Origin of the sequence: Aphanothece hegewaldii CCALA 016 (genome assembly GCF_003007785.1) — a bacterium.
GTDB lineage: Bacteria > Cyanobacteriota > Cyanobacteriia > Cyanobacteriales > Microcystaceae > Chroococcus > Chroococcus hegewaldii.
The window spans coordinates 1-57,671 of record NZ_PXOH01000004.1 but is presented as its reverse complement, the minus strand read 5'-3'; the positions used below and the strand labels follow the sequence as shown (position 1 = coordinate 57,671).

Annotated in this window: 55 protein-coding genes and 1 pseudogene (1 of these 56 running past the window's edge); 33 read left to right on the top strand and 23 right to left on the bottom strand. The window is 37.4% G+C overall.

Going from position 1 to position 57,671, the window contains the following annotated elements; all coding sequences use genetic code 11:
* Together C7H19_RS04905 and C7H19_RS04900 are read left to right on the top strand one after the other, a co-directional pair.
* Positions 1 to 77: the 3' portion of a potassium channel family protein gene (locus C7H19_RS04905; RefSeq protein ID WP_106455777.1), read on the top strand. The gene continues 598 nt to the left of window position 1, outside the view; only the last 77 of its 675 coding nucleotides appear in the window; its start codon lies beyond the left edge, outside the window; it ends in the stop codon at positions 75 to 77.
* Positions 78 to 187: 110 nt separating this feature from the next.
* Positions 188 to 487, top strand: coding sequence for a hypothetical protein (locus C7H19_RS04900; RefSeq protein WP_106455776.1), 300 nt, complete (start codon positions 188 to 190; stop codon positions 485 to 487).
* Between the two features lie 58 nt (positions 488 to 545).
* On the opposite strand, the gene pgeF is transcribed toward C7H19_RS04900, so the two are convergent.
* Complete coding sequence (pgeF, locus tag C7H19_RS04895) at positions 546 to 1,361, bottom strand: peptidoglycan editing factor PgeF (RefSeq protein ID WP_106455775.1); 816 nt, start codon at positions 1,359 to 1,361, stop codon at positions 546 to 548.
* A 54-nt stretch (positions 1,362 to 1,415) separates the two neighbouring features.
* Between pgeF and C7H19_RS04890 the strand changes: the two genes are divergently transcribed.
* The 5 genes from C7H19_RS04890 (at position 1,416) to C7H19_RS04870 (ending at position 6,761) form a co-directional block, all read left to right on the top strand.
* On the top strand, positions 1,416 to 2,174 hold the full coding sequence (locus C7H19_RS04890) for a biotin--[acetyl-CoA-carboxylase] ligase (RefSeq protein WP_106455774.1): 759 nt from the start codon (positions 1,416 to 1,418) through the stop codon (positions 2,172 to 2,174).
* A 72-nt stretch (positions 2,175 to 2,246) separates the two neighbouring features.
* On the top strand, positions 2,247 to 3,548 hold the full coding sequence (locus tag C7H19_RS04885) for a peptidoglycan DD-metalloendopeptidase family protein (protein WP_106455773.1): 1,302 nt from the start codon (positions 2,247 to 2,249) through the stop codon (positions 3,546 to 3,548).
* Between the two features lie 181 nt (positions 3,549 to 3,729).
* On the top strand, positions 3,730 to 4,650 hold the full coding sequence (locus C7H19_RS04880; protein WP_106455772.1) for an RluA family pseudouridine synthase: 921 nt from the start codon (positions 3,730 to 3,732) through the stop codon (positions 4,648 to 4,650).
* A gap of 124 nt (positions 4,651 to 4,774) precedes the next feature.
* The gene (gene alr, locus C7H19_RS04875; protein ID WP_181280530.1) at positions 4,775 to 5,971 is read left to right on the top strand and encodes an alanine racemase; all 1,197 of its coding nucleotides are present in this window, start codon (positions 4,775 to 4,777) and stop codon (positions 5,969 to 5,971) included.
* A gap of 103 nt (positions 5,972 to 6,074) precedes the next feature.
* Positions 6,075 to 6,761, top strand: coding sequence for a hypothetical protein (locus tag C7H19_RS04870; RefSeq protein ID WP_106455771.1), 687 nt, complete (start codon positions 6,075 to 6,077; stop codon positions 6,759 to 6,761).
* Between the two features lie 159 nt (positions 6,762 to 6,920).
* Here C7H19_RS04870 and topA read toward each other — a convergent pair whose 3' ends face one another.
* Positions 6,921 to 9,563 carry a type I DNA topoisomerase gene (gene topA, locus C7H19_RS04865; RefSeq protein WP_106455770.1) on the bottom strand — a complete coding sequence of 881 codons (2,643 nt, stop codon included), beginning with the start codon at positions 9,561 to 9,563 and terminating at the stop codon, positions 6,921 to 6,923.
* Positions 9,564 to 9,843: 280 nt separating this feature from the next.
* Between topA and C7H19_RS04860 the strand changes: the two genes are divergently transcribed.
* Positions 9,844 to 11,382: an NAD(P)H-quinone oxidoreductase subunit N gene (locus tag C7H19_RS04860; RefSeq protein ID WP_106455769.1), complete on the top strand. Its 1,539-nt coding sequence runs from the start codon at positions 9,844 to 9,846 to the stop codon at positions 11,380 to 11,382.
* Positions 11,383 to 11,525: 143 nt separating this feature from the next.
* Positions 11,526 to 12,506, top strand: a complete 981-nt coding sequence (locus C7H19_RS04855) for a DNA cytosine methyltransferase (protein WP_106455768.1) — start codon at positions 11,526 to 11,528, stop codon at positions 12,504 to 12,506.
* A 49-nt stretch (positions 12,507 to 12,555) separates the two neighbouring features.
* Here the strand turns inward: C7H19_RS04855 and C7H19_RS25515 are convergent, their stop codons facing one another.
* Positions 12,556 to 12,729: a hypothetical protein gene (locus C7H19_RS25515; protein ID WP_181280529.1), complete on the bottom strand. Its 174-nt coding sequence runs from the start codon at positions 12,727 to 12,729 to the stop codon at positions 12,556 to 12,558.
* Between the two features lie 313 nt (positions 12,730 to 13,042).
* Between C7H19_RS25515 and C7H19_RS04850 the strand changes: the two genes are divergently transcribed.
* The gene (locus C7H19_RS04850; RefSeq protein ID WP_106455767.1) at positions 13,043 to 15,130 is read left to right on the top strand and encodes a DNA phosphorothioation-associated putative methyltransferase; all 2,088 of its coding nucleotides are present in this window, start codon (positions 13,043 to 13,045) and stop codon (positions 15,128 to 15,130) included.
* On the opposite strand, the gene ribE is transcribed toward C7H19_RS04850, so the two are convergent.
* The gene (ribE, locus tag C7H19_RS04845; protein WP_106455766.1) at positions 15,093 to 15,782 is read right to left on the bottom strand and encodes a riboflavin synthase; all 690 of its coding nucleotides are present in this window, start codon (positions 15,780 to 15,782) and stop codon (positions 15,093 to 15,095) included. The genes C7H19_RS04850 and ribE overlap by 38 nt on opposite strands.
* Positions 15,783 to 16,009: 227 nt before the next feature.
* On the opposite strand from ribE, the gene C7H19_RS04840 reads away from it, so the two are divergent.
* Both C7H19_RS04840 and C7H19_RS04835 read left to right on the top strand, forming a co-directional pair.
* A complete protein-coding gene (locus tag C7H19_RS04840) occupies positions 16,010 to 16,513 on the top strand; it encodes a bifunctional nuclease family protein (protein ID WP_106455765.1) in 504 nt (167 codons plus the stop codon).
* Between the two features lies 1 nt (position 16,514).
* On the top strand, positions 16,515 to 17,642 hold the full coding sequence (locus C7H19_RS04835) for an aldo/keto reductase (protein WP_106455972.1): 1,128 nt from the start codon (positions 16,515 to 16,517) through the stop codon (positions 17,640 to 17,642).
* A gap of 46 nt (positions 17,643 to 17,688) precedes the next feature.
* Here C7H19_RS04835 and C7H19_RS04830 read toward each other — a convergent pair whose 3' ends face one another.
* Both C7H19_RS04830 and C7H19_RS04825 read right to left on the bottom strand, forming a co-directional pair.
* On the bottom strand, positions 17,689 to 18,132 hold the full coding sequence (locus C7H19_RS04830) for an orange carotenoid protein N-terminal domain-containing protein (RefSeq protein WP_106455764.1): 444 nt from the start codon (positions 18,130 to 18,132) through the stop codon (positions 17,689 to 17,691).
* Positions 18,133 to 18,327: 195 nt separating this feature from the next.
* Entirely contained in the window at positions 18,328 to 18,975 is a 648-nt protein-coding gene (locus tag C7H19_RS04825; RefSeq protein ID WP_106455763.1) for a class I SAM-dependent methyltransferase, read from the bottom strand.
* 183 nt (positions 18,976 to 19,158) lie between these two features.
* Here C7H19_RS04825 and C7H19_RS04820 point away from each other — a divergent pair, with 183 nt between their 5' ends.
* Complete coding sequence (locus C7H19_RS04820; protein ID WP_106455762.1) at positions 19,159 to 19,500, top strand: hypothetical protein; 342 nt, start codon at positions 19,159 to 19,161, stop codon at positions 19,498 to 19,500.
* Here C7H19_RS04820 and radA read toward each other — a convergent pair.
* On the bottom strand, positions 19,497 to 21,032 hold the full coding sequence (gene radA, locus C7H19_RS04815; RefSeq protein ID WP_106455761.1) for a DNA repair protein RadA: 1,536 nt from the start codon (positions 21,030 to 21,032) through the stop codon (positions 19,497 to 19,499). The genes C7H19_RS04820 and radA overlap by 4 nt on opposite strands.
* Positions 21,033 to 21,265: 233 nt before the next feature.
* On the opposite strand from radA, the gene rpaB reads away from it, so the two are divergent.
* The 4 genes from rpaB to C7H19_RS04795 all read left to right on the top strand — a co-directional run bounded on the left by rpaB (position 21,266) and on the right by C7H19_RS04795 (position 23,869).
* Positions 21,266 to 22,000, top strand: coding sequence for a response regulator transcription factor RpaB (rpaB, locus tag C7H19_RS04810; protein ID WP_106455760.1), 735 nt, complete (start codon positions 21,266 to 21,268; stop codon positions 21,998 to 22,000).
* A gap of 4 nt (positions 22,001 to 22,004) precedes the next feature.
* On the top strand, positions 22,005 to 22,652 hold the full coding sequence (locus C7H19_RS04805) for a cofactor assembly of complex C subunit B (protein WP_106455759.1): 648 nt from the start codon (positions 22,005 to 22,007) through the stop codon (positions 22,650 to 22,652).
* Between the two features lie 118 nt (positions 22,653 to 22,770).
* Complete coding sequence (locus tag C7H19_RS04800; RefSeq protein WP_106455758.1) at positions 22,771 to 23,355, top strand: gamma-glutamylcyclotransferase; 585 nt, start codon at positions 22,771 to 22,773, stop codon at positions 23,353 to 23,355.
* A 34-nt stretch (positions 23,356 to 23,389) separates the two neighbouring features.
* On the top strand, positions 23,390 to 23,869 hold the full coding sequence (locus tag C7H19_RS04795) for an acyl-CoA thioesterase (RefSeq protein WP_106455757.1): 480 nt from the start codon (positions 23,390 to 23,392) through the stop codon (positions 23,867 to 23,869).
* Here C7H19_RS04795 and C7H19_RS04790 read toward each other — a convergent pair.
* Positions 23,850 to 26,327: a S8 family serine peptidase gene (locus C7H19_RS04790; RefSeq protein ID WP_106455756.1), complete on the bottom strand. Its 2,478-nt coding sequence runs from the start codon at positions 26,325 to 26,327 to the stop codon at positions 23,850 to 23,852. The two genes, C7H19_RS04795 and C7H19_RS04790, sit on opposite strands and share 20 nt — an antisense overlap.
* Positions 26,328 to 27,088: 761 nt before the next feature.
* Here C7H19_RS04790 and C7H19_RS04785 point away from each other — a divergent pair.
* The gene (locus tag C7H19_RS04785) at positions 27,089 to 28,624 is read left to right on the top strand and encodes a DUF1800 domain-containing protein (RefSeq protein ID WP_106455755.1); all 1,536 of its coding nucleotides are present in this window, start codon (positions 27,089 to 27,091) and stop codon (positions 28,622 to 28,624) included.
* Between the two features lie 26 nt (positions 28,625 to 28,650).
* On the top strand, positions 28,651 to 29,877 hold the full coding sequence (locus C7H19_RS04780) for a DUF1501 domain-containing protein (protein WP_106455754.1): 1,227 nt from the start codon (positions 28,651 to 28,653) through the stop codon (positions 29,875 to 29,877).
* A 123-nt stretch (positions 29,878 to 30,000) separates the two neighbouring features.
* Here the strand turns inward: C7H19_RS04780 and C7H19_RS04775 are convergent, their stop codons facing one another.
* Together C7H19_RS04775 and C7H19_RS04770 are read right to left on the bottom strand one after the other, a co-directional pair.
* Positions 30,001 to 30,270: a hypothetical protein gene (locus C7H19_RS04775; protein ID WP_106455753.1), complete on the bottom strand. Its 270-nt coding sequence runs from the start codon at positions 30,268 to 30,270 to the stop codon at positions 30,001 to 30,003.
* Positions 30,271 to 30,360: 90 nt separating this feature from the next.
* On the bottom strand, positions 30,361 to 31,095 hold the full coding sequence (locus C7H19_RS04770) for an MBL fold metallo-hydrolase (RefSeq protein WP_106455752.1): 735 nt from the start codon (positions 31,093 to 31,095) through the stop codon (positions 30,361 to 30,363).
* A 122-nt stretch (positions 31,096 to 31,217) separates the two neighbouring features.
* Here C7H19_RS04770 and C7H19_RS04765 point away from each other — a divergent pair, with 122 nt between their 5' ends.
* Positions 31,218 to 32,726, top strand: coding sequence for a site-2 protease family protein (locus tag C7H19_RS04765; RefSeq protein WP_106455751.1), 1,509 nt, complete (start codon positions 31,218 to 31,220; stop codon positions 32,724 to 32,726).
* Positions 32,727 to 32,851: 125 nt separating this feature from the next.
* Positions 32,852 to 33,448, top strand: coding sequence for a peroxiredoxin (locus C7H19_RS04760; RefSeq protein ID WP_106455750.1), 597 nt, complete (start codon positions 32,852 to 32,854; stop codon positions 33,446 to 33,448).
* Between the two features lie 43 nt (positions 33,449 to 33,491).
* Here C7H19_RS04760 and C7H19_RS04755 read toward each other — a convergent pair whose 3' ends face one another.
* From C7H19_RS04755 to C7H19_RS04740, 4 genes are read right to left on the bottom strand one after another with little or no spacing between them, the layout of a single operon-like run.
* Positions 33,492 to 34,577 carry a glycosyltransferase family 4 protein gene (locus C7H19_RS04755; protein ID WP_425428863.1) on the bottom strand — a complete coding sequence of 362 codons (1,086 nt, stop codon included), beginning with the start codon at positions 34,575 to 34,577 and terminating at the stop codon, positions 33,492 to 33,494.
* Entirely contained in the window at positions 34,578 to 35,708 is a 1,131-nt protein-coding gene (locus C7H19_RS04750) for a glycosyltransferase family 4 protein (RefSeq protein WP_106455748.1), read from the bottom strand. It lies immediately after the preceding gene.
* On the bottom strand, positions 35,689 to 36,570 hold the full coding sequence (locus tag C7H19_RS04745) for a glycosyltransferase (protein WP_106455747.1): 882 nt from the start codon (positions 36,568 to 36,570) through the stop codon (positions 35,689 to 35,691). Before C7H19_RS04745 ends, C7H19_RS04750 begins: the two co-directional genes overlap by 20 nt.
* Before the next feature lie 2 nt (positions 36,571 to 36,572).
* Positions 36,573 to 38,174, bottom strand: a complete 1,602-nt coding sequence (locus tag C7H19_RS04740) for a hypothetical protein (protein ID WP_106455746.1) — start codon at positions 38,172 to 38,174, stop codon at positions 36,573 to 36,575.
* 177 nt (positions 38,175 to 38,351) lie between these two features.
* Here C7H19_RS04740 and C7H19_RS04735 point away from each other — a divergent pair, with 177 nt between their 5' ends.
* From C7H19_RS04735 to C7H19_RS04725, 3 genes are read left to right on the top strand one after another with little or no spacing between them, the layout of a single operon-like run.
* Complete coding sequence (locus C7H19_RS04735) at positions 38,352 to 40,025, top strand: hypothetical protein (protein WP_106455971.1); 1,674 nt, start codon at positions 38,352 to 38,354, stop codon at positions 40,023 to 40,025.
* A 4-nt stretch (positions 40,026 to 40,029) separates the two neighbouring features.
* Positions 40,030 to 41,703 carry an ArnT family glycosyltransferase gene (locus C7H19_RS04730; protein ID WP_106455745.1) on the top strand — a complete coding sequence of 558 codons (1,674 nt, stop codon included), beginning with the start codon at positions 40,030 to 40,032 and terminating at the stop codon, positions 41,701 to 41,703.
* A 9-nt stretch (positions 41,704 to 41,712) separates the two neighbouring features.
* Positions 41,713 to 42,687 carry a glycosyltransferase family 2 protein gene (locus C7H19_RS04725; RefSeq protein WP_106455744.1) on the top strand — a complete coding sequence of 325 codons (975 nt, stop codon included), beginning with the start codon at positions 41,713 to 41,715 and terminating at the stop codon, positions 42,685 to 42,687.
* Here C7H19_RS04725 and C7H19_RS04720 read toward each other — a convergent pair.
* A complete protein-coding gene (locus C7H19_RS04720) occupies positions 42,681 to 43,664 on the bottom strand; it encodes a metal ABC transporter solute-binding protein, Zn/Mn family (RefSeq protein ID WP_245927304.1) in 984 nt (327 codons plus the stop codon). The two genes, C7H19_RS04725 and C7H19_RS04720, sit on opposite strands and share 7 nt — an antisense overlap.
* A gap of 100 nt (positions 43,665 to 43,764) precedes the next feature.
* Here C7H19_RS04720 and C7H19_RS04715 point away from each other — a divergent pair, with 100 nt between their 5' ends.
* From C7H19_RS04715 to C7H19_RS04705, 3 genes are read left to right on the top strand one after another with little or no spacing between them, the layout of a single operon-like run.
* A complete protein-coding gene (locus tag C7H19_RS04715; protein ID WP_106455742.1) occupies positions 43,765 to 44,484 on the top strand; it encodes a metal ABC transporter ATP-binding protein in 720 nt (239 codons plus the stop codon).
* A gap of 8 nt (positions 44,485 to 44,492) precedes the next feature.
* Entirely contained in the window at positions 44,493 to 45,350 is an 858-nt protein-coding gene (locus tag C7H19_RS04710) for a metal ABC transporter permease (protein ID WP_106455741.1), read from the top strand.
* Positions 45,347 to 46,231, top strand: coding sequence for an alpha/beta fold hydrolase (locus C7H19_RS04705; RefSeq protein WP_106455740.1), 885 nt, complete (start codon positions 45,347 to 45,349; stop codon positions 46,229 to 46,231). Before C7H19_RS04710 ends, C7H19_RS04705 begins: the two co-directional genes overlap by 4 nt.
* A gap of 197 nt (positions 46,232 to 46,428) precedes the next feature.
* Here the strand turns inward: C7H19_RS04705 and C7H19_RS04700 are convergent, their stop codons facing one another.
* Genes C7H19_RS04700 through C7H19_RS04690 form a run of 3 tightly spaced genes read right to left on the bottom strand, consistent with a single transcriptional unit; the run spans position 46,429 to position 47,287 of the window.
* A complete protein-coding gene (locus C7H19_RS04700) occupies positions 46,429 to 46,776 on the bottom strand; it encodes a hypothetical protein (protein ID WP_106455739.1) in 348 nt (115 codons plus the stop codon).
* Between the two features lie 24 nt (positions 46,777 to 46,800).
* Positions 46,801 to 47,031 (bottom strand): hypothetical protein, encoded by a 231-nt coding sequence (locus C7H19_RS04695; RefSeq protein ID WP_106455738.1) that lies wholly within the window; start codon positions 47,029 to 47,031, stop codon positions 46,801 to 46,803.
* Positions 47,021 to 47,287, bottom strand: a complete 267-nt coding sequence (locus tag C7H19_RS04690) for a hypothetical protein (protein WP_106455737.1) — start codon at positions 47,285 to 47,287, stop codon at positions 47,021 to 47,023. The genes C7H19_RS04695 and C7H19_RS04690 overlap by 11 nt, the downstream gene beginning before the upstream one ends.
* 111 nt (positions 47,288 to 47,398) lie before the next feature.
* Here C7H19_RS04690 and C7H19_RS04685 point away from each other — a divergent pair, with 111 nt between their 5' ends.
* Positions 47,399 to 49,492, top strand: a complete 2,094-nt coding sequence (locus C7H19_RS04685; protein WP_106455736.1) for a RecQ family ATP-dependent DNA helicase — start codon at positions 47,399 to 47,401, stop codon at positions 49,490 to 49,492.
* Complete coding sequence (locus C7H19_RS04680; protein WP_219907587.1) at positions 49,492 to 50,706, top strand: DNA-processing protein DprA; 1,215 nt, start codon at positions 49,492 to 49,494, stop codon at positions 50,704 to 50,706. The genes C7H19_RS04685 and C7H19_RS04680 overlap by 1 nt, the downstream gene beginning before the upstream one ends.
* Here the strand turns inward: C7H19_RS04680 and C7H19_RS04675 are convergent.
* Genes C7H19_RS04675 through C7H19_RS04665 form a run of 3 tightly spaced genes read right to left on the bottom strand, consistent with a single transcriptional unit; the run spans position 50,658 to position 52,373 of the window.
* Positions 50,658 to 51,602 (bottom strand): aromatic ring-hydroxylating oxygenase subunit alpha, encoded by a 945-nt coding sequence (locus tag C7H19_RS04675; RefSeq protein ID WP_106455734.1) that lies wholly within the window; start codon positions 51,600 to 51,602, stop codon positions 50,658 to 50,660. The genes C7H19_RS04680 and C7H19_RS04675 overlap by 49 nt on opposite strands.
* A gap of 31 nt (positions 51,603 to 51,633) precedes the next feature.
* Positions 51,634 to 51,969 carry a XisI protein gene (locus C7H19_RS04670; RefSeq protein ID WP_106455733.1) on the bottom strand — a complete coding sequence of 112 codons (336 nt, stop codon included), beginning with the start codon at positions 51,967 to 51,969 and terminating at the stop codon, positions 51,634 to 51,636.
* Positions 51,957 to 52,373 (bottom strand): XisH family protein, encoded by a 417-nt coding sequence (locus C7H19_RS04665; RefSeq protein WP_106455732.1) that lies wholly within the window; start codon positions 52,371 to 52,373, stop codon positions 51,957 to 51,959. Before C7H19_RS04665 ends, C7H19_RS04670 begins: the two co-directional genes overlap by 13 nt.
* Before the next feature lie 354 nt (positions 52,374 to 52,727).
* Here C7H19_RS04665 and C7H19_RS04660 point away from each other — a divergent pair, with 354 nt between their 5' ends.
* Both C7H19_RS04660 and C7H19_RS04655 read left to right on the top strand, forming a co-directional pair.
* Entirely contained in the window at positions 52,728 to 52,889 is a 162-nt protein-coding gene (locus C7H19_RS04660; protein WP_245927301.1) for a DUF433 domain-containing protein, read from the top strand.
* 155 nt (positions 52,890 to 53,044) lie between these two features.
* Positions 53,045 to 54,193: a ferrochelatase gene (locus C7H19_RS04655; RefSeq protein ID WP_425428861.1), complete on the top strand. Its 1,149-nt coding sequence runs from the start codon at positions 53,045 to 53,047 to the stop codon at positions 54,191 to 54,193.
* 112 nt (positions 54,194 to 54,305) lie between these two features.
* On the opposite strand, the gene C7H19_RS04650 is transcribed toward C7H19_RS04655, so the two are convergent.
* Entirely contained in the window at positions 54,306 to 54,689 is a 384-nt protein-coding gene (locus tag C7H19_RS04650; RefSeq protein WP_425428860.1) for a hypothetical protein, read from the bottom strand.
* A gap of 234 nt (positions 54,690 to 54,923) precedes the next feature.
* Here C7H19_RS04650 and psbO point away from each other — a divergent pair, with 234 nt between their 5' ends.
* Positions 54,924 to 55,754, top strand: coding sequence for a photosystem II manganese-stabilizing polypeptide (gene psbO, locus C7H19_RS04645; protein WP_106455731.1), 831 nt, complete (start codon positions 54,924 to 54,926; stop codon positions 55,752 to 55,754).
* 98 nt (positions 55,755 to 55,852) lie between these two features.
* On the top strand, positions 55,853 to 57,022 hold the full coding sequence (gene lpxB / locus C7H19_RS04640) for a lipid-A-disaccharide synthase (RefSeq protein WP_106455730.1): 1,170 nt from the start codon (positions 55,853 to 55,855) through the stop codon (positions 57,020 to 57,022).
* On the opposite strand, the pseudogene C7H19_RS04635 reads toward lpxB, so the two are convergent.
* Positions 57,006 to 57,599, bottom strand: a pseudogene (locus C7H19_RS04635) (aminotransferase class I/II-fold pyridoxal phosphate-dependent enzyme); the annotation flags it as partial. The gene lpxB and the pseudogene C7H19_RS04635 sit on opposite strands and share 17 nt — an antisense overlap.
* Positions 57,600 to 57,671: the final 72 nt, after the last annotated feature.

Sequence of the window (57,671 nt, the reverse complement as noted above, 5' to 3'; positions counted from 1 at the left end):
GCGTATTATATGTAGCAATTTCTGTTTCTCGCTTAGTCAGTTTATTTATTAGCGATGAAATAAATCGGAGAAATTAGTCATCAAACGTTGACTAAATGAATAAATTTGGGCTGAGGTTGCTAATATGTATACATTCTTAAAGGAATTGAATCCTAAAGATTTTCTCATTAGCCCGTATAATTTTCCTATGAGTTTAATTTTATTCATCATTGCTCTTTTTGTCGCAGCAACTTTGTTTGGTTGGTTTCTTAGTGTTCTTAGAAGTGCGTTGAGTATCGCTTTTACGATCGCTATCGCTTTATTACTGCTAAAATTTTTGTTTGGTATAGAACCTAGCGAAGTCTTACGCCCGATTACTCGTTTTGTCCAAAGTTTAGGCAAAGAATTAAAGTTAAGTCAATATACCTCTGGAATTGATTTTGCTCAACTTTGGTACGATGCGTCTCAATTTATTCAGACGACTTGGCAACAATTGGTTAACGGTTAATTGTTATTTATGTTATGGTGTAGGGGTTTGGTTGCCAAACCCTGAACATAGATACATATTAAACACTAATAATACCTGACCATTGCACCTTTTTTTCTTGAGTACGACGAAAGGAGAAAAAATAATCGGGTTGTTGATAGGTACAATAAGGAGCGATCGCAATTTGTTCTTCTTGTAGCCCTAACTGTAATAATTGTATTAAATTCACCAGACGTACATCAATGCGGACTCGATCGGGATGAGCATCAGACAACACAGGAGAATTAGGCATATTTTCTAAAATCGTTAAGATTTTGTCGGGATTATCCGTAACTAGACTCTCTCCAATACAAATAGCTACCGTTTTCGTCACCTGATAAACTGTACCGTTAATTGCTGGACCCATTGCCACCCGTAAATCTTCTAAACGACTTCCCATCGCTAAAAAACGAGAAATAGCTTCAGGTGCGATTCTTTGGGCTGTTCCGCGCCAACCTGCATGAATTGCCGAAACGCGTCCCGTCTTCACATCACCCATCAGTAAAGGCGTACAATCGGCACTAGCGACCCAAATTGCTTGTAGGGTTTGCTCTGTAATTATCCCATCTGCATTCGGGAAATTATCTTCTAATGATTCCCTTTGCATTCCCGTCTTAATTTCCTTTGGAGTTAAAACACAATTACCGTGAACCTGTTTAACTCGGTAAACTTCCGCTTCAGAGGTGAGGATTGAGGTTAATTCTTCTGGCGATCGAGGGTAAAATGATCGTGTAAAAAAGCCGTGTGACCATTGAGAAAGTAAATTACAAGTTAAATAGGGTAAATCTTGCCACGTTTGCCATTTCCAAGCGGTATTTACAGAAGAACGAGTATCACTGACGAATGCAATCACAATATCAACCTCAATGAGATATTTCTTAATACGATTTCTTTACAAAACATCATAACGATGAGTTTAAACCAACAACAACTAGAAAACTTACTTAAATCATCTCTTGCTGTCTATTGTTATGACATCATTCCGTCTACGAATCAAACAGCTTGGGAATTACTAGAAAAAGGCGAAAAAACACCCTTTGTCGTGATTGCGAGTCAACAAACCGCAGGAAGAGGGCAATGGGGGCGAAAATGGGAATCATCCGAGGGCGGATTATATTTATCTTTTGCTATATCTCTTAATCTTATTGCTACCGATGCACCTCATTTAACTTTATGTAGTGGTGTCGGAATTGTTCAGAATCTAGAAAACTATGATATTCCCGTTCAGTTAAAGTGGCCAAATGATTTAGTTTTACACAAACGTAAGCTAGGGGGAATATATACCGAAACTAAAGTGTATCAAAATAGGATTACTGAGGCTGTGATTGGAGTCGGAATTAATTGGACGAATTCTGTCCCCGAAATCGGTATTAATTTACATTCTTTAAATAATTGTTCGATTGTATCTCTAGAACAATTAGCCGCGATAGCGATCGATGGGTTATTATCTGGTTATGATTTTTACTTATCACGAGGAATTGAGCAATTAATTCTTGCTTATATTGCAAAACTACAAAATTATGGTCAAACCATTACCATTGATGGTTGTAAAGGAATTATTGTCGGTGTGAATCAACAAGGTGCTTTGAAAGTTTTTTTAAAATCTCCTGGAGCATCTACGGAAATCTGCTTACCAATAGGTACAATAAGTCTTGGGTATGATTTATAAATATCTCTTAAAGCATAGAGTCTAACAATAAAATTATATTAAAACTTACGTTGTGAAAAGTGAGGCCGCAAAATGTATCAGAAAATTTTATCCCCTAATCTATGGTTTAGTGTATTCGGTAGTTTAGGCTTAATTGGAAGTAGCTTAATTCTCCCCACGACACAAACATTAGCCACGACGAGTAATGTACTGGTTATTCCAGACAATAGCGCACCGCCTGTAAGTTCCCCAGTCGAACCCGTTAAACCCGTAAATCAACCTATAGCGCCAACCCCAAAAATTCAACCCAAACTCGCTGCACCTAAAATATTTAAGAGAGAAGAGGTTCAAACATCGACTCAGTTAGTGACACCCGAAAGTCATCAAACAACAAGAGCAACCCTCGCTCCTCAAAATATAGAAACTGGAAAAAATCAATATATTGACACAACCAATTATTCTAAACCTTCTTATACTCCACCCAATCAAGTTGTTATTACAGAACGTCAAAAAGGTTGTCAGACGATTTCTCGTAATGGACAATTAGTAGGTGGTCAATGCGCGGTAACAGCAAAAGCTAGACCAACAAGAGTTGTTCGTAACATTCAACCGCCGTCTAATTTAGTTGCCACGAGTTCTGTAAGATCCTACCGAAACGTTCAACCGATACGTTCTAACGCTCGTCGTTTCCAGTCTAACACTGAGGTTAGAGTGGCTGCACCGCGAATTAATGGTGTTTCTCTGGCGATGTCTCCTGTTCCACCAAAGGTCATTTCTACTAATACTAATACGATCAATACAGTAGCGTTAAATATGGGTGCGGGTTCTCTAAAAATTGGACTAGAACCGATACCACAGTATCAACGTGCAACTCGTATGAGTCCTACTGTGACCAATATTAATCAAAATAAACGCACTGATTTACTCTTTCCTATTCCTATTCCTTCCGCTATAACATCGGCGTTTGGTTGGCGTGTTCATCCCGTCAGTGGCAATACAGCGATGCACTCTGGAACCGATTTAGGTGCGCCGATGGGAACGCCAGTACTAGCAGCTTATCCAGGTGAAGTGGCTGTCGCTGACTGGGCGGGGGGTTATGGTTTAATGGTTATTCTTCGTCATCTTGAGGGTACGCAAGAATCGCGTTACGCTCACCTTTCGGAAATTTATGTTAAACCTGGTGATCGTGTTGAACAAGGCGCGGTTATTGGTCGTGTGGGTAGTACAGGTTTATCTACTGGACCCCATTTACACTTTGAATGGCGACATCTTACTGAACAAGGTTGGGTCGCTGTCGATGCGGGTTTACATTTAGAATACGCTCTCGATAATCTTGTACAATCGATGCAGTTAGCCCAAGCAACGGTACAACCCCAAAACAATCAACCGCAATAATTTTATAATAGGATTTGTCATAATGATTGGTAGAGACGCGCTCAGGTGCGTCTTTATCTTTAATGATGGAATGTATATTTACACTTGTACATTTTTTAATTATTTATGTAAAAGATGGAAGTAGAGACGCGCCATGGCGCGTCTTTACAGAATGATAATTAATTCAATTTAAAAACCCAAAATGGAAATTGATTTACAAGTAGAACGAGGAAAAGAACGGTTAGACCGTTGGTTATCAGAACAATTACCCGATGTTTCTCGTTCTTATATACAAAAGTTAATTGAGCAAGGAAATCTTACACTAAATGGTCAAATTTGTAGCGATAAAAAAACAAAAGTTAATCAAGGCGATCGCATTTATCTTAACTTTCCTCCCAGTGAACCTTTAGCCGTAGAAGCACAAGAAATAGACTTAGATATTTTATATGAAGATGATTCTTTAATTATTATTAATAAACCTGCTGGTTTAGTCGTGCATCCCGCGCCTGGACACGAATCTGGTACATTAGTTAATGCTTTATTATTTCATTGTTCTGATTTAGCGGGGATTGGCGGAATACAAAGACCAGGTATTGTTCATCGACTCGATAAAGATACAACAGGGGTTTTAGTCGTAGCAAAAACCGATTTTGCTCAAGCTAATTTACAAGCACAACTCAAAGCGAAAACAGCAAGACGAGAATATATTGCAATTGTTCATGGTGTGCCAAAAACTGAAATAGGTATCATTAATTTTCCCATTGGTCGTCATCCTGTAGATAGAAAAAAAATGGCAATTGTTCCCATCGAAAAAGGTGGTAGAGAAGCTGTTACTCATTGGCAAATTTTAGAACGAATTGGCAACTATACATTAATGAAATTTCGCTTAGAAACAGGAAGAACCCATCAAATTCGCGTACATACCAGTCATCTTGGTTATCCCATTTTAGGAGATCCGATTTATTCTTCAGATCGTTCCATTGGTATAAATTTACCCGGACAAATGCTCCATGCTCATCGATTAATATTAGAACATCCTGTCACTAAAGAAATAATTGAAGCCGTCGCCCCCCTCCCACCTATTTTCACCAAAGTTTTAGCCGCCTTACGTCGCAAGATTTAAAAGATAAATAATAAAGAAGTAACTTAATTCTCTTTTTTTTTAAGGGAACTTATGATAATTTGTGTCTATCTTAAGCGTTAACTGATTTTCGGTTAAATTGGGTGTAGGTGTAAGGAGTAAATATATGGTGTTGAGTCAAGAACCAACTACCAACGTTGTCAAAAAGAGTCGATATAATTATCAACTCTCGGAAATTATTCGCCAACGAGCATGGGTAGAAATCGATCAAGGAGCATTATCACATAATGTCAGACAGCTTAGGGCGTTTTTGTCTCCCTCTACTGAACTGATGGCGGTTGTAAAAGCTGATGCTTATGGACATGGGGCGATTACAGTGGCTCAAACTGTGCTACGATCAGGAGCAACTCGACTAGCGATCGCAACATTGGGCGAAGGGATCGAACTCCGAGAAGCAGGTATCATCGCCCCTATCGTTGTCTTAGGTGCAGTCAATAACCCCGAAGAAATAGCCGCCCTTTGTCACTGGAATTTAGAACCTACTATCTGTACGCCCCAACAAGCGATTACATTTTCTAAAACTTTAGCCGAACTCGAACAAACTTTATTAGTGCATCTCAAGCTCGATACGGGAATGTCGCGCTTAGGCACATTATGGCATCAAGCAACCGAATTTGTAACATTAGTTCATAAACTGCCTTATCTCAAAATAGTGAGTATTTATTCTCATTTAGCAACAGCCGATGATCCCGATCCAACGGTGATGAAGATGCAGCAAAAACGCTTTGAGGATGCTATTCATCAGATTAAAGCGATGGGTATTGATCCCCCTTGCTTGCATTTAGCTAATTCAGCCGCCGTATTAAGCGATCGCTCTTTACACTATGATTTAGTAAGAGTCGGACTCGCCATGTATGGACTTTATCCCGCACCACATTTAGAATCTACCATTAATTTAAAACCCGTTTTACAAGTTAAAGCGAAAATTACTCAAGTCAAAACCCTTGCAGCAGGTACAGGAGTTAGCTACGGATATCAATACATCAGTAAGCAAGATATTAAAATAGCTGTGGTGAGTATTGGTTATGCAGATGGTATACCACGTAATCTATCGAACCGCTTAAAAGTTCTGCTTCGAGGTCAATTCGTGCAGCAAATTGGAGCGATTACAATGGATCAAATGATGCTCGATGTCAGCAATTTACCCGATGTAGAAGTCGGCGAAATTGTCACATTAATTGGCTTTGATGGCAAAAATTCCATTAGTGCGGATGATTGGGCAAACGCATTAGGGACAATTTCTTGGGAGATTTTGTGTAGCTTTAAACATCGTTTACCCAGAATAGGGAAGCGTTTAGATTAATAAACCGATCAGCACTAAAAATGTTTGGCGAGATATCATCTTTGTATGTAAAGATATATAAAGATAGATCCCTCGTCTGACATATTTTAAATCATTTCTAAGAATGAAAATCTCTTTTTTGAGTGAGCCAATTTTGCGTCGTAAGCAAAAAACATTAGACCTACAAGATTTACGAGGCTCTTGGCAAATTAACTGGAAAATACGCAATATAACGCTATTTTCTGCGATTTATACGCGCATCGATCAAGTTTTTGTGATTTGGGGACTCATTTCAGTTATTGTCTTCTCAGTCGCCCAACTTTTACCGTTTAGTTGGAGAGATCAAGCGATCGCTTGGTCAATTTTAACTCTAGTGGGTGTGCTCAGTATGATTACATTAACAACATTTTGGGCGCAGGTTGAGCGTTTGATGTGGCTAGTTTATTTTTGGGTAGCCCTAATGCTTGTAGGAATGTTCGTCACTGACTTAGGAATTTATCTGAATTGGGGTATAGTTTTACTAAATTTGTGTCCGATTTGGCTTGGTTTAAGTGCGATCGGTTATCTTGGTACAGGATGGGGAATTCAGTCTCGTACTTTTATTATATTAGGCATTATTCATCTATTGAGTATTGGCTATGTACAGTATGTAACCTTGCCATTTCTGGCAACAGGCGTGATTATGGGCGGTAGTTTATTGCTGCTTGCTCAAGTACAATGGGATATGCGTCCTCCAATTGATTACTCGCTTCTCACTCAAGAAGAAAAAGCTTTTAACCACAATCAACATTTACTACGTCAACAATTCTAAACTCAAATTTTAAGATCATTTTTCGATAATCACACCTCACATTATGATTATGTAGATAGGACAAGCTTCGGCTGAACGTGACAGAGTTCAACCAGAAGCAAAATTAACTCCTGAGTTAATTCCTCGATTTCAAAAACGGATGATTACAACCAAACAGACTTAAGCTTTTTTCCGTTTTGTTCGGGTAGCAGTTGTCTTTTTAGCTGTAGTTGTTTTTTTCGCGGTTGTTGCTTTGGTGGTTGTTTTGGTAGTAGTTGTGCTTTTTGCGGATAAAGCATCTAAAGCTTTATCGAGGTTGATGGTTTCTACTGTTTCTCCTTCTGGCATTTTGGCGTTAGTTTTGCCATGTTTAATATAAGCACCATATGGACCACTATAGATGTTGACGGGTTCGGAGTCCTCTGGATGTAAACCCAATTCTTTTAGCGGTTCTTTTGTACTGTTTTTTCCGCGTCCTCGTGTAGATTTGGGTTCGGCTAATAATTGTAATGCTCGTTCTAAGGTAATAGTTAGAACATCATCACCCGCTTTAATCGATCGATATTCTTTGCCTACTTTACCTTGATCGTGAACCACATAGGGACCGAAACGACCTAAACTGGCTTGAATTTTACCGTCTGTTGCGGGATGTTTCCCTAAAGTACGAGGAAGAGAGAGTAACCCAATAGCTGTATCTAATGTTAAATCTTCGGGTTTCATCCCTTTGGGTAAAGATGCTCGTTTTGGTTTTTTGTTCTCTTCGGTGACTTCTCCAAGTTGAACATAGGGGCCATATGTTCCTATAAGAACATAAATTGGTTCTCCAGTTTCGGGATGAATGCCTAATTGTTCGGGGCCTTCGGTTTTTTGTTTTAGTAAGACTTCGACTTGTTCGGGGTTTAAGTCGGCGGGGGTTAAGTTATCAGGAATGGATGCTTTAATGGTGTCTTCCCCTTGTTGAACTTCGATATAAGGTCCAAATCTACCAATTTTAACGATCGCATTCAAGTTTTCTAGATTAATTGCCTTAGCTGTACTAGGATCAATTTGGCTTTCTCTTACTTTAACCTGATTTTCTAGCCCTGTTTCCCCTAAATAAAAGGTTTCTAGATAGGGTAGCCATTTCGCATCACCTGTCGCAATTTCATCGAGGGTTTGTTCCATTTTAGAGGTAAAACTGGTATCTACTAGATCTGGGAAATGTTCTTCTAATAAGCTAACGACAGCAAACGCGGTAAAAGTGGGAATTAAGATTTTATTCCGCATCTGGACATAACCGCGATCAATAATCGTGCTAATAATACTCGCATAAGTACTCGGACGACCTATACCTTCGCTTTCTAGGGTTTTGACGATAGATGCTTCACTATAACGGGCGGGGGGTTGGGTTTCGTGTTCGATGGCATCGAGTTTTTTACATTTAGGCGTGTCACCTATTTTAAGATCGGGTAGAATAACTTCACGATTATCTAATGCAGCATCAGGATCATCTAAACCTTCCACATAAGCGCGGAAAAAGCCAGGAAAATCGATCTTTTGTCCTGAAGAACGGAAACCCGCATCTTCTACCTGTATATTTACCACAACTTGAGTCAGACGAGCTTCGGCCATCTGAGACGCGACGGTACGTTTCCAAATGAGGTCATATAAGGCGAATTCATTGCCTGATAAACCCGTTTCTTTGGGTAAACGAAATTCATTTCCCGAAGGGCGGATCGCTTCGTGTGCTTCCTGTGCGCCTTTTGCTTTCGTCGTATACTGACGCGGTTTGGGACTGAGATACTCTTTTCCGTACATTTGTTCTACACAAGATCTCGCGGCGGCGATCGCTTGATCTGATAAATGTACAGAGTCGGTTCGCATATAAGTAATATAGCCCTGTTCATACAAACTCTGAGCCACCCGCATCGTATCTCGCGCCGAGAGTCCTATTTTGCGGTTCGATTCTTGCTGTAGAGTGGATGTAGTAAAAGGTGGGGCGGGTTTTCGAGTAACGGGTTTTTCTTCAACTTGGGTAATTTTCCAAGTTTTATTTTTAATCCGTTCTTTTAAAGCGATCGCCTCGGCTTCATTGAGTAAAACGACATTACGCCCTTTAATCACTTGGCCGGTAGTCGGCTCAAAATCGCTCCCTGTGGCTACTTTTTTGCCTCCTAGAGTCACTAAACGAGATTCAAACTCATTTTTTTCCTTTTCTAAAACGGCTTTGAGATCCCAGTATTTAGCCTCTTTAAAAGCGCGTCTTTCTCGTTCTCGTTGGACAATTAAACGAACAGCCACCGACTGAACTCGTCCTGCGGAGAGACCCCAAGAGATTTTTTTCCAAAGTAGGGGTGAGAGGGTGTATCCGACCAAGCGATCGAGAATACGGCGGGTTTCTTGGGCGTGTACCAGATTTTCATCGATATTACGGCAATTTTTTAAGGATGCTTGAATCGCCTCACGGGTGATCTCGTGGAAAACCATACGCTTGATGGGAACTTTAGGGTTTAGCAGTTGCAGTAAATGCCAACTAATACTTTCCCCTTCGCGGTCTTCGTCTGTCGCTAGAATTACCTCATCAGCTTGCTTGAGGGCTTCTTTCAGTTCTTTGACAATTTTTTGCTTGGACTTGGGAATAACATAAAGGGGATCAAAATCATCATTGACATTGACCCCTAGATTAGCCCAAGGTTTATCTTTGTAGGCGGGGGGAACTTCTTCGGCGGATGCGGGAAGATCCCTGACGTGTCCCATCGATGCCTGTACTCGGTAATCTGAGGGCAAATAATTGCTAATGGTACGCGCTTTGGTTGGAGATTCGACAATTACCAGCTTGGACATGGGCTGCTATTTATTAAAGACCTGCTATAACTCTATTACTACTATAGATACCCGCATAAAGGGAAGAGAAACAAACCAATGTACAATCTTTTGTAAAGGTTTTTTAAGATTAGGAGGTCTAAAATCGCCTCACAATTTTTTGATTGTAGTCCAGTGAATCGAAATTGGCATAGAAGAAGGCAAAATTGTTTACAGTCGATGGGTTAGGATCAGCGAGAATATCCAAAGCCCCCAGACTGGACGGACTTCTTTAAATACTTAGTAAATTTTTGCGAGCCTTATGGATTTTTCTACTGTTGTTGCGTCTCAGTTAAATGCAGGAACAATTGTACCAGAAGTAATTGTGACAATTACCTTGGTGATTATCTTGGTTGGGGATCTCATTGCGGGGCGTAGTGCATCGCGTTGGCTGCCTTATGCGGCGATCGCTGGTTTACTCGCTTCTGTTGTTTCCCTTTATTTTTGTTGGGATAGTCCGAATCCTATCTCGTTTCTCGGTGCGTTTAATGGCGATAATTTAAGCGTTGTCTTTCGTGGGATTATTGCCCTATCAACCACGGTAACGATTTTAATGTCGGTACGCTATGTCGAACAGTCGGGAACCTCTCTAGCGGAGTTTATCGCCATCATGCTAACGGCTACTTTAGGAGGGATGTTCCTTTCTGGGGCTAATGAGTTAGTGATGATTTTCGTTTCTTTGGAAATGTTGAGTATTTCGTCTTATCTGATGACGGGATACATGAAACGCGATCCTCGTTCTAATGAAGCGGCTTTAAAATATCTGCTCATTGGGGCTTCGAGTTCGGCGATTTTCCTTTATGGTGTTTCTCTTCTTTACGGTTTATCGGGTGGCGAAACAACCTTGAATGGCATTGCCTCACAAATCACTGATATTAGTACAGGTGAATCATTAGGATTAGCCATTTCTCTCGTTTTCGTCATTGCGGGAATTGCCTTTAAAATTTCTGCGGTTCCCTTCCATCAGTGGACACCGGACGTTTACGAAGGTTCTCCAACTCCTGTAGTCGCCTTTCTTTCTGTTGGTTCAAAAGCCGCAGGTTTTGCGTTAGCGATACGTTTATTGGTAACAGCCTTTGCCCTAGAAACGAAAGAATGGCAATTTATTTTTACGGCTTTAGCTATTCTCAGTATGGTACTGGGTAATGTTGTTGCTTTAGCTCAAACCAGCATGAAACGGATGTTAGCTTATTCTTCCATTGGACAAGCAGGATTTGTCATGATTGGTTTAATTGCGGGAACAGATGCAGGATATTCTAGTATGATTTTTTATCTGCTAATTTACCTGTTTATGAACTTGGGCGCGTTCATTTGCGTGATTCTTTTTGCCCTACGCACTGGAACCGATCAAATTGGGGAATATGCAGGATTGTACCAAAAAGATCCATTTCTCACACTGTGTTTAAGTATTTGTCTTCTCTCCCTTGGTGGTATTCCTCCCCTCGCTGGATTTTTCGGTAAAATCTATATTTTCTGGGCAGGTTGGCAAGCAGGTTTATATTGGCTAGTTTTAATCGGATTAATCACCAGTGTTATTTCGATTTACTACTATATTCGTGTTGTCAAAATGATGGTTGTTAAAGAACCTCAAGAGATGTCAGAATCGATTAAAAATTATCCTAAAATTAACTGGACATTATCGGGAATGCGTCCGATACAAGTTGGATTAGTGATTACTTTAGTCGCTACATCTTTAGCTGGAATTCTTTCTAATCCCCTATTTACTCTAGCAACAGATTCGGTTACCAGTACACCCATGTTACAATCTGCTGCTGTAGCAACTCGTTTATCACAAAAATAGAGTAAATTTCTGACATTTGTGATTAATATAAGAGGCGTTTTATCTAAACGTCTCTTTTGTTTTTATTAATTTTAATTTAAAATAATATTGTAGGGTTTTAGTATCCAAACCCAATTATTCAAATTAATTAAATAATTTTTCAGGTGAAAAAATTAAAATTTATTGATTTATTTGCAGGAATTGGCGGCTTTAGATTAGCTTTTGAACAAGCGGGCTATGAATGTATTTATTCTTGTGAGATTAATGAAGCTTGTCAGAAAGTATATTTTGAAAACTTTGGCGAAATACCCGAAAATGATATTACTAAAATCGATGTAAATAAACTTCCTTCATTTGATGTTTTAACCGCAGGATTTCCCTGTCAACCTTTTAGTATATCAGGTAAACGACAAGGATTTCAGGATACTAGAGGAACCTTATTTTATCATATTTGCGAAATTATAGAAGCGAAACAACCTAATGTTATTGTTTTAGAAAATGTTAAACATTTAATTCATCATGAACATGGAAAAACATTAGATACCATCTTATATTCGTTAGAAGATTTAGGATATTTAGTAGACTATAAATTATTGAATGCTAAAGATTTTGGTATTCCGCAAAACCGAGAACGAATTATTATTATAGGTAGTAAACATAAAAAGTTTAATTTTAATCTTATTCAAAAAAATATTGATACACCAATCTTAAAAGATTTTTTAGATAAAACTGGAAACTTTGAATATTTACAGTATTGTGAATATACAATGATTGAAAATCCAAAACAGCAAGATTCAGGCTTAATTTTCGTTGGCTATCGTAATAAGAATATCTGGAAAAAAGGAATAAGACCAAATACAGAACATTTATCGAGAGTCCATCATCAACCTAATAGAATTTATTCAGTTGAGGGAGTACATCCAACAATACCATCACAAGAAACATCAGGACGCTTTTTTATATATTTACCCGAAGAAAACGCAGTCCGAAAACTAACAATTAAAGAATGTTATCGTTTAATGGGATTTCCTGATGATTTCAAAATACATCCTAATTTATCACAAGCGTATCAACAGATTGGGAATTCTGTCTGCATTCCTAAAATCCTAGAAATAGCCATTCAAATTAAATTACAGATGGAATGAAATACTATCAACAATAACAGAACAATAATAAATGTTACTCTTATTTTAACTAGCCTTTATCCAAAACGACCGCCCACTGTATCCAAATTTCGGCTATCATCATCAACTCTTCACTAGACATCGACATCGCTGCTTGTTCTGCTTTTTGCGGACAAACACCCACTTTAATCAATTCATTATAGTAAGATTGTTGCAAATTTGTGAATTCAATACTCTGTTTCATTGGTGATTATCTCCCATTTTTTAAATTTATTTTTTAACTAAAGTAAGAGAAAACTGTATAAGATCAGCTTTACTATATATTAAAAATGTTTATTATTTAATATATATCTATTTTTGGATAAAGCAAAACTTTGATTTATTACATCATTACAATTCCCTTCAACTCCAGAAAACAACTTTGCTTTAACAAAAATTAAAAATACGGCAAAACCTTACATCATCAAAGTTTCAAGCAATAAAAATCAAGTTAAAGATGTTGAGTCAATGATTTTTCTTTACAATTTCTTGATAATTCCCTTGCTTTGCGTACCATCATGACTGACAGCATTCCCTCTCTAGACATCATTCTTAACCGTTGTCAAACGAGTTCTGTGGGTAAACTCTTACCGAATGCTTTATACGTCCATACTTGCGCTTTAGCTTCTCTTGACCCCATTTTACAAGATTATGAACGTCGATCGAGAGTTACTCAAACCACTCAACAAGCGACTCTTGTAAAATTTAGTCTTGATAAACCGAAAATTTCTTATCTTTTTTACGCTAATTTTGATCAAGATCCCCATCCAATTTTATTGTTTAGTCTTGTGGTCGATGTAAAAACCTTAGAATACAGTGAACGTCACTATCAAGCATCCGATAACCCTCCATTACTGCATCGTAAAGAAACCTTCATCACACCCGACTATCCTTTGTACTCAGAATTTGACCATTTAACCCGTCTAGAAGTTAAATTAGGTCTTCTAGAACAGTCTCGCATGATTGGAACCCGCAAAGAATGGGAACAACGTCTTAAACAGTTTAATATTGCGTTTGTTGGTCATTATTTAGTTTGTCCCATCGGTGATTCATCTGAGCGATCGATTACAATTGATCGTCATAAAGCTGCTATTGTCCGAAAAAGTTTATCTCGTCCTGTTCGTCTAGCATTAGAGTCAGGGTTATTTATTCCAGAAGTTACGACTTTTTTTGACTATGGTTGTGGTTTTGGGGGAGATATTGAACAAATATCCCAACAAGGTTATCAGAGTTTAGGTTGGGACCCTTATTATTGTCCTAATAGTAGTTGTATTCCCGCAGATATTGTTAATTTGGGTTATGTTATTAATGTTATTGAAGATCAACAAGAACGTCGAGAAGCTTTGATTAAAGCATGGGAATTAACCCAAAAAGTTCTGATTGTTTCTGCACAGGTTTTAATTAATGATAGTAATCATGGAATAGTTGTCTATGGTGATGGAATTATTACTCGTCGTAATACGTTTCAAAAATATTATGAACAGGAAGAATTAAAAGTTTATATTGATCAGGTTTTAAATGTTGATTCCATTCCCATCGCTTTAGGAATTTATTTTGTATTTCGAGATGCGACTCAAGCGGAAACATTTAAACTCTCTCGCTTCCGTTCTCGTGCAACGACTCCCAGAGTTAATTTATTACTAAAACGTTTTGATGATTATGAAAAGTTATTAACTCCTTTAATGAATTTTTTTACGGAAAGAGGACGTTTACCCGTTTTAGGAGAATTAGAAAATGAGTTAGAAATAAAAGCAGAATTTGGCGGTTTTAAACGAGCTTTTCAAGTAATATTACAAGTCACTCATCCTGAAGATTGGGAAGCAATTACAGAAAAACGTCGTCAAGATTTATTATTAAATTTTGCCCTGAGTAAATTTAGTGGTCGTCCTCAACCTAAAAGTTTAAACTTAACACTACGAGAAGATATTAAAGCTTTATTTGGTGGATATCAACAATTGTGTATGATGGCGGATTTGATGCTATCAAGTCTACGAGATTTAGAAAAAATTGAAGCGTTGTGTAAAACGATTTCCGTCGGTAAAAAGTTAAAAAATTCTCTAATCATTCATCTAAGCGCTGTGGAAACACTTCCAACATTACTCAGATTATATGAAGGTTGCGCGAGTCGAACATTTGGACGTTTAAACGAAGCGAATGTGATTAAATTATCATTTCATCAAGCGAAAATTTCTTATCTTTATTATCCAGATTTTGAGCTTAACCCTCATCCAACTTTACAAAACAGTATGGAAATTGATTTAAGGAGTTTACAAGTGCGCTATCGTGATTATTACGATGATGAAAATCCACCGATTTTACATGAAAAAGATCGCTTAGTTACTCCAGATTATCCAAATTATGAAAAGTTTGTCAAATTAACTCAACAAGAAAGAGAATGGGGACTGTTAGATAATTTTAAAGCAATAAGTCATTTAAAAGGATGGATAAATTGTCTAGACTCTCACTGCGCGATTCTGAAAAATTATAAACTTTATTGGCGAAAAGATGCTGATCCGTATAAAGTTAGGGTATTACGATCGCAAATCTCCCAACGTAAAAGGAAATTGACTAAAGATAACCATGTTCAGCAAGAAAACCTAGACTAACTTCTTCGGAATGGGGTTGATGACTTGCAGACTTCCCAAGTAATCTTTCTACATATTTACCTAAAATATCTCCTTCTAGATTAACCCAATCTCCGGTCTTAAGATAAGATAAATTAGTCTGGTCATAAGTATGGGGAATAACAGATACTTTAAACCAAGATCCGCTTTTATCACAATCGGAAACTGTTAAACTAATACCATTTACTGCGATACTTCCTTTTGATACAATATAGCGAGCAATAAATTGTTCCCACTCTTGTGTTAAAGTTGGTGGTGCAGTAAAAATCATTTCCCAAGATGTTTCGGTCGGAAAAGACTCAACTAAGGAACCAACTCCATCGATATGTCCTGTAACAAAATGTCCCCCTATTTTACTCCCCACTCGTAAAGATGTTTCTAAATTAACCCATTCTGCTGCTGCTAGACGTTTACCTAAAGTTGTTCGTGATAAAGTTTCGGGTGACGCAGTAGCGATAAACCCATCGAGTAAAATTTCTTCTACGGTTAAACAAACCCCATCGACAGCAACACTATCACCGATCGCTAAATCCGATAGAATAATAGAATGTGTGTCCTCAAAAACCGATAAAATAAACCGATCTTGCTCAAAAGGTTTGAGTTTTCCTGTTCCTTGAATTAATCCTGTAAACACGATCTTTTTTGAGAAAATAAACAGAGTAGCTTTAGGGAAACAAAATGATATTTTTTTGAAGTTTGAGGATATTCTTGTAATCCTAGGGCATACTGTGAGTGTAGCGCATCTGTGAACTGATCCTTACAGAATAACTCTGTGATTGCTAGGATAGTCTTGAATGTTAGCCGCTATTGTCTCCTTGTTCCTTTTATTTTCTTGGTGCTGATCCAACACAGAGAGGCTGTATGATCGAAATGAAAGTTGCTGGAATTGCTTTAGATGCGATGACTCGCAGTCCTATTGTTTTACTTAAAGATGGAACCGATCGCCGTGCTTTACCGATCTATATTGGACAAGATCAAGCTAAGGCTATTATGGGAGCATTAGAGCAACAAAAGCCACCTCGTCCTCTAACTCATGATTTGATGGTGAATTTCTTTACGGCGTGGGGAATAACCCTCGAAAAGATTATTATTCACTCTCTACAAGATAATACATTCTACGCGGTGCTATGTTTGTCTCAAGGCGAACTAAAAAAAGAACTTGACTGTCGTCCAAGTGATGCGATCGCTATTGCTTTACGAACAAATGCAGCGATATGGGTGATGGAAGAAGTTATCGCTGATGCTTCTATACCAGTTGATCGAGATGCAGATGAAGAAGAACGAAAAGCGTTTCGTGACTTTGTTTCTAATCTTAGTCCAGAAGAACTGATTAAAAAAGCCAAGTTTAACCCAGAAAATGGTTAAAATGCGATATCGACGCTTTGGTAAAACCAATTTAGAGTTATCGGTTTTTTCTCTGGGAACGATGCGCTGTTTGGAGTCTGTGTCTACCTTTGCAGAAACTTTAGAACAAGCGATCGCACTCGGAATTAATCATATTGAAACAGCAAAAGGATATGGTAAAAGTGAAGACTATTTAGGAAGTAGCTTAAAAAATTTATCGATTCCACGAGAAAAATTTTATCTCACAACGAAACTTTCTCCAACTTCTGACACTCAACAGATGACTCGTTGGATCGATGAATCTTTATCTCGTCTAAAATTAGATTATATAGACTGTATAGCGTTACATGGTGTTAATACTTGGGATCATCTAGCTTGGATCACTTCTGATGATGGCTGCATGAAAGCGTTACAGCAAGCAAAACAAGCGGGAAAAATTAACCATATTGGGTTCTCCACTCACGGATCTTTAGATTTAATTCTCGCTACCCTAGAAACTAACTTATTTGAATTTATTAACCTTCATTATTATTATTTTTTTCAACGTCACGCCAGCGCAGTTCAGTTAGCATATGAAAAGGATATGGGGATTTTTATTATCTCTCCTTCGGATAAAGGAGGTCGTCTTTATACTCCCCCCCCAACACTAAAAAATTTATGTGAGCCGTTAACGCCGCTAGAATTAAATTATCGGTTTTTATTGAGCGATCGTCGTATTACCACCCTCAGCATCGGTCCCACTACCCCAAAAGAACTCCTAGAACCCCTACAAGTCTCCAATAATGTCTCCCCCCTCACAGAGTCCGAAAAGACCATCTTAGAACGCTTAGAAAACCATCTACAGACGATTTTAGGAAAGGAGCAATGTCGTCAATGTTATCAATGTTTGCCTTGTCCCGAAAGTATTAATATTCCTGAAATTTTACGATTACGAAATCTCGCTGTAGGTTATGAAATGACAGATTTTGCCCAATATCGCTATAGAATGTTTGAAAATGCGGGTCATTGGTTTGCGGGGAATAAAGGAAATCGTTGTACAGAATGTGGAGATTGTTTACCCCGTTGTCCCGAAAACTTGGATATACCAACATTATTATCGGATACTCATCAACGTCTTAATGGTTCATCCCGTCGTCGTCTATGGGAGTAGAGACGGGATATAACGTGTCTCTACATCCTGTTAGTTTTTAATTCTATTATTGACCAACTGCACTACGCATGAAGTTGATCCGTTCTTGAAAATCTACCTGTTTGATTTTATCGGTAAACTCTTGGGTTTCGCTAGGTAATTTATAATCATCAGGAACTTGAATCACCGTTCCTTCTTCCATGCCACGTGCTATTAATAACCAACTTTCCATTCTAGCACTGCTATCAAAAGCCTGATAAGCACGACCGATTTCATTATCCGCCCCTTCCAGCATATCCCGTTGAGCCTGTAATTGTTCTTCAGGGGATAAAACTTTAATTTGATCATAAAGCGTATTACCCATATTTTCTACGGAAATCGGGGGCGCGGGATTAAGGTCATCTTTAATATCTAAATAACCATACCAGAGTAAAGCAAGTTTTGTATCGGTATCATAACTATTAAAGAGATCTAAGGCTTGTTGAGTTGTAGGATTAGCGGTGTAAGTCATGAGATTGTCCTTTATGTTCAACTGTTTTTTACGTGACAAAGAAGTTTTTTTTTCTTCTCTTACACAACTTAACAACTGCTTTTTGAGAAACAACCTGATAAAAGATAGATCTCGATTTTACATAATATGACCGATGCTATCTCAGTTTGATCATACGAAAGATGTTAGGGTTTGATGACCAAACCCCAATTAGAATTAATCTTGTCGATAAGCAATTACCGCATAAAACGGATCAGCGCCAGAGACTCCCAACATTTGTAGAAAATTGGGAACCATTGAAGTACGGTTAATTACTTCGGGTTCGCTAAAACCTGAAACCATCTTAAAATAGTTTTTCACCAATTGTACACGACTGTTATCTGTGCCATCGCGCCAAGCGGCGATCGCTTTTTGATAAAACATTCGATTAGAAAAGCTAATAATCACGATTCCACCTGGAGTAAGGATACGGTGAATCTCGGCAAAAATCGCTTCAGGATACTGAATATACTGTACAGAAACCGCATTCAAAACAGCATCAAAACTTTGATCAGGATAAGGTAACTGGGGATTTTTGTTAAGATTTTGGACAATATAGTGATTTAAACGGGGATTTTTCGCCAATTCTTCTTCATTTAATCCATGTCCTTCAACATGGGCAAATTCTACATCATCAGGAAGATGAGAAACCCAACTACTCATCATATCCAAAATACGGCTATCGGGTTTGAGTCTTTCTCGATAAAGATTCGTCAATTGGTCGATAAAACCTTGATCAACATGGGTGACAAACCGAGGATCAGAATAAAATAGATCGTCTGTGGTATCGTCTAACTTAGTTCGTTGCTCTGGACGCAATATCATAACAAAAAGTTGTATAAAAGGATTCCTTTTTACAATTATTAACAATTTATTTTAGAAATAGGGAGTCAAAAGTCTGAATTTGTAGACTAAAGGAAGTTCGGCGGACTTGGCTAAATTTTGTACAATATTCACCAATAGTTGCTCATTGACGGGTAACAACTCTTTAAAAACGAGCTTATCGATATGAAAAATCTTAGAGTTTATTTAATTGCTTCTTTAGTTGTAGTTGTACTGCTGGTAGGAACGGGTTTTCTACTAACGAGTGGTAAAGCGATCGGACAACCTCTCTTTGGGAAAAGTTATTCTGAAGGGGAACTCAAAAATTATGTGTCTTCCGTCCTCAGACAACAACTCAATGGGGTTAGCTGTCAACCTGTTGATACAGACGCAAATGGCTATGTTTCCTGTGACTATACTACTGTAGCTGAACCCAATGTAACGCGTTCGATCGAGTGTTCAGCGTGGGGATTACAGGGCTTTTTGAACCGAGGTTGTAAAGCCCGATCTATTCTACCAGTCCGCTAATTATCCTCTTCTGAAAATTGCTCGATATCCTCATCTAACGCCATTCCCTCACTATATGGACGCTGTTGCGGAATGGCGGCAATAATGGCATCGATCACCTTCCCAACTGGGATGATCTCTAGTCCAGTATCATCGGGGTAAATCTGTCCTTTGGGGACGATCGCTCGTTTAAATCCGAGTTTGGCTGCTTCTTTGAGACGGAGTTCCATTTGAGAAACCAGACGAACTTGTCCCCCTAACCCGACTTCCCCAATTAAAACAGTACGCGAATCAACGATACGATCCCGAAAACTAGCCACAACAGCGATCGCCACACCAAGATCGGCGGCAGGTTCTTCCACTCCTAACCCTCCGGCGGAAGCTACATAAACATCGAGTTTAGAAAGAGGAATACCGACTCGTTTTTCAAGTACCGCGAGAATTTGTTGTAAGCGGTTATAATCAACGCCAGTGGTGGAACGACGAGGCGATGAATAACTGGTGGGACTGACTAAAGCTTGTAATTCTACAACAATGGGGCGTGTTCCTTCACAAGCAACAATGGTAGCGGTTCCAGGTGAGTGATCATCCCGACTTCCTAAAAATAGTTCCGAGGGGTTAGTAACTTCGACTAAACCATGATCGACCATTTCAAAAATACCGATCTCATGAGTCGCCCCAAAACGGTTTTTCACGGAACGTAAGAGACGATGAGAAGCATATCGATCGCCTTCAAAGTATAAAACCGTATCCACGAGGTGTTCAAGGACTCGCGGTCCTGCGATCGCGCCTTCTTTGGTGACATGACCGACAATAAATAAAGTAATATTTTCTCGTTTGGCTACTTGCATTAGGGCTGAGGTACATTCTCTGACTTGAGAAACAGATCCAGGGGCTGAGGTTAATGCAGCAAAATAAAGGGTTTGAATACTATCAATGACGGCGACTTGAGGTTTAAGGGATTCAAGTTCTCGTAAAATTTCTTCTAGATCGGTTTCGGGTAAAACATAGAGATGATGATCAATATTTTGAGTTTCTGAAGTTGCTTTCTTTTTACCATTGCCATTAGTTTCTTCTTCAACGACACCGACTCCGAGACGTTGGGCGCGTAATTTGATTTGTTGGCCAGATTCTTCGGCTGAGACATACAGAATTCTCGGTAAACGTTGGGCGAGTTGGTGGGCAACTTGTAGTAGTAGGGTAGATTTACCGATCCCCGGATCTCCTCCGATCAAAACCAGTGAACCAGGAACAATTCCACTGCCTAAGACTCGATCTAATTCACCGTACCCCGAATTAAACCGCATTTGTTCGAGTTGGGTAATTTGGGAAAAACGCTGAGAAATGCGCGGTTGTGCTGGTCCTGGTGCTTTTTCATTAGTACGATTGTTCGACTGCCATCCACCACGATTAGCCAGTGGATTATTATTAGCAGAAGCCAACATTTGTTCTTCGAGTGTGCCATAAGTGCCACAATTGGGGCATTTGCCAAACCATTGGGGAGATTCCGCAGCACAAGCCGTACAAATATAAATCGTGCGAGATTTGGCCATATTTTTAAGAAAAGTTGAAAAAATTTAATAATCGTACCGTTATTTGTCACACTTTATTAATGAAGGTAAAGTTTTTACCATCACAGATCAAGTCTCAAAAAGCTGATTACAAGTTAAATAAAAACATAAGATTCGGCTATATGATAACGATAAAAGGATATTCTAGAAAGGTAAACTCTCATAACTTAACTTTAAAAATAGCAACTGTAATTTATTAAGGAGTGTTGAGTAACTTGGAAGCTCACAAAGAAAAAATCCTCGTAGTAGATGACGAAGCAAGCATCCGACGCATCTTAGAAACCCGTCTCTCAATGATTGGCTATGATGTTGTAACGGCGGCTGATGGTGAGGAGGCATTAGATACCTTCCGCGATACCAATCCCGATTTAGTGGTTCTCGATGTCATGATGCCCAAGCTAGATGGTTACGGGGTTTGTCAAGAACTTCGCAAGGAATCAGATATCCCCATTATTATGTTAACGGCTTTGGGAGATGTTGCGGATCGGATTACTGGCTTAGAATTGGGTGCCGATGATTATGTGGTTAAACCCTTTTCGCCAAAAGAACTCGAAGCGCGAATACGATCGGTTTTGCGACGAGTCGAGAAAAATGGTGCCCCAGGTATTCCCAGTTCTGGGGTAATTACGGTTGGCTCGATTAAAATAGATACCAATAAAAGACAAGTTTATAAAGGAGACGAACGCATCAGACTTACAGGAATGGAATTTAGTCTCTTAGAACTTTTAGTTAGTAGATCGGGTGAACCGTTTTCTAGATCGGAGATTTTACAGGAAGTTTGGGGTTATACTCCAGAACGTCATGTGGATACTAGAGTAGTTGATGTTCATATTTCTAGACTTAGAGCTAAATTAGAAGACGATCCCAGTAATCCAGAATTGATTATTACGGCTCGTGGAACAGGTTATCTTTTTCAGCGTATCTTAGAACCAGGGGAAGAGAAAGATTAGTTTCATGGCTTCATCTGATCCCAATCGCATTATAAGATTATTACCCCTGTTTGCTGGAGGTTTGGGAGGCTTACTATTACTGATCAATCGTTTCAGTACAGAACAGTTATTGCCTTCTCAAGCCCGTTCCGATGTGTTGGGGGTGATTTTAAGTGGTGTTTTGATTTTGATCGGTTTATTGTGGCAACAAATTCAGCCCCGTTTACCTGATGCGGTTGTTTTAAGTGGTGAATCGGGAATGGAGTTATTAGAAGATTTGCCCGAAACGATTCAAACTGAACTTGCTTGGGCATCTCATATTTTATTGACGAATACGGTTACTAAAACTTTGGTGGTTTACTATCAAGGAAAAGTTTTACTCAGACGCGGCATTTTAGGCACTAAAAAAGAGGTTCAACTAGGGAAGATTGTCCAAAGAGTCCTAGACACCCAAAAACCTGTTTATTTAGTCAATTTAAAACTATATCCCGGAAACATTGAATTTGATTATTTGCCCAATAACACACAAGGCGTAATTTGTCAACCTATTGGAAAAGATGGCGTATTAATTTTGGGTGCGAATGCTCCGCGTAGTTATACAAAACAGGATGAAAACTGGATCGAAGCGATCGCCGATAAGTTAGCGGTAACACTGCGATCGGCTTTTTCTTGATTTAAGATTAAAAGTAATTAGCCCGATTAAAGGATTTTAAGTTTAGCGCGTCGTTGACCAAATATAAGATTAATATTAAGTTAAGTCATCAAGCCGAACCTCAAAACGATTAGTAAACATGAACCTGGAGTTTGAACATCAAATCACAGATTTACAGTCTCACCACCTAAAGCGTCACTGGCAACAAGTGACACCCTGTGAGCCTAGTTTCTACTATTTTGCTTACGGTTCTTGTATGTGTCCAGTGGATTTAAAACGAACTGTAGGTGAGAATGTCTATTCCTATGTTGTCGGGAAAGCGATTCTAAAAGGTTATCGGTTAGGGTTTTTTCGCCGTTCCTTGCGTCGTAACTGTGGCGCATTAGATATAGTACCTGATGCCACGAGGAGCGTTGAGGGCGTATTATATCATTTACCGTGCCGATTTAGCGATCGCCTAGACACTCGTGAAGAAGTGCCTCATAATGGCTATCGTCAGGAGTTTATCGAGGTTGCTTGTCATCATCAAATTTATACAAATGTCCGAACTTATGTTGTAGTGGAAAAACTTAAAGAAGAATTAGCCCCCAATGATTGGTATTTTAATGTAGTGATGCGAGGGGCGGTAACTTGTGGATTATCAGAAGAATATTGCTGGCAATTATTCAATCATATGTATCGTCTGCAAGAACAACAGTTGAGTGTAGACAAGCTATCTGTTTAAGTGATAGTTTGTAATTATTATCCATACTTTGTATATGTCTCCTAAACTTCCACCGACTAACGTTCTTGCTCTTGATGCGGGAATTAATGCAACAACGGAAAAATGGTTTGAGTATCCCATTAAAGTTTATCCTCATCATACTGATTATGCTGGGGTGGTGTGGCATGGTACATATTTAACTTGGATGGAAGCTGCAAGAGTCGAATATTTACAGACAATTGGGATTAATTTTGCGGATTTAGTAAACTTAGGTTGTGATTTACCAGTGGTTGATCTATCGATTCGTTATCATCGTGCGTTACGCTTAGGAGAAGAAGCGATTCTCAAAGCTCGTATGGATGAGATTACAGGTGTTCGACTTAACTGGGACTATAAAATACAATCACCAGATGAGCAACAATTGTATGTTACAGCTAGAGTGACCCTAGTGGCCATTGATCGAGAAAAAGGGAAAATATTACGACAACTACCGCCATCGGTTAAAAATATTTTAGTTAAATTAGTGCGCTCATAAAATTAAGTTCACATAAAGTCATTTCAGTTGATTGACGATATCGTTGTTGAATGGTATTGGTTGTTAATAAATCTAAATTTTCAGATATTAATGTTTCTTGCTTTAAAGTGCTTATTTTAAGGGTTTCAGAGAGGTTAATTTCTTTGATGTAAGTTGAGGTAGTCTGGCTTAAAGTTGATTGGGTAGAGGTTTGATTAGACAGATTATTATTACCAGAGGTTGATGTGAGAATCTGACGAATTTGGCTATCAGTTAAGCTATTATCAGCACTGAGTAATAAAGCGACGACACCAGAAATTTGAGAAGCTGCCATCGAAGTACCACTTAAAGAACCATATTGTTTATTAGGTAAAGTCGAATAAATATCGGTTCCTGGTGCAGTCAGATAAGCCATATTTGCATTATTTCCCGCACGATTTGACCAAGATGCAAAGTTTTTATATTTATCGATACTTCCTACGGCTAATCCCCAATTTTGAGCATAAGCTGCAGGATATTGTGGGGTAGATGCTCCAGAATTTCCAGCCGCCATCACAACGACTGCATTGTGATTACTTGCATATTGTATCGCGTTTTGCAGTTCGCTACTCCCTGCAAACCCTCCTAAGCTAATATTAATCACTCTTGCACCATTATCAACAGCATAGCGAATCCCATTAGCGATCGATGTCCAATTACCATTTCCTTGATTATCTAGAACTTTCACTGGCATAATTTGAGAATTGTAAGCAACCCCTGTCACGCCTATTTGATTTTTTACACCTGCAATTGTTCCCGCAATATGTGTACCATGACCATGAATATCTAATGTATTGTTGGTTTGATTAATAAAGTTCCAACCATAGTCATCATCAATATAACCGTTTCCATCATCATCAATCCCATTATTGACAATTTCGTTTTTATTAGACCAAATATTTTTCTTTAAATCAGGATGAAATCGAGCTACACCTGTATCTAGTACTGCAACAATAATATTTTTACCCGTATATCCTTTTGCCCACACTTCGGGAACATTCATTAAGTCGCTATCCCATTCTTTACCTCCTAAGTTCGGTACATCAGAAACATTGTTCCCTAAAACTTTTGCTAATGCTGCTGATGCGTTGACTAAACCGTATCCAGTCGAACTACTATAAACACTATTTGGATTTGTAATGGTAATCGTTTGATAGGATATATTATTAGTCTCATCGCTTTCTATAATGCAATTATCAGCATCACTAACGGCGAATAAGTAATATGTACCTGAATTTAGATTATTGCTGAGTTGAAGCGACATCGATCTATTTCTCGTGCTTAATGCTTCAATATCTGTTACAAATTCTGAGTTGATATAAATATCAGATTGATCTAGGGTGGTGTTATTAGAAATATAAAATTTAGTAGAGTTTGTCCCTGCTTGACGATTTCCCGCGTTTTTTACTGTATAACTAAAGTTGAGTGTATTATCGCTCACATCCGTTGTCTGGAGAGAAAAACTACTGATTAATAAATCAGGTTTAGGCGCGTGAGTTAATTCTAAGGTTTGATAAAATAGGTTGTTATTTTCATTGCTTTCTGTGACTGATGCAAGACTGTCAGCTTGTGCAAGTAAATAGTATGTTCCAATTTCAAGAGAATCATTGAGGTAGATGTTTGCGGTTTCTACTTTAGTTACTCCTGCTTCTATTGTATTAACGGAGTCGGCAGCTAGATAAAGATCCGAACTGTCTAAGGTTAAATTGGAAGAAAGATAAAATTTGCTGATGCTTGCATCGGCGTTATTATTGCCTATGTTTTGTATACTATAGCTGAAGTTAAGTGAAGATGCGATCGCTAATTGTGCAGGAATAGATAAAGATTTAATTACTAAGTCAGGTTGGGGAGTAGAGGTAACTTGTAGAATTTGAGTAGTGATATTGTTGGTTTCGTTAGCTTCAGATACATAATTATAGCCATCTGCCAGTGCTAATAAGTTGTATGTGCCAGCACTAATATTATTATTCAAATAAATTGAAGCTGATTCAGTCCGACTTATTTTGGCATCTAAAGACGTAACCGAGTCCATACCCAAATAAGAATCAGTATTATCTAAAAGTGTATCTTGAGATAGATAAAATCTTGTGACGCTGGTGCTTGCTGCGGCATTTCCTTTGTTATTTATATTGTATGAGAAATTTAGATATTGCCCCAAGCTTGCGGATGTTACTCCCGATATACTTTCTATTACTAAATCTGGCAATAACCCGCTAATTGAACTTGTTTGAGGCACTCCGATTAAAGAATCATAATGATCATTTGGTTGAGATTCAACTTTAGCTACATCAGTAAATCTATCTAAATCGAGTGTTGTTAAAGGCTCTGAGTTTAACGCTAGTTCTCTGTGGAATAACGGATCTATTAAAGAATTTCCTCTATCTAAAGGTATAAAATTACCCAAAATCTGGGATGTATTTTCCATTATCTCAGTAAACATAACTACTACCCTCAACAATCCAACCTTCTATATATGTTATAACCCTAAAAAGCGATAAGACCACAGTATTTTAACGAGTAAACTTTTATGAAAAATGCTTTAAATACAAAGTTTTTTATAAAGATTTTAAAAAGATTTAAATTTTAATATTTAAAAATAGAAAAAAATATTTGTGTAACCCATATAAGGTAAGGTTTTAAAAAATACATGAGTTTTTGACTTAGAGACAATTATTGATTTGAGAAAAAACAGTAAATTTACTTAGAAGTGACGAGGATCACAAATGAAGACTGTTTACAATCACCAAAAAGGTCTAAAAAAAATATTACTTTTTTTAAATCTTGCTACAAATTGTAACGAGAGAAGATAGCTTCTCTACTATTTCTGATTTTTTTGATTTATTTTGCAGATAATAACCATACGGCTATCAATAATGGAGCCGATCGCGGACTTGTCTTATAACTATTAACACTCTACTTTTAGTATCATCACTGAGCTAAAAAGCTTTTATTTTCTGAGTCTGTTCATCCTTTAATTTTCAAATTATTGAAAAAATAGTTATAAATACTTGTTAGAGGCTATTGCAATTAATTTAACTTTTCTTGCTGTGAGTGAAGGTTTATGATTCACGAACCATATGCAGAGACAGTTTAAGAGTTGATGCGTAATTTGATGAGCGCTCTGAAGCAGTAGGGCGAGTTAACAAAAATGTTGTTACCCTAAAAAAGAAATGACACAATCTCTATAGAGCGATAGCAAATATGTTCTGCTTAAAATCACCTAGAGAAACTGCTAAAAATACCAAATCAAAAATTTGGGCTCTGTCTTTAGTGCTGTGGCTGGGGTGGCTTAGTCCGGTTTTTGCAGCTACACCCGCCGATCCTAAAGTATTGCATTTGCTCAATCGTCTAAGCTTTGGAGCGCGTCCAGAAGAAGTAAATCGCGTAGAAAAGATAGGCGTTGATCGCTATATTCAAGAGCAGCTATCACCTAATAAACTTTCTGAGCCGCGAAAGCTGACCGATCAGCTTGCTAAACTCGAAACACTACAGTTAACCCCAGATCAATTAGCGCAGCAATATAACCTCGGTCGGAACCAAGGCAGACAAAAACCAAGCCCAGAAGCTATGAAAGTAGCACGCCAGAAAACACAACAGATTTTACAGCAAGCGCAACAAGCACGCTTGTTACGAGCGATCAACAGTCCGCGTCAGTTACAAGAAGTGATGGTGGATTTTTGGTACAACCATTTTAATGTGTATTCAGGTAAGAGAATCGTGCGAGTATGGGTGGGATCTTACGAAGAACAGGCAATTCGACCTTATGTTTTAGGAAACTTTCGAGATTTGGTAACAGCAACGGCTCGTCATCCAGCTATGTTGTTTTATCTAGATAATTGGCGGAATACGGCTCCAGAGAGTCCAGGTGCAAAGGGACAGTTTAATGGCTTAAATGAAAACTATGCTCGTGAATTGATGGAACTACATACGTTGGGTGTCAATGGCGGTTATACTCAACAAGATGTGACAACGCTGGCGAAAATACTGACGGGATGGGGATTTAGGCGAATTGAGCCACAGGGACCAAACAATTACAATTACACTTTTTATTTTGATGGCAAACGTCATGATTTTAGTGATAAGACCTTCTTTGGTCAAGTGATCAAAGGTACTGGAGAAGCTGAAGGAAAACAAGCGATCGATATTTTGGTTCGCAGCCCTGCAACAGCACGACACATCAGTTACAAACTAGCACAGTATTTTGTCGCTGATGAACCGTCCTCCGCGTTAGTGAACCGTTTAAGTCAAAAGTTTTTGGCAACCGATGGCGACATTAGAGCCGTGTTAGAGACGCTCTTTGATAGTCCAGAGTTTTGGGATACTCAAACCTACAATTCTAAGTTTAAAACGCCTTACCAGTTCTTGATTTCTTCGGTACGCGCAACTGGCGCCCAAGTCAGCAATACTCGTCCGATCGCTGGTATGTTGGAACAATTAGGAATGCCTCTGTATGGCTGTCTCACACCAGATGGATACAAAAATACTCAACAAGCTTGGTTAAGCCCTGATGCAATGACTCGCCGTATTAGCCTGGCGACAGCGATCGCAAATGGAAGTATTCCGCTTACTCAAGATACTAAACCAGCCATTCAATCCTACAAACCTGTGGATGCAAATCAATTAATGATTACTTTAGGTAATCGTTTCTCGCCTACAACACAACAGGCAATTACGAAAAGTCCTGAGCAACTTCGAGCCGCGCTGATTTTAGGAAGTCCTGAATTTATGTTTAGATAGTACACCCATTGAAGGAAAAAATTAATATGGACAGACGACGATTTTTAATTAGGGCTGGTTACTTTTCGGCTTCGGCGATCGCTACATTAAGTACCCATTATTGGCTAACTCCTGCCACTGCGAGTAGCAATAATCCTAAACGACTGATTGTAATTTTTTTGCGAGGAGCAGTTGACGGGTTAAACGTTGTTGTTCCCTATCAAGAAGCCGCCTATTACGAAGCTCGCCGCTCGATCGCTATCCCCCAACCAGATCAAGAAAATGGAGCGCTCAACTTAGATGGTCAATTTGGCTTACACCCTGCTTTAGCACCGTTGTTACCACTTTGGCAACAAAAAAGTTTAGCATTTGTTCACGCTTGCGGTTCTACTAATGAAACTCGCTCTCACTTTGATGCTCAAGACTATATGGAAAGTGGTACACCAGGCGTTAAACGGACTTCCGATGGCTGGATGAATCGTCTTTTAGAAAACTTATCTGGACATACGCCCATTCAAGGGGTTAGTGTTGGCTCCACCATACCACGCATTTTCTCTGGCAAAATGTCGGTTGCTACCATTGCATCAGGTAAAAATGCTACTAGAACTTTGTTGTTAGATCGACCTCAGATTGGCGCTGCTTTTGATCGCCTTTACAGCAACAATGATACATTAAGTCGTGTTTACCAAGAGGGCAGAGCCGCACGACAAGCACTTCAGCAAGATTTAGACAACGAGATGAAAATGGCTAATAATGGTGCACCTTTGCCCAACGGATTCGTTAGCGATGCTCAACGAGTCGCTAATGTTATGGTTAAAGATCCCAGAGTACAGCTAGTGTTTATGGCGCTTGGGGGATGGGATACTCATGTCAATCAAGGCAGTACTCAAGGACAGTTAGCACGTAATCTTCAAGCACTTGGACAAGGATTGGCTACCCTACAAAAGTCTCTTGGTGCAGTCTATCAAAATACGACAATTCTCGTCATGTCAGAATTTGGGCGCACTGTCCAAGAAAATGGTAACGGTGGCACGGATCATGGACATGGTAATGTTATGTGGGTTTTGGGCGGTACAACTAAGGGCGGCAAAGTCTACGGGCAATGGACGGGTTTAGACAATAGTCAGTTATATCAAGGGCGAGATTTGCCTGTAACAACCGATTTTCGAGATGTTGTGACGACTGTTCTAGAACGACACTTAGGTCTAGAAGATAGTAAACTTGCTCAAGTTTTTCCAAATTACTCGCCTAAACAGCGAATCAACTTAATTTAGGAACTACGATTGATGTAGAGTTAGGGGTTTTTTTAGGAGCGGAAAAAAGAGGGTTTGGAGACCAAACCCCTACGATTAAATCTAATTTTACTTAGCACATATTGGTTATTTTGTCAAGATAAACTACTTTTTCTTAATGTCTTTGGCCATCTTGCGGAACATATCCATATTGCTATCAACAGAAGGATTTTTCTTGACAGTTGGAGACTGGGGCGAACTCGTTTGAGAATTAACACTTTTATTTGTGTCTTTTTTCTTGATCGATTTACCCAAACTTTTAGCATCATCATCACTTAAATAAAATGATTCTGTGTTCTGAGACTGGTCATCGTCTGGGGTAGGTTCGTCTACATATTTTGTTTTGCTTCCGAATAAACCAAAAAAACCGGCCATGTGTGCTTGCTCTCCAGCTAACGATATAAAATATAAGATGATCTCATATTACATTTTATCAAAATTTATATATAAAATGGTATAGTTATGCTAGAAGATTGCAGGCGCGTGACTGAGTAAATCTAAGTCTAAGGTACAAATATACTGTAATGGTTGTTCAATCAACCCTTTACCTCGTAAAAAGCCAGTATTTGCCCCAGGACACAAATAAGATAAGGAATCATTTGAAAAACGATCGCTAATTTTCTTTACATTTCTTAATTGTCTAGGCCAATGAAAAGTTTTAGCGGTTCTCAGTGGCATTGGTTCACCTTGTTGATTTGGCATCAGATGTCGTCCTGAAAATAAAACACCCTGATGTCTTTTCCAGTATAAACAAGCTGAACCTGGAGAATGGCCTGATGTCCAGAAACCATAACAATCGGGAGATAAAATAATTTCTTGGCGAAAAGGAGTAACGGGTATTTCGGGTAAAAGATAAGCTTCTTGTTCTTGTACTAAAATCTCGCAATTTAGAGCAGATTGTAAGGCTTTAACTGATTTTCCATGATTACCACGATGAGTGAAAAACCACCAACGGACTCCTATTTCTTGTAAAAAACGTTGATTGACTTCAAGGAATGCAGGAGCATCCAGCAAGATGTTACCGCCATTTTCTACAATAAGATAAGAAGTCCCGCCGAGTGTCTCTCGGTTTGGGGGAAAAGCGAATAATCCGTCTAAAAGTTGTCGTGGCTTTTTTTCTAGCCTAGACGTTGAGACAGAAATTTCGGACAATGGAGAAGGGGAATCATTTGAAAGATGCTGATCTAAATTAGATGACATAAGGGGTAATTAAATCAAAGTCAGAAATTATAGGGGAGAGTGAAGAATTTATGCTTAAAGGTAGCAATATTGTTAAACATTTTTTTATTTAAAAACATTTTGATGGAAATTAGGCTTTAGTTATGGAAATTTGGTTACTCCTAGCCGTATTAGGAATCTTCACATACATTATTCTGAAGCGTAGTGTCGCCAACATGACTAAAACACCCCTTGGGTTGATTTGGTTAGTGATGATGGCACCAGCGATTATTTGGAGTGTCTGGTGGCTTGTCTATGGCGAGGATAAACCTATTCCGCCACTTCTGTTAATTGGGCCATTTGTCTTATGTCCTCTCTTGTATTGGTGGTTAATTCAAGTCGGACGACCCCAAAACGAGAAAAGTCAACAAGTTCCACTACAAGCGACTCTATCTGACAATAACATTAATTTGAATCCTGAAGCGAATCCATTATCTGAATCTGATTCTAATATTCGTCCCATTACAGCCACAGAAGAAAAGGTTTTACGAGATTGTTTTCCTTGGGGTGTTTATTATCTACAACATATTGATTATCGTCCTCAAGCGATTCTCTGTCGGGGAAAATTACGCGCTGTTCCTGAAGATGCTTACAATACAGTTAAGGGAAATGTTGAAAAAGAATTTGGCGATCGCTTTTTAGTTCTCTTTCAAGAAAGTTTACAAGGTCAACCCTTTTTCGCCCTAGTCTCTAATCCTTGGGCAAAAAACGAAAATCAAGATTTAGAGAAAGAAAAGTTAACACGTCCGTTCTTAGCGTTAGGTTTACTCCTAATTACTCTATTTACCACCACAGTCATCGGAAGCGAATTAAGTGGCGTAACGGCTGAACAATTACAGGCTAATTCTAGCTTACTTATACGAGGTCTTCCCTACAGTCTTGGTATTATTACAGTTTTAGGGATACACGAACTGAGTCATTATCTCACTACGGTTCGTTACAATATTCGCGCTACTTTACCTTATTTTATTCCGATTCCTTTTTTCTTAGGGACTTTTGGGGCTTTTATTAGTCTGCGTTCTCCAGTTCCTCATCGTAAAGCCCTCTTTGATGTGGCGATTTCTGGTCCTTGGGGTGGTGTTCTTGTAACGATTCCGCTACTATTTTGGGGATTAACTTTATCTGATACGGTTCCTATTGATCCAAAAGTTTCCAGTCTACTGAATTTTGAATCATTAAATCCGCGATTTTCCTTCCTTTTAGCCCTTATTGCCAAATTTGCGATGGGAAGTAGCTTAGAATCTGGTCTGGCGATACATTTACACCCGCTTGCTGTGGCTGGCTATGTTGGATTAATTGTAACTGCTTTAAACCTTATGCCTGTCGGTCAACTCGATGGCGGTAATATGATTCATGCAATGTTTGGGCAAAAAACCGCGCTGATGGTTGGCCAGTTGACTCGTATTCTAATGCTTGTTTTGGCTGTTATTCAACCCGATTTCTTGCTTTGGGCAATTCTTTTATTATTGATGCCAGTGAATGCTCAACCCGCCTTGAATGACGTTACAGAACTCGATAATAAACGGGATTTTATCGGTTTGGTGTCTCTTGCTTTATTATTGTTTATTTTACTGCCTCTGCCTGGGGTAATCGCTGGATTATTAAATATTTAACCTTGTGCCAGACGCGCCATAGATCGTCTCTACAGTTAGCTACTCAAAATCGTTATGAGTATGATATAGTTGTAACAGAACTTAAAAATTATACTTCTGCTCGATCAACAAGGAGAGTTGCAGCAATGAGTGAAGGATGCTTACGAGTGGGTCAGCTTGCCCCTGATTTTACCGCAACAGCAGTAGTCGATCAGGAATTCAAAACCACAAAATTAACTGACTATCGTGGCAAATATGTCGTTTTATTCTTTTATCCCCTAGATTTTACCTTTGTCTGCCCCACAGAGATTATTGCATTTAGCGATCGCTATGAAGAGTTTACCAAACTAAATACAGAAGTTTTAGGGGTTTCTGTAGATAGTGAATTTTCTCATCTTGCTTGGATACAAACCGATCGTAAGAATGGTGGGATCGGTGATATCACTTATCCTCTAGTATCAGATCTCAAAAAAGAAATTAGTACCGCTTATAATGTCTTAGATCCAGATGCGGGTGTTGCTTTACGCGGACTCTTTATCATCGACAAAGAAGGAGTTATCCAACACGCTACCATCAATAACTTATCCTTTGGTCGTAGTGTAGATGAAACTCTACGGACACTTAAAGCATTGCAATACGTCCAATCTCACCCCGATGAAGTTTGTCCGGCGGGTTGGCAAGAAGGTGACAAAACCATGACACCTGACCCAGTGAAGTCGAAAGTTTATTTCGCTTCGGTATAGGATGTTACAGATAAGGTGGGCAAATTATGTTCCACCTTATTTTTTACAAATATCGGCTGAGAACTTCTATAGTTTCTTGCGCGGTTTTTGACCAACTAAATTGTTTAGCACGTTGTAAACCGAAAGTTTGGAGTTGCGATCGAACTTTTTCATCTGTAGCAATTTGATTCATCGCGTCCGTAATTTCCGTAGTCTGATAAGGATTAATGAGTAACGCTGCATTCCCAGAAACTTCGCTTAAAGAGGAAAGATTTGACGTAATAACGGGTGTACCGCAGGCCATCGCTTCAAGTACAGGGAGTCCGAACCCTTCCCACAAAGACGGGAAAACCAGCGCCAACGCATTATTTAGTAACTTGGGTAACGCATCGTAAGACACATAATCTAAAAACTTGACTTGTTCAGTGATGCCTAATTCGCTAACTTGTTGTTTTAAAATCGGTGTATAACGTGGATCAGATTTACCCGCGATCCAAAGTTGATAAGTTTGATAGTTAGGTAAATTCGCAAAAGCAGTAATTAAACGATACAGATTTTTGTGAGGATCAGGACGACCAATATACAAGAAATAGGGAATAGAATGATCAGAATTAGGATAGGGATAAAAATGATTCTGATCATAAGCGAGTAGTGTCGGTGTCATTTTAGAGGCCGAAATTCCAAAATAGTTTTTTAGATCATCTGCTGTCGCTTGAGAATTACATAAAATGTGTTCTGCTTGTGCTAAAAGACGAGGAAAAGAGAATTTAAAATACAAAGTTAATAAAGACTTGCGCTGAGGAAAACGCAAAGGAATTAGATCATGTACCGTGATAATATAACGACAAGCTGTATAAATTGGTGCTTCGGGAATTGGTGAAAAGAGTAAAGATGCTTGAGTGGTTTGATAGATTTTAGCGAGTTGAAACTGAGTCCAAAGTAAACGCTTGATATTTCCTTTTGTTCCTTGCGCTGGAGTCATATCAGAAGGTACAGGATAGCAATTAAAATCAGGTACAGATTGAGATATTAATAAAGTCGGATCAAGAGACTTTAGATAAGGATAAAGATTATTTGCATAAGTCGCTAAACCTGTAGGTTGAGAGAAAAGATAGGATAAATTAATTAAAAAAGGATGTTCTGTCATAATTTATAAAATAGATTTATAAGCATTTAACGTTTGTTTTGCCGTTTTTTCCCAAGAAAATAACTTTACCCTTTCTTTTCCTTTTGTAATTAGACTTTGACGAAGTTGGGAACTAGAGATAACTTCTAAGATAGCCTCAGCAATTTGAATGAGATTTTCAGGATCGATTTTTATAGCTGCATCACCCGCTATTTCTGGTAAAGAAGATGTATTTGAGGTAATTACAGGTGTACCTAAAGTCATCGCTTCTAAGACAGGTAAACCAAAACCCTCGTAGATAGAAGGATATACGAAAACATCTGCTTGAGAATAGAAATAAGCAACTTCATCATCTGATAAATAGTCCAAATGGTGAATATCTTTTTGGTAGAATGAATTTTCAATTGCAGCAAAAATAGATGTATATTCCCATCCTTTTTGTCCAATGAGTACTAATTTGTGTTCTATTTTATGAGTTTGTTTAAGATAATTAAAAGCAACGATTAAGTTAGTAACATTTTTTCTAGGTTCTATTGTACTAACAAAAAGAATGTAAGGTTTTAGATGTTCTATGGAACGAGAAATCTGAGGAACTTTAGTATAACGACTTGCTAAGGGTGTAACATATATTTTTTCTTCTTTTACTCCAAGATATTGAATAATATCTAGTTTGGTACTCTGGGAAACAGTGAGAACTAAATCTGTCCATTTTAAGCATTGTTTGACTCGCTGAGTATATGTTTTTACTCGTGAATTTACAAAATTAGGATATTTAATAAAAGTTAGATCATGAATAGTCATTACTTTTAAAGCATGACGACAAGGATATACGACATGATCTGTACCATGTATTAAATTAGGTGAATCAAGATATTGATCAAAATATGAACAAATAAAACTAGAATGATTTGCTATTAGGTGAGATAGACTCACAGGAATAGGTAAACAGTAAAGATTTGAGTATTTTTGTAAGGGTTGAAATGGGTATAAATTTACCTTTAACCAATTTTTGATAGAAGGTTGATAGACAATTTGTAATTCAAAGTTATTTTGAGTCTGAATTTTTGATAATTCCTCAATTAAATGATAAATGTATAAACCAATACCACTAGGTTTATCTCTTAATGCTGTTGCATCAATTAATATTTTTAACATATTGATTTTTTTTAAGATACATCCAAATACCTTGTAGTTTACTTAGAGAAAATTTTGGATTAAAAGGCAAAATTATAATAGAAGTAATAATCATCCGAATTAATCTAGTTAATAAAATCAGTGAATTAGTTTGTTTTTCGAGAATTAATAAATAACTATAAATATTATGGATTAATTGAAGATAACCGTAGCGGAGAGTAATAGATGAGGGTTCGTGAATTACTTTAATCTGATTAGTAATTACGACTAAATGACCTTGATTTGCATAGCGATCGCAAAAATCGACATCTTCATAATAAAGAAAATAATCTGGATCAAAATAAGGCATTTCTGTAAACTTTTTTAAGTTAATTATTAAACTACATCCAGTCACCCAATCAACCTTTAAATATGAATTATTGTTATAAACTAAAGATTCTTTTTCTGAAATAATAGTACCATCTTTTTTCGTAAAACTTCCCCAACCAAACCATAAATTACCATCAGGTTCGTAAACTTCTGTACCAAGTATTGATATTTCTGGATATTGAATCAAAAATTCTTCAGCTTTTTTGATTGAATTTAATGGTAAATATGTATCGGGATTAAGTAACCAAACAATACTATTTGGTTCATTATGATAAATCATATTTAATCCTAAATTACAAGCTTTCCCAAAACCCAAATTTAGGGTAGATTGTAAAATAATAATTTTCTGACTGGCAAGTTTTTCGAGTTCTCTATCTTCGGGCGAATTATTAACAATAATGATTTGTTTGGGTAGATTTTCGTTAGCTAAAATTGAATCAACTAAACGAGAAACTAAACCACTAGAATTATAATTGACAATTAAAATATATAAAGATTGATTTACTAAATCCATAATTATAACTTTTGCAAAGGACAAATTGTATAGTTAGCGACATTATTAGATAATTTATGACAATTTTGTGATGCTAATAGTTGATACTTTTGTTGACTTTGCATCTCTTCAGGATTGATTTTATCAGGGCTAATATCTAAAACATAAAGTTGATTTTCAGGAGTATTTTTAATAATTTTTTCTGCCTTTTTTTGCATTAGTGTACCTTTTTCTAATCCTGAATTTCCCGAAATTCTAACAAATCGTGTAGATGGGGGAAAATAGGGAACGACAAAAGCACTTGCTTCACTTCCTTCCCACATCACAATCACTTTATTTTCATACTTTTTTAAAGCTTTAGTTTCAATACCAAAATAGCTTGATTTCCAAGGAATTCGCCACCAATCTAAAGGTTTAGCAGTTGTAATCATAGTTGTAAATAGGATAGCTGATAAAAATAATAATACTTTTCTAGACGGACAAATATAGCCAAGAATTAGAATTACTAAAACTGGTGTTAGTAGTTCCAACACAAGTAAGTAACGGTAAATTGAAAACATTTTTAGCCAAATTAAATAAGAAATTACATAAAAAGGAACAAGCAGGAAAAGAACCGACGGATTGATAATATTATATGAAGTTCGATTAATTTTTTGAATAAATTTAATCAATAAAAATATTATAAATGCAATTATAAAAATATAAGCAATTGCTAAACGAGAATCTTGGAATTCTAACTCAGCGACTAAAGTTTGTTTTTTTGTAAAATAAAAAGGATAAAAAAGAGTTTGCCAAATATCACGAGGCAAGAATCTAGCATCTTTTAAATTAAATTCTGTAGAAATATAAGGAGACTTAAATATTTTATTAAAAAACGGAAAAAGTGGACTTGAAAAATTTATCCACATCAGAATCATCCAATAACCAGCAGTGATGAGAAAACCAGCAAACATAGAACTCATCAAAGAGCATAAATTTAATAACTTTTCTGTCTTATCATTGCGAATAAAATTAATAGATATAATTAAAGCAATTCCATATAGTGCAACCGTTAATTTTAATCCTACTCCTAACCCCATAATCAAACCAGCTATCATTAGATTTTTTAGGGTTATTTTGCCAAAATTAGCTAAATGATAAACTATGATTAACAAAGAAGTTAAAACAAATAAACTGCTTGTACTATCACCTATTACTGTGCCAATTTCTGAATAAAAAGCCGCACCCCATATACCAGTTAAGGCAGCAAAACAACTCAATAAATGCCGAGTTAGGTTTTTGACATTAAGCATGGAATGATAAACAATTTGATGAATCAGCAAAAGATTAAGACCATGTAAACCACCCCAGAAAAATCCAAAAATAATCGGAGGAATTTTTAAATAATAGATAGAAATAAAGAATGGAACATCCATCAAAGGATTAAAGAAAGTTTGAATTTGTGCAGGTAGAATATCATATTTAAAGCGTCCTGTGAGTAACATATAGGGGTTATAAAAATGATAGTTGCGTAAGTCCCAAGATACATCTTGTCCAAGATGAACAGAAATCAAACCCACAAGAACAAAGTAACCAATTCCCCACAAGAGAAAAGGGGAAATATTTTTAATTCTAGGAAATTGCATAAAAGTAAAAGTTAGGTTATTTAGGCTTATATCACGTTTTGACCCCAATCGCTAGGATTGGAACATTTTCTCAATTAGATGAGTCTGGTCGAGTCAATAAGTTTCATTCCGATTGATTCTGCGACAAAGCTTAAGTATACTATTTTGTTGAGATTTGTTAAACGCATTAAAAACCTCATGAAAGCGCGAGTCAACCAAAATATTAGTAAAGCTTATCTAAAAATATTATTGGCAATTGCTCTGGTAGCTGCGATCGGTTTTTCAGTAGTCCCTCATTATGGGATTACTTGGGATGAACCAATGGAACTAGACATGGTGCAATGGAATCTTGACTTTATCAAAAAAGGTAAGCCCATTTCTGAACATGGACGCTATCATGGATTTATTTTTAATTATTTTTCCGATGTTGTATATCAAGCGCAAGATGATATTAAACAAAAACTTGCTACGGAGAATATTACTAAAGAAAAACAACAAACTAATTGGCAAAAATGGTTAACCTCAATTAGACAAAAAACTGCAATAAAACATATTGTTACCTTTGCTTTTTCTCTTTTGGCTTATTTTTCTGTAGCTGGAATTGTTTCTATTTTAGCAGATATTAATTCTGCTTGGTTCGGTGTAATTATTCTCGCTTTATTTCCTAGATTTTGGGGTCATAGTTTTTTTAATCCGAAAGATCTTCCTTTTGCTACTCTTTTTATTGCGGCTACTTGTGCTGGCACATTTGTACTTAATACCTATTTTAAAACAGAAGAAAAAGAAGCTATAAGACTTGGTTTTAATAAAGTTACGATCTATTCGTTGCTCTATGGGTGTTTAATTGGATTAACTACAGGTGTAAGAATTGGAGGATTTTTCTTATTATTCTTTTTACCTATTGCTCATATTTTAGCGCAGTCCGATTTTAAAAGTATTTATAAAACTCTTATTCGCTACAGTAAGTTATATTTAGTTATTTACTTAACATGGGCAATTACAACCATCACCATTTATCCTGCATCTTGGCATAACCCGATTATTTGGTTTTGGAAAGCCGTTAATTCACTTTCAAAATTTAGTGTTTGGAATAATTATGTACTGTTTAATGGACAACAAATATTAGGCAGAGAATTACCTTGGTATTATTTACCTCGTTGGATATCTATTACGGTTCCAGTTTTGTTTCAAATTAGTGCTTTAGTAGGTCTTATTTGGATTATATCAAAATATAGACAGTTTACTAAAACACAACGTGCTTGTGCTATTTTAGTTATTTTGCAAATATTTTTTCTGCCGTTTTTAGCGATTATTAGACAGTCAACAATGTATGATGAAATGAGGCATTTTATATTTATTTTGCCAGGAATTGCGGTTTTAGCGAGTACAACAATTATTTGGGTTTATCAAAAAATAATGAATCGATATATCCGAATATTTATGGCCACATTATTAAGTTTATATTGTGTTGCTATTTTATATGATATGATTTCACTTCATCCTTATGAATTCATCTATTTTAATCGTAACTATGGCGGTTTAAAAGCAGCATATCATCAACAAGAAACCGAATATTGGGGACTGAGTTTTAAAGAAGCGATGGAATGGTTAAATCAAAATGCTGAACCTAATTCTACTATTTTAATCGCTGGACCTTGGATAGCTGCTGAAATTTACGCTGATCCTTCTCGGAATTTTACGATAATGAATAGAGATGAATTTCCTTGGGGAAAAGTTCCCAACCCAGATTATTATATGGCACTTCCTCGCTATGATTATCAAAGTTCAAGTTTTTTCCCAGAATGTCCAATTATTTATTCAGTAACTAGACAAGATACACCATTAACAACGATTAGAAATTGTCTTAAATAAATCAATGAAAATTATTTATAGTATTAAAAATATTGGAAAAACTTATATTAGAATTTTTTGGGCTACTTTATTAGTTGCCATCATTGGTTTATCGGGAATATCTCAATATGGGATCACTTGGGATGAACAAATGAATATCGATATGGTGAAATGGAATCTTGAATATCTTAGAGATGGTGATCCTTTATCTGAACATTTTAGACATCATGGATTTATTTTTAATTATACTTCTAATTTAATTTATGAAATACAATATAGTATTAAAAAATCTTTGTTACCGAGTTCAGCACTCAGTAAACAAAACTTTAGAACTACTGCTGAAAGAAACTTTTATATTCTTAAAGAAAAAACAAGAGTTAAACACGTTGTTACATTTTTACTATCTTTATTATCTTATATTTCTGTAGCGGGTCTTGTTTATATTTTAACTCGTTCTAATTTAGCTTGGTTAGGTGTTTTTATCCTTGCTTTATTTCCTCGTTTTTGGGGACATAGTTTCTTTAATCCGAAAGATATTCCTTTTGCCACATTATTTACTTTAGGAACTTTTTTAGGGGCGCGTTTACTAAATTACTATTTTCAAAAAGAAACCCAAACTTATAAAATTGGTCTCAATAAAATTACTGTTTATTCTTTACTCTATGGAATAGCAATAGGGTTAGCAACAGGAGTTCGTGTCGCTGGCTTTTTTTTATTATTCTTTTTGATAATTTCTCATCTTTTAGTAAAAGCTAATTTAAAAGATATTTATTTAACTTTTATTAGATTTAGTAAATTTTACTTAGTTATTTTTCTAGCTTGGGCAATTACTACTATATCTGTTTATCCTGCTTCTTGGGCAAAACCTGTTCAATGGTTTTATGAAGCGGTTTTCTCTCTTTCTAAATATAGTGTTTGGGATAATACAGCTTTGTTTAATGGGCAACAAATACCAGGACGATCGCTACCGTGGTATTATCTTCCTAGTTATCTTTTAATGACTGTACCTGTCTTATTCCAAATTAGTTTTGTAGTTGGACTAATTTGGATAATCTTCAAATATAATAAATTAACCCCAACTCAAAAAGCTTGTGCTATTCTTGTCATCTTACAAATTTTTACCTTACCTTTAATCGCAATTATTAAACAGTCAACAATGTATGATGAAATTAGACATTTTTTGTTTATTATCCCAGGAATAGCAGTTTTAGCAACAACAGCTTTAATTTGGATTTATCAAAGCATTGCTAATAAATATATTAAACTCTTTTTGGCTACCTTCCTAACACTATATATAATTTCTATTGGATTAGATATGGCAGCACTTCACCCTTACGAGTATACTTATTTTAATCGTGCATATGGGGGTTTAAAAGCAGCCCATCGACAACAAGAAACAGATTATTGGGGATTGAGTCTAAAAGAGGGGATGGAATGGCTTAATAAAAATGCTCAACCTAATTCTACTATTTTAGTGGCTGGTCCTATTTTTGCAGCACAAGCATTCACCGATCGTTCTCAAAATTTTACGATTATCCATCGTGATTATTTTGCCTGGGGAAAGGATCCCGATCCTGATTATTATTTAGCAATTTCACGCTATGATTATTTTGATTTTTTCCCACAATGTCCCGTAGTTTACTCAGTACTTAGACAAGACACTCCTTTAGGAATTGTCAAACATTGTAATAAAAAATAATACAATAATATGCTAAATCCAGTGACTTCTAAAATTAAAACTATTTCACTTAAAAACTATAAAATTGCCGTTTTAGTTCCCTGTCGAAATGAAAGTTTAACGATTCAAAAAGTAGTAACCGACTTTCAAAAATATCTACCTGAAGCCACAATTTATGTTTATAACAATCGTTCTACCGATGATACTGTAGAACAAGCTTTAGCCGCAGGTGCTGTTGTTCGACACGAAATACAACCAGGTAAAGGTAATGTCGTTCGGCGGATGTTTGCTGATATTAATGCTGATATTTATATCCTAATTGATGGAGATGATACCTATGAAGTTGCAGCAGTCAGACGGTTAATTGAACGTTTATTAATTGAAAGATTAGATATGGTAGTAGGAACCCGTCGCCCTGCCTTAGATACTCCTAATGTATATCGTCCTGGACACAAAGCGGGAAATCTTTTTCTCACTGGTTTTGTTAAGTTTTTATTTGGAGCTAAATTTAATGATATGCTGTCGGGTTATCGGATTTTTTCTCGACGCTATGTTAAATCTTTTCCTGCTCTTTCTCATGGTTTTGAGATTGAAACCGAATTTACTATCCACGCTTTAGAATTAAGAATGCCCTTTGCGGAGGAACCGACTTTATATGGTGAACGTCCACCTGGATCGCAAAGTAAATTAAGAACTTTTACCGATGGTTGGCGAGTCTTAGGAACAGCGTTACTTTTATTTAAAGAAATTCGCCCTTTTATGTTCTTTGGAATACTATTTCTGTTTCTAGCTATAATTTCGATCGCTTTAGTTGTTCCAATCCTAATCACTTATTTTAATACAGGTTTAGTCCCCAGATTTCCCACAGCTATTTTAGCCGCATCTACGATGTTACTTGCTTTTTTAAGTATGACTTGTGGCTTAATTTTAGATTCAGTCGCTAGAGGAAGACGAGAGGTAAAACGGATGGCTTATTTATCCTATCCGTTACCTGAGATTTATTGAAACGGAGTACATTTACCACCTAAACCATTGACGATCGCACAGGTATTATTTTCGATCATACCGACATAAGTTCCTGTTGGGCTACCTTTTTCCCCTAAACTATCTGCGTATAATTCTTGATCCGCAATTTTGACATTAGCTTCTCTTGCGACATTTTCGATGACTTTATTATTTGCCGTAATTTCCGCGAAAAGTGTTGGTACTTTGGTTTGTTTAATGGTTCCTACTAATTCTTTGACTCGTGATGCAGTGGGAGTCTCTTCAGTACTCATCCCCTGTAACGCTTCTGATCCCGTTAAACCATAGGCATTGATATAATATCCCAATGCGTCATGAGTAGTAATCAGTGTACGTTGTTGTTCGGGAATGGTTGCTATTTGCGCTTTCACCCAGTTATCTAGGTTTTGTAGCTTTTCGGTATATGCTTTGGCATTTTGATCATACACCTGCGCTTGGGAAGGGTTAAGGGTAGCGAGTTGCGATCGTACAATTTCTGTCATCGCTATAACATTTTTTACATCATGCCATACATGGGGATCGGGTTCTGATTCACCTTCTTTGTGTTCTTCCTTGGTTTGCTCTTGTTCGTGCGCGTGTTCATGTACTGCCATAATGGGTTTAGGTACCGCTTGTTCACTGACAGCAATTTTAGGTGTAGGTGTATTCGCTGCTTGAACCAGTTCGATGATTTGCGGTTCAAACTGATAGCCACCATAGAGAACCAGTTGCGCTTCACTAATTGCTTTACTATCGGATGGTGTCGGTTGATAGGTGTGGGGATCTTGTGCTGGTGGGATCAGACATTTTAAGTTTACAGTATCTTGGGCGATCGTCTCCGTGAGATTACACAGAACACTGTATGAGGCAATGACAGAAGGTTTCTGAACATTCTCCGAGTTACTAGCGGTTTGGTTTGGTGTACTACAACTATTTAAGCCTAAAGTTAGAGCTAAAAAGGTGATGGGAATGGTTTTCATTTTCATATAATGGTGATTGAAGATAATTGAGACATTTTTTATAATGATAATCATTTTCATTTTAAAATAAAAGATGAATTCACAATAATTTAAGGTGATTATGCTAGAAGTCAATGACCTAACTGTGAGTTATCGGAATAGTTGGGCGGTTCAAGATGTTTCGTTTTGTTTACAACCAGGCCAAATGACGGGTCTTTTGGGGCCAAATGGGGCGGGCAAAAGTACCGTTGTTAAAGCAGTTTTGGGCTTAATTCCAAAGGCAAGCGGTATTGTGCGATATGCGTCACGTCCTTTAAAACGACAGCTTAAAAAAGTCTCCTATGTGCCGCAGAGAAGCCAAATCGATTGGGATTATCCAGTTACCGTAGAAAATGTGGTGATGATGGGTCGTATTCCCGCGACTGGATGGTTTAGAAAACCCGATCGCAACTCTTATAATATTGTTAGAGATGCCTTAGAACGAGTTGGAATGTGGAATTATCGTCAACGGCAAATCGGCGAATTATCTGGAGGGCAACAGCAACGAGTTTTTATTGCACGTGCCTTAGCCCAACAAGCAAATTTATTATTTTTTGATGAACCTTTAGCAGGGGTGGATAGTCAGACAGAAACGATTATTTTTGATGTTTTTCAAGAATTAAAATCCGAACAAAAAACCTTATTAGTGATTACCCATGATTTAGGGGAAAGTTTAGAGCATTACGATCAGTTACTTTTGCTCAATAAAAGCTTAATTGCCGTTGGTGCAAAAAAAGATGTAATGACTCAGGAGAACTTAAAAAAAGCCTATGGACATCACTTAAATCATCTTTTTATATAAGAAATTAAATGTTATTAGATGGATTGTTCGCACCCTTAGAATTTGAATTTATGAGAAATGCCCTAGCTATTGCTTTTTTGATGGGAATTTTAGGGGCAGTAGTGGGAAGTTATTTAATTGTGCAACAGATGGGGATGATTGGTGACGTAATTTCTCATGCCGTTTTACCAGGAGTATCGATTGCTTTTTTCTTAGATTTAAATTTATCAATTGGGGCTTTTATTTCGGGTATTCTCAGTGCCTTAGTCATGGCAGCTATCCGAATACAATCACGCATTAAAGTCGATACAGCAATGGCTCTAACTTTACCAACTTTTTTAGGCATTGGGGTCATTTTAATTAGTGTGCTAAAAACCAATCGTGTTGATCTCAGTCATATTCTTTTTGGCGATATTCTAGGCGTTCGCCAAGCGGATGTTTTACAGATTTTAATTATTACTTTAATTATTTTAGTTTTAAATCAATTATTTTATAAAGAACTACAATTCTATACTTTCGATCCGCTAGGGGCTAAAGCTTGTGGTTTACCTGTAAATCTCATGTATTTTGGCTTAGTTTGCGCCATAACTTTAACCATTGTCGCTAGTATGCAAACCGTCGGAGCTTTATTAGTAATGTCCTTATTAGTTGGGCCAGCAATTACGGCATATCTGTTAGTTAAAGAATTATATCAAATGATGATTTTAGGGTCAGTTTTTGGTATATTTTCTGGTATCAGTGGAATGTATCTCAGCTACTATCTAGATATTCCTTCTGGCCCTGCAATTGTTATCGTTGTTTTTATTTCGTTTGTCTTAGCGTTATTATTTAGTCCCACTCAGGGAATTTTAACAGCCAAAAAAAATAACCTCAGAAAAGCATTATGACTACTACACTCACTCAACTTAACGGAACAGTTAAACAATATTCTTGGACTTGGCAAAATCAAAAGTATTCAGTCACTTATGAAACTTTAGGACAAGGTTTACCCGTTTTATTACTACCTGCATTTAGTACCGTTTCAACTCGTCAGGAAATGGCGGGAATTGCTCAAATTTTAGCCAAAAACTATCAAGTTAATATTCTAGACTGGCTTGGTTTCGGAGATTCAGAACATCCACCACTAAATTATAAACCAGAACTTTATCATCAGTTATTACCAGATTTTGTAACTGATACTTTTACTACTCCGATAATTATTATTGCGGCGGGTCATGCGAGTGGTTATGCCTTAAAATTAGCTCAAAATAACTCTAACCTTGTTTCTAAAATAATATTAATTGCTCCGACTTGGTGCGGCCCATTGAAAGTAATGGGACTACCTGATACTGTGAGAAATGGTATTAGAGAAACAGTAAGATTACCTCTTATTGGACAATTATTATATTATCTCAATACAACGCCTTCCTTTTTGCGTTTAATGTATCGTCGTCACGTTTATACAGATGATAGTAAACTTACACCAGAATTTATTGCCAGTAAGAAAAAAATTACGCAGAAAACAGGTTCAAGATATGCACCCGCAGCTTTTGTGACAGGTACTTTAGATCCCATACAAAATCGTCAGCAATTTTTAGAATTAATTCAATCTTTATCGATACCTGTATTCATTATTATTGCAGAAAACGCGCCACCTCGTTCTAAAGCAGAAATGGAAGCGATCGCAGAATTAAATAAAGTTCAATCCGTATATTTACGAGGAACTTTAGGAATACATGAAGAATCTTCTGAAGCAGTTACACAGGAAATACAAAAGTTTATGAGTTAGTTGATTATTTCTATTTAATTGGAGTCAAAAGTTATTTCCGAATTTTTTTTATTAAAGTTAAAAAATTAATTCTGTTATAATGCACCACCGTGAAATTCATTCTCTGGCGGTTATAATATTCTAACAATTACTCAAATAATTATTTAACTTCCGTAGATTAACACAGAGAGTAAGAAACTTTACAAAATTTATACCCCCTATTCTCCAGTAATCTCAACCTCGCATAACTCACAAGGAAGAATCGGATTATCGGCATCAATGACTAAATATAGCCGATTTTTTGATTTTTTAGACAGACAAACCCCTTCTACATTTAAAGTAATAGCATTAACTTGTAAATCTGATGGATTAATTAAGACTAAAAAATTAGCATCATCTTGTACGATCGCTAAAAAATCACCAAACCAAGTTAAACTAGAACCAGCCCTAACATGAGCAGAACGATCAATACTTAGATCAGCCCCTTGACTATAAAATAGGGGTGTAGTGTTTAAAACAGTGGCTTGTAACGCAGAATCTCGTACTGCACTTATTAACGCAACCATAACAAAGTTTTTTAGCAAATTTTATTAATTAACATGATAGGCAGTAATCGCAATTGCTTCATCAGGACTATAAATAACTTCTACTCGTTTAAAAGTTGGATGACTCCACCAAGCTTTAATACGTTTACCTTGAGCGGGTGCAGTGCCTATTTTAATATAGCCTGCTTCAATTAAAAGTTTCTCAAATTCGGAAGCAGGTAATGTTGTAGCTGAAATTTGAAGAATACCCTCAAGTTGATGTTTATCAAGGGTCATAATTACCCTGATAAGTGCTAAAAATTCGATAGTTTGGTAATACCATAGCAATTCCAGCCTGACTATGTATTGTACCTGGGTAGTTATCTTCTGGGAGACTACCACCCAAACGAATTTTAATTGTACCTAACCAAATATAAAGACCTGGAACTAGAGCATCCATACTATAAGCAATAGCTCTCAATTGAAAATCAGAATCATTGGGTTTAGATAAAGTAGCTTTTTGCGATCGATGCTTGTTTTCTGGAATTTGCATAGAATCTATCTAAAAACGAGCCTTAGTGTACCATCTTAACATCTACGACTAATGAAATTAAAATCTAGGTTTTGGGTACTTTAGGAAAAGCGATCGCTATTTTCATAGTATATGTATTCTAACGACCTTAAACAACAAGCCTTATCTTTTCTTCGTTCTGCGCTTAATCATCCTACAGCAGACTTTCGTTCTGGACAATGGGAAGCTATTAATGAACTGATACAGTATCGTTCGCGTTTATTAGTGATACAACGAACAGGATGGGGAAAAAGCTTAGTTTATTTTCTAGCAACTCGTTTACTGCGTGACCAAAATTTTGGCCCAACTATTCTAATATCCCCTCTTTTAGCCTTAATGCGAAACCAAATTGCCGCAGCAAAACGCATTAATGTCAAAGCTGCAACGATTAATTCTAGCAATACAGAAGACTGGGAAACCGTCAAAAATCAACTACTTTCAGGACAAATAGATATTCTGCTGATTTCTCCTGAAAGACTCGCTAATGATGAATTTCGGGATAAAGTTTTATTACCTATTTCGTCTCGTGTTGGTTTATTTGTCGTAGATGAAGCGCATTGTATTTCCGACTGGGGACATGATTTTAGACCTGATTATCGCCGTATTGTTCGTATTTTACAAGCACTTCCCTCAAATATTCCCGTTTTAGCCACCACTGCAACCGCAAATAATCGAGTTATTAGAGATATTCAAACACAACTAGGCACAAATCTGCGTATCTTAAAAGGGACACTGACGCGAAAAAGTTTACAATTACAAAATATCAATATTCCGAGTTCTGCGGGTCGTTTAGCGTGGTTAGCCGAAATATTACCACTTTTAGAAGGCAGTGGCATTATCTATACTCTAACGGTTAGAGATGCCGAAATAGTAGCTAATTGGTTAAAAACGCAAAATATTATAGCAAAATCCTATTATAGTGAAATCAAAGAACGAGAAACTTTAGAAGACCAACTATTAAAAAATGAAATTAAAGTTCTTGTCGCAACAACCGCGTTAGGAATGGGTTTCGATAAACCAGATTTAGGTTTTGTCATCCATTATCAGCGTCCTGGTTCTGTGGTACATTATTATCAACAAGTGGGACGCGCTGGAAGAGCAGTAGAACAAGCGTACGGAATCCTACTGAGTGGAGAAGAAGACGAAGAAATCACCAATTATTTTATAGAAACAGCATTCCCACTCCTTATACATACCCAACAAGTCTTAAATAGTCTTAATCAAGCAGATGGTTTATCAGTTCCTCAGTTAGAACAACAACTCAATCTAGCAAAAGGAAAAATTGAGAAAGTTCTAAAGCTATTATCCTTAGAATCACCTGCACCTGTCGTTAAAATAAACACAAAATGGTACGCGACACCCATTATCTATCAACCAGATACCCAAAAAATCGAACAACTCAAACAAATTCGCTATTCTGAACAACAACAGATGCGAAACTATATGAGTAGTCAGCAATGTTTGATGAAATTTTTAGCCGAAACTTTAAATGATACAAATCCTCAACCTTGTGGTAAATGTGCAGTATGTTTAGGTTATCCTATTGTAGCTGCCACTTATTCACCAGAACGAGAAAAACAAGCGATTCAATTTCTCCGTCGTAGTGACCTAAAAATTGAACCTCGCAAACAATGGCCACCACAAGCTTTTTCAGTTTATCGATTTTCTGGCAAAATTCCAACTACTTTACAAGCAGAAGAAGGACGCGCACTTTGTTTATGGGGTGATGCAGGTTGGGGACAATTAGTTAAACAAGGTAAATATCGAGATAATCAGTTTAATGATGATTTAGTTCAGGGAATGATTTCAATGATACAGCGTCTTCACCCTCAACCCTTACCAACTTGGGTAACTTGTGTTCCTTCTTTAAACCGTCCCGAACTTGTCCCGAACTTTGCTCAAAGATTAGCGCATCAATTAAATATACCTTTTATTCCTGTTGTTGGAAAAGTAAAACAAAATCAACCTCAGAAGAGGATGAACAATAGCTATCAGCAAGCGCATAATTTAGATGGAGTATTTGCGATCGATACAAGTAAAATAATGGCAGGGTCAGTATTTTTAGTTGATGATTTCGTTGACTCTCGTTGGACGTTTACCGTTATTGCTGCATTGTTGCGTAACTCAGGAAGTGTAAGAGTGTTTCCTTTAGCTTTAGCATTAAATTCATTATCTAGCAATCTATAATGATACATCTCGACACCCAAGCCATTTTATTACTTTGTGCCAGCTTTGGTCAAAACCGCAAAAGTGAAACCCCACCATTGACCCTTAGTGAGTATAACATTCTGGCGAGTTGGTTGCTAGAACATAATATGACTCCCGCAGATTTACTCGATTCTACTTTTAAACAACGACTTCCGAAAATTACAATAGATAAACTAAATTCCGATCGCTTAATTTCTCTACTCGAACGAGGTGTTATGCTAAGTCTAGCGGTCGAAAAGTGGACAAACCAAGGTTTATGGATAATTGGAAGGGGAGAAAACATCTATCCAAAACGTCTCAAGCAAAAACTTAAACATCTTGCACCATCGATTTTATATGGCATAGGCAACCAAAATCTATTATCTTTGGGAGGATTAGCGGTCGTCGGTTCACGTGATGTAGACGAAGCAGGACTAAACTATACTCAGCAAGTTGTCGAAACCTGTGCAAAAGAAGATATACAGGTAATCTCAGGAGGTGCGCGAGGAGTCGATCAAACCGCAATGTTAAGCGCGTTAGAATATGGAGGAACTACAGTGGGAATTCTGGCCGATAGTCTTCTCAAAACATCCGTTAACAGCAAATATCGCCCATATATCCGAGAAAATAAGCTTACTTTAATTTCTACCTACGACCCTGATGCGGGTTTTAGTATTGGCAATGCGATGGGCCGAAATAAATATATCTACTCCATATCACATTATGCACTAATTGTCAATAGTTCTGAAGAAAAAGGGGGAACTTGGGCAGGTGCGATCGAAGCATTAGCTAAAATAAAAGATGTTCCTGTTTTTGTCAGAATGCAAGGAACAATATCACAAGGAAATCAACAATTACTCAAACGTGGTGCAAAAACGTTTCCTGAACTCCCATTCCAGAAACCATTAACAGAACTTTTAGCTACAGATGAGCCTACCCCTACTGTAGTACAAGAAGCATCCCCATCAGTCCCCGAAGTTCAAACCAATGATATCTATCAAACCCTTTTACCCCTGATTCTTAAGCATTTAGCTCAACCCAAAGACGCTAAATCATTATCTGAGACTTTTAATGTTCGATTAGTACAGATGCAAGACTGGTTAAATCGCGCAGTAGAAGAAGGAAAAATCAAGAAGAATAAGAAACCTGTCACTTATGAAATTAATCAAAATGATTCTTTGCTGTCACTTTTAGATCCTAACCATTTTCGGTAAGCTACTACTAATTTATCCGAAGGTAGTGGATATTCATCAACCCAATTTAGAGACGGAACTAAAGGGGATTGAGTCTCGACAATTTTTATATCCTGTGCTACTAATTTATCCTGAAACGCTTTAATTTCTGTTTCTGGAATATCATAACCATAATTCATCGCTAGACCCATCCATGCGATACACTCAACATCAGAAAGAGGAGTCAAAGCAAGAAACATAAAAAATTCACCTGCTGCGGTTATTTTAGTAAAAGATGCAATCAAAGGACGATGAACCTGATAATAATACTTGACAAAACTTTCTTTCCCTAAACCATCAGGGTCAGGCTGTAAAATTTCAATGGCAGATGTTTCTATACCTTTGGAGTTAATTGTAACAGTATAGGGTTTAATGACGGGATAAGATCGATCGCCTAATAACCCTTCATGAACATACGGAAAATGCGACACATCTAAAAAGTTTTCCATAGCCCGATATGCTGAAGCTTTGTAATAATATGGGCCACAGAGAATGTTACGATACTGCTCATCTTGAAATTGTGGGAAAATAGGAAGATCTTGACTCGATGATGCTAAAGTCGTCCAAATCAGCCCGTAGTGTTGTTGTATCGGTAGTCGATGAATGTGCAGCTTTTGAGAGGGAATTAGATCAGGATGCGCGGGAATTAAACTACAATGTCCTGTTTTGTCGTAAATCAATCCATGATAGGGACAAACTAGACAATCTTCTGAAATCCAACCTAGAGACAGTTTAGCACCACGATGCGGACAACGATCGATTCCCACAACTACACCATCATGCGATCGCCACAAGAATAAATCCTGATTTAATAACCGAATTGATCGTAAATTTGTTGTTTGATTAGATGTTAATGCGATCGGATACCATTGTGTCATCTTCGTTTAGAAGCTAGAGTTTTTTAGACTTTTAAGCAACACCGTATTCAGTATAGGGTCGTTTGTAGGGAGGCTGTAACCCTAGTACGATATCATCTTTAGGAATTCCCATATTAACTAAGTCTTCGGCAGGATTTTGGTCTGTTAAATTCTGTTGAAGCCAGATTTTCCCATTTTTGATATCAAAGTGTATAATACAGCGATAAATGCGCTCAAACTGTTGCCAACCAACATTTAGCCATTGATAATGATCTCGCTGTGTATCAAAGATAAGTTGTACTTCTACATCATCAGTTGAAATATCATCTTTAGCATAATGAGTCAGTAGAGTTTGAATGCACTCTCGAAAATAGGCTATTTTATCCATTGGACAATTACCTCATTTACTGGATCATAGACAATTAATAGCACTTGATATCGTCTGATTGCGGACTGGGTAAACTCAAGCTGAAAAAATGTTCGATAAGCATCTAACGGTACTGCCATATATAGTATACGGTCTGGTTCATTTGCTTCTAGAGCCAATCGATAACTCAGAAATTGACCTAACGCCGCATAAAAATCAGTAATAGCCGAAGGATTTAAAAAACTCTTAATTTCTACAGCAATCTTTTCACCTTCTTTTTCTGCTGCAACTAATCTTTCTGCACCTAAATCAATTTGAAAGTTAACATTACCATACTTAAATTTTAGAGGATCATTTGTAATTACCCACTGTTCTTTCTGTAAAGCAAGCTTGACCACTTCGTGAAAGATATCTTTAGCAGACATGGTTATATTCGTCTGTAAATTAAGCTAATTGAGCAAAAAGCGGAATTAAGTCACTAATTCAGTTATTATTTTATCCCCTTGGGGAGATAATATTCTAAAATCGAACATGAGCGCGCATTTCTTATGGGTTAAAAAGCGATCGATTCCTACAACTACACTATCATGCGATCACCACAAGAATAAATCCTGATTTAACAACCGAATTGATTGTAAATTTGTTGTTTGATCGGATGATAATGCGATCGGATACCATTGAGACATCTTCGTTTTTCAAAGCGTTTTTGTACAATAGACCTTAAATATATTTATTTATGTAACACAAGCTAGAGAATATTAATTGACAAAAGTTTGTTTATGAAAACTACATCACATATTATCCACAGCGATCCAGATATACTAGGCGGAACTCCTGTCTTTGTTGGAACTCGTGTACCGATTAAAACGATGCTTGATTATCTCGAAGCGGGTGACTCTCTTGATGTTTTTCTTGATCATTTTAAAGAGTGTAAAGCGTGAACAAGCGCACGCAACCCTAGAATTAGCCAAAGAAATGCTGATTGCATATGCGAATCCTGCTTGATGAATGTGTTCTTACTTTTTATAGTTTCTTTATCCTATAGGGGGGGATAGTATCTTAAAATAGTATAGTGACTGTATAAGAGGTTAGAGCAGTGGTAGCGATCGCAGAACATACCCACCATCACGAATCAGAACAGAATCCCGCATTAGAACGAGTTGCAGTTCTACTCATGGGATACGGAGAAGTCGAAAGTTACGAAGATTTTGCGAATTACAACGAACAAGCTTTAAATCTACTAACCGCTAAATTTGCACCTGTACCCCATTGGATATATCCTCCACTCGCAAAATTACTCGCTATGTTTGATTTGCATGAGTGGCAACACCAGCATCATGATTTTATTTCCCCTCATAATCATATTTTTGAACACCAACGCGAAGGTATAGAAAAAAATCTTCAAGCTAAATGGGGCGAACGGGTTAAAGTTTTTAAAGCGTTTAACTTCTGTGCGCCGTTTTTACCGTCTCAAGTTTTAGCAGAAATTAAAGCCCAAGGATTTGAAAAGATTCTGATTTATCCTTTATTAGTTGTAGATTCAATTTTTACCAGTGGAATTGCAATAGAACAAGTTAATAAAGCTTTAGCCCAAATGAATGAAGATGCGGAGCATTGGGTTAAAGGAATGCGTTATATTCCCTCATTCTATAATCAACCCGACTATATTCATTTAATGGCGCGTTTGGTTGAGGAAAAAATTAATCAAGATTTAGCTCAAGCTTATCTTCCCTCGCAAATTGGTATTATTTTGATGAATCATGGTTGTCCTCATGAAGCTAAAGGTTTTACATCTGGAATTGATGAAAGTCAAAAGCTTTATGAATTGGTTCGAGAAGAGTTAATTGAGCGATATCCTTTGATTTCCGTGGGTTGGTTGAATCATCAAACTCCTTTGATTAAATGGACACAACCTAATGCAGATTTAGCAGCCAGAAATTTAATCGAATTAGGGGCAAAAGCGCTTATTTTTATGCCCATTGGTTTTGCTACAGAAAATCATGAAACTTTACTAGATGTAGAGCATATTATCGAACATCTACGCCGTAAGCATTCGGATGTTAATTATATTCAAATGCCTTGTGTTAATGATAATCCCGAATTTTGTCACATGGTAGCTCATTGGGCAGATGAACAGATTGAAGCTTTATTAAATCAAGAAGCTTTAGCCATTAATCCAAGTTCAGTTTCTGTGCAAGAACATCATCATCATTCACACGAACATCATCACCACCACCACCATTAGATAATCGTAGGGGTCGCGAAAGGCGACTGCACGCCGTTTCGCTGACTTTAAAAGTCAGCGAGCGGTGCAGTTTGGTTAACCAAACCTCTTTCTTATTTTTTAATAAATAAAATTATTCAGTCATTTTTTGCTCTGATTCTGTTGGGGATTCAGTTGTACTTTTCTCGTTTTTTAAAGACCGAGCTTGCGGATGAATACCTTCTTCGGACAATAAATGAACCATCAGATCTTTTAAGCGCATTCGTTCAATATAAGGCCAACCGCCAGATTCTTCGATATCTCGTAATAAATTGTAGACATCCTTGCGGGTGTTCGGTAAAGAAGGCTCGAACATTTGTTCTCTAATTTCTCGATGAAGATGTTCAATCGTTCTTAAGAGAAGCAACAAACCTTCACAGTTACCTTCCTGTTGTTGGGCTAGATCTAGAATTACGGTTGTAATCATTTGTAGTTTTTCAGTGAATTTTTGGCTGTGCCACTCTGGAGCGTCTTTCATGTTTAGCTGTTGGTGCTTGTGCGCGTGTGCTGTATCGTTTTCTGCCTTTGATCAGAAAACATTAGAAAACAGTCATTTCAATCATAAAAGAAAAGAGTAGTTAAATCTGTCAGGTATTTGTATAGAGGGGTATCTAAATTTGATACAGTAGATCCCGATGAACCCGTAACAACTTGTCCAAAATGCTGAACTGGACAAGACGGTTACATAGGAGAACGATAATACGAGGTTGACATGAGGTATCGTGCATTAATTGTAGCTTTTTTAGCCTTATGTTTTGGGATTCTAACTGCTTGCAGCGATGCTCCCACGACATTAAACAGAGATCAATTGACTTATGATGAGATTTTAAATACTGGACTTGCTAATAAATGTCCCCAAATCTCTGAGTATACCCGTAGTTCGATTCCGATTGAGCGGGGTGAAACCTATCTCATTTCGGATTTGTGTTTAGAACCCCAAGAATTTTTTGTTAAAGAAGAACCCGTTAATAAACGTCAAGTCGCAGCATTTGTTCCTGGAAAACTGTTGACTCGTTCTACCACTAGCTTAGAGCAGATCAGAGCCGAACTTAATGTATCGACTGATGGAATGCTTACATTTAAAGAACTAGATGGTATTGACTTCCAACCCATCACCGTTTTATTACCTGGTGGCGAAGAAGTTCCCTTCTTTTATACAATTAAATCTTTTACTGGTCAAACCGAACCTGGTTTTAGCTCAATCAATAGCTCAGTTGATTTTGAAGGAACCTTTAAAGTACCTTCTTATCGCGGTGCAGGTTTCTTAGATCCTAAAGGTCGCGGTGTTGTCACAGGTTATGATAGTGCTGTTGCGCTTCCTGCGGGTGGCGATGATACTGATTATAACCGTGCCAATGTGAAGAAAACAGACATGGGTAAAGGAACGATGTCTCTTCAAATCACTAAAGTTGATTCTACCACTGGTGAAATCGCTGGTGTATTTGAAAGTGAGCAACCTTCTGATACTGATTTAGGTGCCAGAGATGCCAGAGAAGTTAAAGTACGCGGTATTTTTTATGGCCGAGTAGAGCCGAGAGTTTAATTTTTGCTTTACTGATATGGATAATAAGGGACAATTTACCTTTAACGGGGATTGTTCCTTATTGTTTTATATTTAGATTAAATTTTTGATAGGTAGTAATGCGAATTTTTATTAGTACTGGGGAAGTTTCAGGGGATTTACAAGGATCATTGCTCGTTGCTGCATTAATGCGTCAAGCGCGCTTTTTAGGGATTGATTTAGAGATTTTGGCACTGGGTGGCGATCGCATGGCTGAAGCTGGCGCAACCCTCTTAGGGAATACGACTCGACTCAGTTCACTAGGATTAATCGAAGCATTACCCTTTGTGATCCCGACTTGGCAAATCCAACAACAATCTAGAAGGTATTTACGTGAAAATCCGCCAGATTTACTTATTTTGATTGATTATGCGGGGCCTAATATCTCCATTGGTCAATATGTTCGTCGTCACTTACCCCATGTTCCTATTATTTATTATATTGCGCCTCAAGCTTGGGTCTGGTCACCCAATGATCGCAATACGCAACAGTTAATTAATGTTACAGATCGTTTGTTGGCGATTTTTCCTGAAGAAGCCAGATTTTTTCAGAAAAAAGGCATTTTGACGACTTGGGTAGGACATCCGTTACTTGATCGCATGGTTGATGCCCCCACTCGTGAAGCATCTCGTTTAAAATTAGGCATTGAACCCGAAGAAGTGGCGATCGCACTTTTACCCGCGTCGCGTCAGCAAGAGTTAAAATATCTTCTACCGGTGATGTGTGAAGCAGCACAACAAATCTATGCAAAAATACCGCAAGCACATTTTTATATACCCGTTTCTCTAGCTGCTTTTCGTTCTGTCATAGAAGCTACTGTACAAAGTTATAATTTACCAGTCACGATTCTTTCTGGACAAACTTTAGAAGTCATTGCAGCCTCAGATTTAGCCATTACCAAGTCTGGAACCGTGAATCTAGAAATCGCCCTTTTAAATGTGCCTCAAGTGGTGATTTATCGACTCAGCAAGTCAACAATGTGGTTAGCGCGAACCTTTTTTAACTTTTCCATTTCCTTTATGTCTCCCGTTAATTTAGTCGTCATGAAGGAAATTGTGCCAGAATTGCTACAGGAAAAAGCGAAGAGTGAAAATATTGTTCAAGAATCATTAGAATTATTACTCAATCCAAAACGCCGTCAACAAGTTTTTACCGACTATCAAGAAATGCGTGAGAAGTTAGGGAATGTAGGAGTATGCGATCGGGCCGCTCAAGAAATCTTAGAGTTTGCCATTACAACAAATGTATAAATTTGTCAAGTCTATCCATCCCTTTTTCGATGGTGGTTAGATCAGTTGCATAGGATAAACGGATACAATCATCGGCACCAAAAGCTATACCAGGAACAGCCGCGACTTTTTGCTGTTCTAATAATTTTTGACAAAAATCGATGGATTTTAGACCTGTTTGGCTAATATCTAGAAATAAATAAAACGCGCCATTGGGGGTTAAAAAACTCAAATTGGGAATGGCTTTCGCTCTTTCTACAATATATTGGCGGCGTTCGGTGAAAGCTTGTAACATTTCCTCTAGACAGTCTTGGGGACCTTGTAGGGCTGCGATCGCTCCATATTGAGCAAAAGTACACACATTTGAGGTACTATGACTCTGAACGGTTGTCATCGCTTTAATAACGGGTTCTGTCGCTGCAATATAACCAACGCGCCATCCCGTCATCGCATAGCTTTTTGCAAAACCACTACTTACAATGGTTCGCTCAAAAATTTCTGTATCGAATGTACCAATACTGCGATGAATAGCCCCATCATAGAGTATTTTTTGATAAATTTCGTCAGAAACTACCCAGATATCTTCTTCGACAATAATCCCTCTTTTGTTAGATAAGGAAGTAAAATAGAAAAAACAACTGATGGAGAGAAGGAGTTAGAAATGGTAACT

What these genes read in the sequence shown, in the direction of transcription:
- C7H19_RS04900 (WP_106455776.1), top strand. Translation starts at nt 188, where the DNA reads ATGAGTTTAATTTTATTCATCATTGCTCTTTTTGTCGCAGCAACTTTG.
- C7H19_RS04890 (WP_106455774.1), top strand. Translation starts at nt 1,416, where the DNA reads ATGAGTTTAAACCAACAACAACTAGAAAACTTACTTAAATCATCTCTT.
- C7H19_RS04885 (WP_106455773.1), top strand. Translation starts at nt 2,247, where the DNA reads ATGTATCAGAAAATTTTATCCCCTAATCTATGGTTTAGTGTATTCGGT.
- C7H19_RS04880 (WP_106455772.1), top strand. Translation starts at nt 3,730, where the DNA reads ATGGAAATTGATTTACAAGTAGAACGAGGAAAAGAACGGTTAGACCGT.
- alr (WP_181280530.1), top strand. Translation starts at nt 4,775, where the DNA reads ATGGTGTTGAGTCAAGAACCAACTACCAACGTTGTCAAAAAGAGTCGA.
- C7H19_RS04870 (WP_106455771.1), top strand. Translation starts at nt 6,075, where the DNA reads ATGAAAATCTCTTTTTTGAGTGAGCCAATTTTGCGTCGTAAGCAAAAA.
- topA (WP_106455770.1), bottom strand. Translation starts at nt 9,563, where the DNA reads ATGTCCAAGCTGGTAATTGTCGAATCTCCAACCAAAGCGCGTACCATT.
- C7H19_RS04860 (WP_106455769.1), top strand. Translation starts at nt 9,844, where the DNA reads ATGGATTTTTCTACTGTTGTTGCGTCTCAGTTAAATGCAGGAACAATT.
- C7H19_RS25515 (WP_181280529.1), bottom strand. Translation starts at nt 12,729, where the DNA reads ATGAAACAGAGTATTGAATTCACAAATTTGCAACAATCTTACTATAAT.
- C7H19_RS04850 (WP_106455767.1), top strand. Translation starts at nt 13,043, where the DNA reads ATGACTGACAGCATTCCCTCTCTAGACATCATTCTTAACCGTTGTCAA.
- C7H19_RS04840 (WP_106455765.1), top strand. Translation starts at nt 16,010, where the DNA reads ATGATCGAAATGAAAGTTGCTGGAATTGCTTTAGATGCGATGACTCGC.
- C7H19_RS04835 (WP_106455972.1), top strand. Translation starts at nt 16,515, where the DNA reads ATGCGATATCGACGCTTTGGTAAAACCAATTTAGAGTTATCGGTTTTT.
- C7H19_RS04830 (WP_106455764.1), bottom strand. Translation starts at nt 18,132, where the DNA reads ATGACTTACACCGCTAATCCTACAACTCAACAAGCCTTAGATCTCTTT.
- C7H19_RS04825 (WP_106455763.1), bottom strand. Translation starts at nt 18,975, where the DNA reads ATGATATTGCGTCCAGAGCAACGAACTAAGTTAGACGATACCACAGAC.
- C7H19_RS04820 (WP_106455762.1), top strand. Translation starts at nt 19,159, where the DNA reads ATGAAAAATCTTAGAGTTTATTTAATTGCTTCTTTAGTTGTAGTTGTA.
- radA (WP_106455761.1), bottom strand. Translation starts at nt 21,032, where the DNA reads ATGGCCAAATCTCGCACGATTTATATTTGTACGGCTTGTGCTGCGGAA.
- C7H19_RS04805 (WP_106455759.1), top strand. Translation starts at nt 22,005, where the DNA reads ATGGCTTCATCTGATCCCAATCGCATTATAAGATTATTACCCCTGTTT.
- C7H19_RS04800 (WP_106455758.1), top strand. Translation starts at nt 22,771, where the DNA reads ATGAACCTGGAGTTTGAACATCAAATCACAGATTTACAGTCTCACCAC.
- C7H19_RS04795 (WP_106455757.1), top strand. Translation starts at nt 23,390, where the DNA reads ATGTCTCCTAAACTTCCACCGACTAACGTTCTTGCTCTTGATGCGGGA.
- C7H19_RS04790 (WP_106455756.1), bottom strand. Translation starts at nt 26,327, where the DNA reads ATGTTTACTGAGATAATGGAAAATACATCCCAGATTTTGGGTAATTTT.
- C7H19_RS04785 (WP_106455755.1), top strand. Translation starts at nt 27,089, where the DNA reads ATGTTCTGCTTAAAATCACCTAGAGAAACTGCTAAAAATACCAAATCA.
- C7H19_RS04780 (WP_106455754.1), top strand. Translation starts at nt 28,651, where the DNA reads ATGGACAGACGACGATTTTTAATTAGGGCTGGTTACTTTTCGGCTTCG.
- C7H19_RS04775 (WP_106455753.1), bottom strand. Translation starts at nt 30,270, where the DNA reads ATGGCCGGTTTTTTTGGTTTATTCGGAAGCAAAACAAAATATGTAGAC.
- C7H19_RS04770 (WP_106455752.1), bottom strand. Translation starts at nt 31,095, where the DNA reads ATGTCATCTAATTTAGATCAGCATCTTTCAAATGATTCCCCTTCTCCA.
- C7H19_RS04765 (WP_106455751.1), top strand. Translation starts at nt 31,218, where the DNA reads ATGGAAATTTGGTTACTCCTAGCCGTATTAGGAATCTTCACATACATT.
- C7H19_RS04760 (WP_106455750.1), top strand. Translation starts at nt 32,852, where the DNA reads ATGAGTGAAGGATGCTTACGAGTGGGTCAGCTTGCCCCTGATTTTACC.
- C7H19_RS04750 (WP_106455748.1), bottom strand. Translation starts at nt 35,708, where the DNA reads ATGTTAAAAATATTAATTGATGCAACAGCATTAAGAGATAAACCTAGT.
- C7H19_RS04745 (WP_106455747.1), bottom strand. Translation starts at nt 36,570, where the DNA reads ATGGATTTAGTAAATCAATCTTTATATATTTTAATTGTCAATTATAAT.
- C7H19_RS04740 (WP_106455746.1), bottom strand. Translation starts at nt 38,174, where the DNA reads ATGCAATTTCCTAGAATTAAAAATATTTCCCCTTTTCTCTTGTGGGGA.
- C7H19_RS04735 (WP_106455971.1), top strand. Translation starts at nt 38,352, where the DNA reads ATGAAAGCGCGAGTCAACCAAAATATTAGTAAAGCTTATCTAAAAATA.
- C7H19_RS04730 (WP_106455745.1), top strand. Translation starts at nt 40,030, where the DNA reads ATGAAAATTATTTATAGTATTAAAAATATTGGAAAAACTTATATTAGA.
- C7H19_RS04725 (WP_106455744.1), top strand. Translation starts at nt 41,713, where the DNA reads ATGCTAAATCCAGTGACTTCTAAAATTAAAACTATTTCACTTAAAAAC.
- C7H19_RS04720 (WP_245927304.1), bottom strand. Translation starts at nt 43,664, where the DNA reads ATGAAAACCATTCCCATCACCTTTTTAGCTCTAACTTTAGGCTTAAAT.
- C7H19_RS04715 (WP_106455742.1), top strand. Translation starts at nt 43,765, where the DNA reads ATGCTAGAAGTCAATGACCTAACTGTGAGTTATCGGAATAGTTGGGCG.
- C7H19_RS04710 (WP_106455741.1), top strand. Translation starts at nt 44,493, where the DNA reads ATGTTATTAGATGGATTGTTCGCACCCTTAGAATTTGAATTTATGAGA.
- C7H19_RS04705 (WP_106455740.1), top strand. Translation starts at nt 45,347, where the DNA reads ATGACTACTACACTCACTCAACTTAACGGAACAGTTAAACAATATTCT.
- C7H19_RS04700 (WP_106455739.1), bottom strand. Translation starts at nt 46,776, where the DNA reads ATGGTTGCGTTAATAAGTGCAGTACGAGATTCTGCGTTACAAGCCACT.
- C7H19_RS04695 (WP_106455738.1), bottom strand. Translation starts at nt 47,031, where the DNA reads ATGACCCTTGATAAACATCAACTTGAGGGTATTCTTCAAATTTCAGCT.
- C7H19_RS04690 (WP_106455737.1), bottom strand. Translation starts at nt 47,287, where the DNA reads ATGCAAATTCCAGAAAACAAGCATCGATCGCAAAAAGCTACTTTATCT.
- C7H19_RS04685 (WP_106455736.1), top strand. Translation starts at nt 47,399, where the DNA reads ATGTATTCTAACGACCTTAAACAACAAGCCTTATCTTTTCTTCGTTCT.
- C7H19_RS04680 (WP_219907587.1), top strand. Translation starts at nt 49,492, where the DNA reads ATGATACATCTCGACACCCAAGCCATTTTATTACTTTGTGCCAGCTTT.
- C7H19_RS04675 (WP_106455734.1), bottom strand. Translation starts at nt 51,602, where the DNA reads ATGACACAATGGTATCCGATCGCATTAACATCTAATCAAACAACAAAT.
- C7H19_RS04670 (WP_106455733.1), bottom strand. Translation starts at nt 51,969, where the DNA reads ATGGATAAAATAGCCTATTTTCGAGAGTGCATTCAAACTCTACTGACT.
- C7H19_RS04665 (WP_106455732.1), bottom strand. Translation starts at nt 52,373, where the DNA reads ATGTCTGCTAAAGATATCTTTCACGAAGTGGTCAAGCTTGCTTTACAG.
- C7H19_RS04660 (WP_245927301.1), top strand. Translation starts at nt 52,728, where the DNA reads ATGAAAACTACATCACATATTATCCACAGCGATCCAGATATACTAGGC.
- C7H19_RS04650 (WP_425428860.1), bottom strand. Translation starts at nt 54,689, where the DNA reads ATGAAAGACGCTCCAGAGTGGCACAGCCAAAAATTCACTGAAAAACTA.
- psbO (WP_106455731.1), top strand. Translation starts at nt 54,924, where the DNA reads ATGAGGTATCGTGCATTAATTGTAGCTTTTTTAGCCTTATGTTTTGGG.
- lpxB (WP_106455730.1), top strand. Translation starts at nt 55,853, where the DNA reads ATGCGAATTTTTATTAGTACTGGGGAAGTTTCAGGGGATTTACAAGGA.